The organism is Trinickia camelliae, from assembly GCF_053525655.1.
On sequence record NZ_JBCHAA010000030.1, the window covers coordinates 1 to 42,736 of the forward strand.

Genomic DNA, 42,736 nt, shown 5'->3' on the forward strand with positions numbered 1-42,736 from the left:
CCACGACATGCGTGATCGCGGGTGGCGGAGATTCGGCGCACGCTGAAAGCGACAGAACAGTGGCCGAAAGCAGGCCGACGGCAATGCTCCGGCGCAGATATCGTGAAACGGGATGCAATACCATGTCTTCAGGCTTCCGAATTAACGTAGAACGAGTGCTGAACCACCTTTTGCGGCCTTCAGCAGGCACTCAATACAGATTTTCTTCGGTGCAAGATCGACGGGAACGTCTCGCGGCCCTGGTAAATCATGCGTCCCCGCGTGCGCGACAAACTTGCCCGTCGTGCCATGCACAATTCCGTTGGAGTCCATCTGTGTGAAGCTGCCGTTGGTCTCCAGGCGAATGGACCGCTTTCCGCGCAGCACGATTTCCTCTGCTTCGAGCAGGATCTGCTTCTGTGCCCGCGCGACGATTGATTTCGTCAGCGCATGAAGCACGATGTCACCCGTCGCGGCGACGAACTTCACCAACCCCTGCTGCGCAATGAAGCGAATGGTGTCGCGCACGCTCGTAAAGAAACCACGGCCGCTCGCGATCCCGACATGGCCTTCGCTGGTAACTGCGACCTGCTGGGCAGCGATATGCGCAGTCGCCGGCGTGACGAGTTCAACGCCGGCCTTGCCCGCGATGACGAGATGCGGATCGGCCAGCTCCGGAAATGAATTGGCGTCACTGGTGCTGCCGCGGATCTGCTGATTCTGGGCGGCGATCGTTTTCGCAAGGTCTGACTGGTGTCCGTCGGCATCCTGCGCTTCGGCTTCGTGGGCCGCCTGGCTCAATGCATAGTGAAGGCGATGCGCGTCGTCTAGCTGGCCCAACGTCTCGGACATTTCCTTCACATGCCCTTCAGCGCCAGCGTGGCCTTGCGTCGTAATCAGCATCCCGAGTGCCGAGCGAACCACCCCCCACAAGCTCGTCACCAATTCGAATCCCCGGCCGCGCTCATCCTGCCGCCCAGCATTGCCCGCAATGCCCGTGATATAGCCAAGATTCAACTGCGAGCTGCCCTCATCACTCGACAGATGCGCCTGAATTTTTCCGTTCGTATCGTCAAAAGCAAGCGTATTCGCCCGCCTTCCCCCAATCTCCCGGCTTCGATAGCCGGCGAGCGCCTGGTTCTTCGGCAGTTCGAACGGAGGCATATTGAATGCATTGCTCGCGGCACCGACAACGATCGGCAAATCCGGATCGCCGTTGACAAACGCGACTTCGACCTCATGCCCGCGCCGCGGCAGAAAAATCCCGCCGAACTGCTCACCGCGCCATGTCCCGGCGACGCGCACCCAACAGCTCGAACGCTCGTCGTTCTTCCCCAGCCGGTCCCACAGGAACTGGAGCTTCACGCGGCCATATGCATCGGTCCAGATTTCCTGATTCTCGGGGCAGGTGACGACGGCATATTCGACACCGGTGATGCGCGGTTTCGCAGCCGTGCGCCGCAGCCGGAACGGCTCGTTGGTCGGTTGCAGCGTAAAGTCTGCTTCACAGCGGTAACGCTGGCTGGAACCTGACGTTTCGCCGATGTCCTCAATCGTCAGCCTGCAGGCGATGACCGCATACTCCCGGTTGGCCGCGTTCTGCGGATAGTGCGACAGCACAAAAGTCTGGCCGGTCACAAGGCCGCGCAGGTTCCCCTTGCCGGATGCCCTGAGCCCCTGACAGCGGTATGCCTGCATCTGCACGAGCGTCAGATACTCCGCTTCGGTGCGTGGATCGTTATGGTCACCGGACAGGCCCGCCGCGCCCGCCTGCGGCTGCGCGTAATCGCCCCACGTGTAGTGCTCCTGGTGGGCGAGCCCTGTGTCACGTGGATCTTCGCGCCCGACCTTCAAGTCCGCACGCGGCCACGTGTAGTCATAGTCGACACTGGTCACTGCGCCCGTCGTGAGCGCATGCGAGACTGACAGATCGTGTATGTGCTCTTCGTCGATACGCCGTCCGGTCGGCGCTTCATAGCGAATCGTCGCGTAGGCTTCGCCGAGCGGCTTGAGCGCGCCCATCGAGTCGGTGAGCACCAGCCGGTGCTTGCCTTCGCTATGCTCGAAGAAATAGAAGATGCCCCACTCTTCCCACAGCCGCTGCAGGAAGGTCCAGTCGCTCTCGAAGTGTTGACGCTGGATGTCGCGCTTCGGCCACGCCTTGTTCGGGCGTGGCGTGGTCAGACGCTTGTCGACCGGAAACGGGTAGGCCGAAAGCACGGCATCGGTGATTTCGATGACCGAGATGTCCTGGAAGATGCGGCAGTCGCAGTTCTTCGTCGCGTGCCAGAGCCATGGCCGCAACGTGAGCGCATAGACAATCGAGCGGCCGTCCTCGCGCAGGATCGACGCATGACTGACGACACCGGTGATCTCGCGCGTGCCCGCGCCAATATTCGCCAAGCCTGCGTTGCCAGCCAGCCCGGGAATGAAATGCCCCTTGCCCTCGAGCTGGATCGAAACGGTAACCTCGGTTCCGATCAGCTTGTCGAGATCGACGTTCGCCGCAATGCTCAGCGAGAACGCGAGTGCGTCCGGCGTTTTGAGCTCAAGCGTGTACTCGAACAGCTCGCCAATCGTTTCCCCTCCGCTCAGCCTGACCGGCGTGAGGATCGGCTGGTCGCCGTACATCGGCAGAGCAGCGCCGGCAACCGACAGCGTTCGTGGGGCATCAAACATGGCCATCTGTATCTCCAGTCATCGTTCGCATTCCGACGCACTCAGGAACGCACGCCCCACAGCTCGAGCTTCAGCGACGGGAAGTCGCCCGCCACGTGCAACGCCAGACCGCCGTGGCGCATGACTTCCTCCCAGAGCGGCCCGCCCTGGGTCAGCTCGTAGTAGATGTAGCCCGCGTTGAACGGGATCTGCCGCGGCGGCACCGGCAAGGCCTGTAGACCGATGCCCGGCAGGTGGCTGCGCACGAGGCTCGGCAGCTTGTCCGACGGACCGGCCTTGGCCTGCGAGAGGAACTGCTGCTGCAGCACGTCCGGCGGCATCGCGGCGTGGACGGCGAGCACGACGGCCGTGAAGCCCTGCATCTCGACCGGATCGACGACCGCGTTGCGCATGCCGTGGCCGCGATCTTCGAGCGCTATGCTCTGCGCACTGCGCACCAGTACTGCGTTGAGCAGCCGGTGCGTATCGTCGACGACGGGCTTCAGGCAAAGGTGCGGCGTCGTATGCTGGTAAGGCGGATGCGTGTCGAGCGGCCGGCGCGTATCGGTACGCAGATGGGTCGACAGCTCGCCCACCATGCTGATCAACAGCGCGTACACGTCGGCGGGCGACGTGGTCGGCACGCGAAGCAAGTGCCGCAGCAGCGGCTCGTGCCGGTTCAGGATCTGCAGCAGCAGGTAATCGGTGACGGTCGCGGCGCTCGCCGTGGTGTCGTCGGTACCGGCGAGCCGCTGCGCAAGCGCGTTGGCGCGCAGGCGCGCGAGATCATGAATCTTCGTGACCCAGCTCGTCAGCACGCCGCTTGCGCCGTAGCCGGACACGGGCGGCACGAGCGCATCGTCGAGTTCGATGCTGCCATCGGCACGGATCGTCTTCACGCGCGTGAGCGCGAGCCCGATCCACGCATCGCCGAGCTCCTTTTCTGGCATCAGACGCAGCCGCAGATTCGAAAGTTGCACGGGCTCCGGTGCGAGGCCGATCGAATTCGTGTCGCGCAGTTCCGTGTCGAACACGAGGTAGCGCGCGAGCGAATCCGGCGTATTCTCGAACGTCGTCTCTTCGCAGTTGGGCAGTCGCACCGGCACGGCCAGATAGATCACCTGATCAAGGTGCTCCGGCCGGATCGTCAACGGCGGAGGCAGCGGCGTATTGCCCGGTGCGTCGAACGGCGAACCGTCGGCGAACACGCCCGCGGCCGATTTCACGATCACCTTGCCGAGGGCGAGCGATTCCAGATCGAGCGCGAAGTGCGTAAAGCCGAAGTAGAACGGCGACAGCGGCGCTGCGCGCATATGCGCGTACTTCTCGAAGTAGCGATCCTGCTGCTGGAACAGTTGCGGACGGAAAAACAGCCCTTCCTGCCAGGCGACCTTGGCGTACCAGCTCATGCGTACCGTCCGTTTCGTTGCGCGACGTCATTCATTTCGTTGCTTCCTCGATCTTGATGGCGTTGGCCTCGAGGTCGATAGTCAGTTTCAGTTTCGATGTGGAGAAGCGGTACCACGCCTTGTCCGGTGCGGCAGGCACCGTGTAGACCGAGCGCCATACCGAATTCGGCAGGTCGCGGTAGGCTGCGATCACACCGATCGCGGTCGTTGCCTGATCGGGCCGCCGCACGATGGTCTGGTGATCGCCCGGCCGCAACTGCAGTTCGTCCCGCTTCACGACGTCGTCAGCCAGCATCGTCTTGTCCTGCGTCTGAAGCGTGAAGAAATCGGCCGCCTTGAAGGCGTTGTCGTTCTTCAGTTCGTAAATGCGTACGACGATCGGCGCCGCTCGGCCGCGATCGTCCGGATTCACATCGGATTTCGCTCTGACGGTCAGTTCAAGCCGAATCGTCTCCTTCGGCTTCGGCTCGTCGCTCGCACAGGCCGGGAGCAACGCAACACCGGCGAGCGTGGCCGCAGTCAGAATCGAGCGCATGCTGAATTCACCTCGATGGACGGAGAGATGCGCCACGCGCAGCGAAGACGAGTCTTCGTCCTGAGCGCGGCGCGCCCCGGGGCTTACGCTTCCTTGTTGCCTTTGATGTCGAAGCTCGCGGTCACTGCCCCGCCGCTGCCGCCTTGCGCGTTCTGCACGACGTACTCCTGCTTGACCTTCGCGAACGACAGCGACACCGTCTCACGGCTCTTCTCCGCATCGGTCTTGCTGCCCGACGGCTTCACACGCGTGACGATCACGTCGCTCATCGTGAGCTTCAGGTATTCGAGCGGATTGCCGCCGGCCTTGCGCATCACGAGCGTGGCCTGGTCGATGTGCTTGCCCGTCAGCGCGTACTTCATCAGGTTCGGGCTCGCGCGGTCGATGTTGTGCTCGAACGTCAGGTCCTTCACGGTCGCCTTGCCGGCGCCACCGCCGCTACCCGAATGCATCGACGATTCCTGCTGGATCTCCCAGTCCCAGTTCAGGACTTCGATCTCGTCCTTGTGCTTGTCATCGAGCGACTCGCCGTTGATGCCGTCGACTTTCAGGAAAATGTCCTGCGCCATTGCAATGCTCCTTGAGTGAATAAAAAGAGGCCGTGCATGAAAGAAAATGCTCCAATGCCCGGCCTAAGGGGGTCAGCCTCCGGCGGGAGGGTTAAGCGGCTTCCTTGATCGACGGCAGCTTCGTGACGAGCCGCAGCGATACGGTCAGCCCTTCGAGCTGGAAGTGCGGACGCAGGAAGAATTTCGCCTGGTAGTAGCCCGGGTTGCCCTCCACGTCCTCGACGATCACTTCGGCGGCAGCCAGCGGCCGACGCGCCTTCGTGTCCTGCGACGAGTTGGCGGGATCGGCATCGACGTAGTGCATGACCCATTCGTTCAACCAGCGCTGCATGTCCTCGCGCTCCTTGAATGCGCCGATCTTGTCGCGCACGATGCACTTCAGGTAATGCGCAAAGCGCGAGCAAGCAAACAGATACGGCAGACGTGACGACAGGTTCGCGTTGGCGGTGGCATCCGGGTCGTGGTACTCGGCGGGCTTTTGCAGCGACTGCGCGCCGATGAAGGTCGCGTGGTCGGTGTTCTTGCGATGCACGAGCGGAATGAATCCGTTCTTCGACAGTTCGGCTTCGCGGCGGTCCGAAATCGCGATCTCGGTCGGACACTTCATGTCGATGCCACCATCGTCCGTCGGGAACGTATGGCACGGCAGGTTTTCGACCGTGCCGCCCGACTCGACGCCGCGAATCAGCGAGCACCAGCCATACAGCTTGAAAGAGCGGTTGATGTTGACGCCCATCGCGTACGCGGCGTTCGCCCAGCCATAACGGCTGTGGTTCGAACCGTTCGTGTCTTCCTCGAAATCGAACTCGTCGACCGGATTGGTCTTGGCGCCATACGGCAGGCGCGCGAGGAAGCGTGGCATCGCGAGGCCCACGTAACGGGCATCCTCGGTGTTACGCATCGAGTTCCACGCGGTGTATTCGAGGTTCTGCGTGAAAATCTTCGTCAGGTCGCGCGGATTGGCGAGCTCCTGCCACGACTCCATCTGCAGCACCGACGGCGCCGCGCCGGTGACGAACGGCGTGTGCGCAGCCGCGGCCACCTTCGCGATCGAACCCAGCAGGTCGACATCGGGCGGCGTATGGTCGAAGTAGTAGTCGGCGACGAGACACCCGTACGGCTCGCCGCCGAGCTGGCCGTATTCCTCCTCGTAGATCTGCTTGAAGAGCGGGCTCTGGTCCCACGCAAGCCCCTTGTAGCGGCGCATCGTGCGATGCAGATCCGTCTTCGAGACATCCATGAAACGGATCTTCAGATGCTCGTCGGTCTCGGTGTTCGACACGAGGTGATGCAGGCCACGCCATGCGGATTCGAGCGCTTGGTAATCCTCATGATGCAGGATCAGGTTGATCTGCTCGGACAGCTTGTGGTCGATCTGCGCGATGATCGCCGCGATGCTCTTGTACGCGTCGTCGCTGATCGTGACCGACTGCGCCAGCGCCTGCTCGGCCAGCGTCTGGACCGCGAATTCGACGGCCTCGCGAGCCTGGTCGGTCTTCGGCCGGAATTCCTTCTCGAGCAGCTGCGTGAAATCGGACTCGGTGGTCGTCTGGATTTGAACGGCCTGTGCCTGCTGTTTTGCCATGGTGGTCATCCTCAATCGGTTCGTCGGTCAGTTCGCGTCGTCCTGGGCGGCTGCGTCGCTCTCATGGCGCTCGGGCTTCGGTGCGGCAGCCAACGACTTGAGCAGCGACGGGTCCTGCAGCAGCTGCGTGACGAGCGCTTCGGCACCCGACTTGCCGTCCATGTAGGTCTGCAGATTCGCGAGCTGTGTCCGAGCTTCAAGCAGCTGACGCAGCGCTTCGACCTTGCGCGCAATGGCGGCCGGCGAGAAGTCCTCGATGCTCTCGATGCTCATGTCGACCATCATCTGGCCTTCGCCCGTGAGCGTGTTCGGCACAGCGAACGCCACGCGCGGGCGGATCGCTTTCATGCGCTCGTCGAAATTGTCAATATCGATGTCGAGGAATCGCCGGTCCGACACGGTCGGCAGAGGCTCGACCGGGTGCTTGCCAGACAGGTCGGCGAGCACGCCCATCACGAACGGCAGCTCGACCTTCTTCTCCGAACCGTAAACCTCGACGTCGTACTCGATCTGCACGCGCGGCGCACGATTGCGCGCGATGAATTTCTGCGAACTGCTGGCGGACATGAACAGGCTCCTGAACGGTGATGGGTGAAATGCGAATTCAGCGGGTACGCTGGTCGGAATGGAGGGGCATCGCTTCGAACGTCAGGGCCTGGCCCGGTGCGGTGGCCGGGTCGGCGACGCCGATCGCGATGTGCGCAAGCGTGGCTTTCGACGCGAAGGCATCGAGCCAGAGCGCCGAGAGTCGCGGCAACACGTGCTGTTCAATGAAACCGATCAGGACGCGTGCGCCGGTTTCCTGCACGAGGCACCGCCCGACGATGTAATCGACGACCGCATCGTCGTACGTGAGTGCGATGTCGTGGCTGTCCGCCATGCGCTTCACGACGCGGCCCAGATGCAGCCGCACGATGCTGGCCAGCGCGCTGTCGGCGAGCGGCCGGTACGGCACCACCGTCACGCGCCCCAGGAAGGCCGCCGGAAAGGCCTTCAGCAATTCGGGCGTCAGTGCCTCGCGCAGACCTTCCAGATCGGGCGCGAGCGACGGATCGGCGCACAGGCTCGCGGTCAGGTCGGAGCCGACGTTGCTCGTCAGCAGGATCGTCGTGTTGCGGAAATCGATGTACCGGCCGTCGCCGTCTTCCATGTAGCCCTTGTCGAACACCTGGAAGAACATTTCGTGCACGTCGCGGTGCGCCTTCTCGATCTCGTCGAGCAGCACGACCGAATACGGACGCCGACGCACCGCTTCGGTCAGCACGCCCCCTTCGCCGTAACCGACATAGCCGGGCGGCGCCCCCTTGAGACCCGACACCGTGTGCGCTTCCTGATACTCGCTCATGTTGATCGTGATCAGGTTCTGTTCGCCGCCGTACAGCGATTCGGCAAGCGCGAGCGCCGTTTCCGTCTTGCCGACGCCGGACGGGCCAGCGAGAAAAAAGACGCCGAGCGGCTTCTTCGGATCGGTCAGGCCGGCACGCGCCGTCTGCACACGCTCCCCGATCCGGCGCAGCGCATCGGTCTGGCCGATCACGCGCACTTCCAGCGTCTCGGGCAGCGTACGCACGGCCGCGACTTCATCGGTGACCATGCGGCCCACCGGAATGCCGGTCCAGTCGGAGACGATCTCCGCGACGATCGCCTCGTCGACCTCCGAAAAGACCAGTGGGGTATCGCCTTGCAGACTCGCCAGCGCGAGCTCAAGCTCACGAAGCTTCGCGACCGGCACCGGCAGATTCGCCTGTGGGCCATCGGCTTCCCCGGTTCTCGTTTCGCGCGCGATGAGCAGGGCCTGCGCTGCTGCAGCCTGTTCGCGCCAGCGGGTTTCAACCGCAACTTCTTCCGTCGCGAGTGCGTCTATGCGCGCCCGAATGCCCGACAACGCCTTGTTCGCATCCAGACCGATGCGGGCTTCCTGTACGAGCAGGTCTTCTTCGGTGCGCGCGGCCGCGAGACGCTGGCGCAGGTCATCCAGCTCGCGCGGCGCCGCATGTTGCGATAGCGCCACCCGCGCGCAGGCCGTATCGAGCAGGCTGATTGCCTTGTCGGGCAGCTGGCGCGACGGGATGTAGCGGTGCGAAAGCGAGACTGTGGCGCGAACTGCTTCATCGCGCACCACCACACCGTGGTGCTTCGAGAACGTCTGCGCGAGTCCCCGCACCATGTCGATCGCGGTGGCCTCGGTCGGCTCCGCAACCTGCAGCACCTGAAAGCGGCGTGTGAGCGCCGGGTCTTTTTCGATGTGCCGCTTGTACTCCGCCCAGGTCGTCGCGCCGATCGTGCGGATCGTGCCGCGCGCGAGCGCAGGTTTCAGCAGGTTGGCGGCGTCGCCCGTACCGGCCTGACCGCCCGCGCCGATCAACGTGTGGATTTCGTCGACAAAGAGGATCACCGGAACCGGCGACTTTGCTGCAGCTTCGAGCACCCCCTTCAAGCGCGCCTCGAACTCGCCCTTCATGCTCGCTCCCGCAAGCAATGCGCCGACATCGAGAGACAGCAGCCGCACGTCGGCCAGCTTTGGCGGCACGTTGCCGGTCGCAATCGCCCGCGCGAGTCCTTCGACGACCGCGGTCTTGCCGACGCCCGCCTCGCCCGTCAACAGCGGGTTGTTCTGCCGACGGCGCAGCAGCACGTCGATCATCGTGCGGATCTCGAGCTCGCGGCCGATCACCGGATCGATCTCGCCGGCCCGCGCCCGTGCTGTCAGGTCCATGCAGTACTGGTCGAGCGATGCGGTTTTCGCGGCGGCCGGCATCGCGCCAGAGGCGTCGCCTGGCGTGGCGTGCGCGAAGTCGCTGTGGTCGTACGGCGCCTCGGTCGCCTCGGGCGAACCATCGATCCAGGCGGGAAGCACGTCGTCGAGACCGTCGACAGGAATCTTGCCAAACGCGGGGGAAATCGAGAGCAGCACGTGGCGCAGCTCGGGCGTGGACACGAGTGCCGCGACGAGCCATGCACCGCGCACCCGCCGGTCACCGTAACTGAGCGTGGCGATCACCCACGCGCGCTCGATCGCGGACTCGACGTGCCACGAGAAGTCGCTGATCGAGCTCGCGCCAGCCGGCAACGCGGCGAGCGCGCGCGCGAAGTCACGCTCCAGCACTTCGCGTACGATGCCGGCGTGCCGCACGATCCGATGGAGATCGCTGTCGGGCTGCTGCAGCACCTGATGCAGCCAGTGGACAAGCTCGACGTACGGATTGCCGCGCAACTTGCAGAAACTAGTCGCCGATTCGATGCCGCGGTAGAGCAAAACCCCGAGCTTACCGAACAGCGCCTGGCGTGGAATCGTCATGCATTACCCCGGGATCTTGTTAGCCGCATTCTTCAAGTACGTTTCGATTTCGTGATATTTGCCGTTCCGCACTTCTCTTGAAAACTCAACTTCAAACGATGGCGTTATCGTTTTAAAGAGATCACGTCTATGCAAGTGGAATTATTTTCACGGGCTTCAGAACGCGTCAACAAAAAAGCACCGAAAAACTGTCACACTTTGTCAAGAAATCACTTGAAGCCCGCCCCAATAGGCGCGGAAAAACGCGGCCCAGCGGGCCCAAACGCTAATGAGGATCTGCGTTTACTGAATCCAACGAATTACACAGCACGGTGGTTAGTCAATTAAAAAATATTTACATAATTTGATAACGTCAATAAAACCTGACAATTATTAAATATTCAAAAGTCGCTTATCAATGGTGGACGCCACGGCGACACTCGTGTTTAAAATTTGCTCTCCCGATTATTGATATTTCCAATGCACGCACCCAGACTGCCATGGCATCGCAAGTCGGCTGCGTCTCACGTCGAGCCCATGCTTCAGGGTACGAACGGACAGGCAATCGTCTCGGGAAATATGCGCGCCTCGCTTAGCGCAGACCTCGAAGACAGCGGTTCGCATGGCTCGACGAATGACGATCTGAACAACAGCGACGCCGTGTTCGGCGTGATTGGCTCTGCGGTGGTTGACCGTATTGCGGCGAGCGACAAGGGGGACTTCGCTCGCTCCGATGACGGCACGCTCTCGCCGGGAGATTCGGAACCTGCCCGGGATCTGCTTGCCACGCTGCAGGAGCAGTACTGGCGTGCCCTTGATGACCCGCAGGCATCGCTTGTTGATCAATGGGAGATGCGCGAAGCCGGGATGCCAGTGCAATTGGGAGACGGTATCGTCAACGCCAACGCATCCCAGCAGGAATTCGGCGCGGACTGGTCCGGCATGGAATCGATCGAAACCATGCTCTCGGCCGAGCGCGGGCTCGAGGACTACTTCGGCCCGCTGCGCACAGGCGAGCCCGCCCTCGATCTGGAGGCGGAGTCTGCTACGGAAGTCCTGCGCCTTTTCGCACCTCCCGAGTACCACGCCGCAGCGGCGCGCCGCCCCCCCCGGTTGCCGCCGGAACTGACTCGCCGCGAGCATCACACGCTGAGCGTCGACAGTCCGCTGTTCGCGCCCTCGCGTGACCACGAGGAATGACCATGCAACAACCTGCCGCGCCCCCGCGCCGCACAGCGGCGACCGCACTCGGACGTAAGACTTGGACGACGACGTCGGGCGACTTCGGTCTGTTCGAACTTCTCGACTGCGAATTCGGCGAGAGCGCATCAGACCTTGCCACCATGCCGGAGGACTATGCCGATGGAACCGCTTAAGCATCTCTCCGGCGATGGCGCGTCGGTCCCGACGACGCCACGCCGTGCCAGCATGCACCTGATGCCAACCCTCCTCGACCGCCTGCGAGACGACGCCCCGCATCGTCACGTGGAAGCCCCCGAGGAATACGCGGTGACACGCAAGCAGATGCGCGACGTCGTGCAGCGGGACCTGACGTATCTGCTCAACACCACGAGCATCGCAGACCAGATCGATCGTGAGCGCTACCCGCAGGCGGCCTCCTCCACCGTCAACTACGGCGTGCCGCCGCTCGCGGGCGCGTTTCTCGCCTCGCGCCAGTGGAACGACATCGAGCTGATGATCCGCCGGGCCATTACCGATTTCGAGCCGCGACTGATCCCCGGCTCGCTGGTGGTGTCGCCCCGTCATGCAATCGACGCCGGCGAACACCACAACATCCTCGCGTTCGACGTGCGCGGCATGGTTCACATGGACCCGTATCCGCTCGAATTCATGGTGCAGAGCTCGCTCGACCTCGAAACGAGCGAGATTCAGATCACTGGCATGCGAAGCAGCTGAGCGAGCACAGTACAACGACAACAACGAGACCTATGCGATGGACCCTCGACTGCTCGACTACTACAACCAGGAACTCATCTACATGCGCGAGCTCGCCACCGAGTTCGCGCACGCACATCCGAAGATCGCGCGCCGGCTCGGCATGCAGGCGGGCGAAGTGGCGGACCCCTACGTCGAACGTATCGTCGAGTCGTTCTGCTTCATGGCCGCACGCATGCAGATCAAGCTCGACGCGGAATTTCCCCGCTTCACGGGCCGGCTGCTCGAAGTGATCTACCCGAACTACGTTGCGCCCACGCCGTCGATCGCGGTGGCGCGCCTGTACCCGGGCCGGGCGGAAGGCAATCTCGCCGAAGGGTATCGCATCGCGCGCGGCACGTCGTTCGCCGCACAGGTCCCCGAAGGAGAAAAAACCGCCTGCCGGTTTACGAGCGGCCAGGACGTCACGCTCTGGCCACTCACGATTACCGAAGCGCGTTTGACGGGCGTACCGCCGGACATTCCAGCGCTGGATCGTTACGTGCCGCCCGACCGACAGGTGCGCGGCGCGCTGCGGTTGCGGCTGTCGACAACCGGTGACGTACGGATCGCGGACCTGAAGGGGCTTAACCGGCTGCCTGTGTATCTGGCCGGTGATGAGCAGGTTGCCTCGCGCCTCTTCGAGTTGGTGCACGCCGCCAGCATCGCGTCCGTAATCGCCGCACCCGGCGAGTTCGGTGCGCCGGGCCGGCCGCCCGCAGCCGTCACCCACGGCGCGGTCGAACACGAAGGCTTGCGCACCGATCAGAACCTGCTGCCGCTCACGTGGACAAAATTCCACGGGCACAACCTGCTGCATGAATATTTCGCGTGTCCCGCGCGATTTTGGTTCTTCGCGCTCAATGGTCTTGGCGAAGGCCTGTCCCGCACGAACGGCAGCGAGGTCGAAATCGTCGTGCTGCTCGACCGGGCGCCCGGACAGCTCGGGAACCTCGTCGATGCGTCACGCTTCGCGCTGTTCTGCACGCCCGTCATCAACCTCTTCAGGAAGCATACCGATCGCATCGAAATCTCTCCGCGCGAGACGGAATTTCATCTGGTGCCCGCTCGGCTCTCGCCGCTCGACTACGAAGTGTTTTCGGTCGAAACGGTGTACGGACAGGTGGCGGCAACTTCGGCCGAGCTGGAGTTCCGCCCGCTTTATCAGACGCTGAATAACGACGAAGGCAATCACGGGCGGTACTTCTCGACCCGGCGCGAACGGCGAATGGTGTCGAACTCGGCACGCCGTTACGGCACGCGCACGCCCTATGTCGGTACCGAAGTGTTCCTGTCGCTCGTCGACCAGAACGAGGCGCCCTATGGCGAAAACATTCGCTTCCTGTCGGTCGACGCGCTGCTGACGAACCGCGATCTCGCTACGCTCGTCCCGCGCGACGGTATCCATGACCTGACAACCGCGCAGTCCGCACCGGTCGAGAGCATCGGCCTCATTCGTCCGCCAAGTCCACCGAAACCGCCCTACGCCGAACGAGAGATGGCCTGGCGCCTGATCCGGCAGCTCAATTTCAACTACCTCCCGCTCGACGAGCTCGATCACCGCGAAGGGGGACAGGGCCTGCGTGACCTGTTGCGCCTGTACCTGTCCGACGAAGGCACCGAACATAGCCGCCAGGTGGAAAGCCTCGTGGGCGCGAAGACCCGGCCCGTGACCCGCAAGCTGCCGGGCACCGGCCCGATGACGTTCGGGCGCGGCATCGAATGCGTGCTGACCGTCGATGAGGCGGGCTTTTCCGGTTCGAGTCCGTATCTTTTCGGGCTCATCCTCGAGCACTGGCTTGCGCGGCATGTGTCGATCAACAGCTTCACGCAGACCGAGCTGCACTCGATGCAGCGGGGCCGCATTGCACGGTGGCCCGTGCGTACGGGCACGCGCGGGGTCCTGTGATGAAGCGCGCCACCCTGCCCGCGCTGGTACGCGACAGCACACTCTCGCCCGAACTGCTCGAACGCCTGCAGGCCGAGCCGTGGCGCTTCGGGTTCCTGTCGCTGCTGCGACGCATCGGCGCCAATGCCGCCATCGATCCCGTCGGTACAGCACGCCGGCCGCAGGGGGAACCCTTTCGCCTCGGACAGCAGCCGAGCCTCACCTTCGCGCCGCGCGAAATCGCGAGCGTGCAAGCAGCCGGCGGGCGCCTCAAGGTGCGCTTGTTTGGTCTCGGCATGCTCGGACCCAATGGTCCACTGCCGATCCACGTCAGCGAAATGGCGAAGGATCGCGAGGACAGCGGACGCGACACGACGACGGTCGACTTCTTCGACATCTTCCATCACCGGTTCTTTACGCTGTTCTATCGCGCGTGGGCATCGGCGCAGGCGACGGCGGGCCTGGACCGGCACGATGACGAGCGGTTTTCGTTTTACGTTGCGAGCCTCACGGGCCAGGACACCGGCGAAATCGGCCATCCCCCGCTGCCCTCGCACGCGCGTCTGGCAGCCTCCGCGCATCTCGTGCGGGAGTCGCGCAACCCGGACGGTCTGCGCGCCACGCTCGAACACTACTTCGGCGTGCCGGTCGCGATTGAGGAGAACGTGTTTCATTGGATCGGGATCGATCCCGCCGATCAGGGACGCATGGGTCGCGCGGGTCCGGCCGCGACCATGGGACAGGCTGCAATGCTTGGCCGTGTCGCACCTGACCGCCAGTACCGGTTCCGCATCGTCATCGGGCCGGTCGATCTCGAGGCATATCTGCGCTTCACGCCGCAGGGCGAAGATCTGCCCCGCCTGGTCGAATGGGTACGAGCCTTCGTCGCCTACGAACTGGAATGGGAACTTGAACTGCGGATCAAGCCCGATAGCGCGCCGCCCGCAGTGATGGGCGGCCAGCAGCGCATGGGCTGGTCGGGATGGCTGGGTCGACCGAGCCCGCACAAACCGATCACCGGCATGCGCTTCGAGCCTGAGCGTTACGCGCGGTATTTCAGGCACCTCGCCACTGAATCCGGGAATCAACCATGAGCAGAAAGCAATCCACTCAGCGGCACGAATCCGACAAAGCCTCTCACGCACCGCAGCACGACTGGCTGACGCCCGTGAGCGACACCGCGCCTTGCGGCCCTGAACTCGAATACGACCACGACTTCATCGTGCTCTTCGCGAGTGCGGCGCCGAAGCGGGACGTGCAGTACGGCGCGTTCGTCCGCGCGCCCGATCCGCTCAACTGGAGCGAGCTCGAGCGCGACTGCCAGCGACTCATGATGCGCACGAAAGACATGAGCGTCGCCGTGCTCTACACGCGATGCCGCACCCGGCTCGCCGGCGCGGCGGGCCTCGCCGAAGGGACCGGGCTGCTCGCCGCTTGGCTGAACGCATTCGCCGCACAGGTCCACCCGCAACCCAACATCGACGGCGAACGCGAGGCCGTGCTCGAAATGCGGATGAATGCGCTGCAAGCGCTCACCGATTCCGAGGGGCTACTAGCAGACGTACGCGAAATCGTGCTCACGAAGTCGACACTGGCACGGCTGCAGGTACGCGACGTCGAGCGTGCGTTCGCGCATCCGCGCCCGGCCGATGCGCTTGCTCCCGAGTCCGTTGCGCAACAGTTGCAGGATCTGCGCGCGCAGCACCCTGCAGTGATGATGGGCTTCGACGACGCGATCGCGAATCTTGCCGCGATCGACACGTGGTGCGCTAGTCATCTCGAAACGTACCAGCCCGACCTGTCGCAGCTAAGCTGGCTGATCGGCAGCTTAAGCAAACCCACACTGCTGACAACGAACGACAGGGTCGAGGAACCCTCCGCCGCCCCCGTTCCGACGACGAACGAATCACTGGAAGACAATGCAGCAACACTGCCTGAACTGAAGAATGCGCCCCCTGCGCGCTCCCCGACGCAATCGGAATCTGCACCAGCTGACCGCCAAGCAGCGCTTGCTTTGATTCGAAGCGCCCGGACGTGGTTCGAGGCGCACGAACCAAGCAGCCCGATTCCGGTGTTGCTCAAACGCGCCGAGCAGTTCGTCGGCAAGCGCTACGCGGACGTCGTGCGAGCGATACCGTCTGACCTGCTGGCGCGGTGGGAAGAAGCAGATGGCGCGTAGTCGTGCTCGGTGACACGAGCTTTTGTCGGCATTGTCAGGTTGCCGGGTCGATCGGGTAGGACGAAGGCTTGGATCGCGTAACTTGGAACGTGAAGCACGTGTCCGTCAAAGCGGCAGCTACGGCCGAGCAACCGTGGTAAGAAATCACCACCCGACGTCGAACGCAGCAACGTCCCATGCAGCGGATTCGATGCCCTCCTCCGTCCGATCGCACCGCGCCGCTACCGGTTCCCCGCCCTCTCCACCCACCACAGAAAAGTGCGTCCTACCTCCGGCCAGACCAGTACCGACCGCTTTCAGAAAAGCCTCTTTCGCGGTCCATATTCGATAAAAGCCATCGTGGCGAAGCGTGTCAGGTAGCGAGTTGACGTATACATCATCCCGCCCAGAGAAAACCGTATTTGCTAGGGAGCGCCAGTCGAAAGCGTGATTGCTGATCTCTATGTCTACGCCAACGCGCCGGTCCGCCGCGATGGCAACGAGTGCATGAGATCCTGAGTGCGAGATGTTAAAGTCGAGCGCCCGTCTAACGCCGTCGGACACGCCAGCGGATGCGGGAATTCGCTCATACCCGGTGCGCTATGGCTATTGGTGCATTCACGTGCGGCTCAAGCGCGAAGGCTGGTGTCTTGGAAAGAATCGGATGTATCGGCTATACACGAAGAACGCCCCATTACCACGCCCCCATTCCGAACAACATTTCCCGTATTTTCTGGGTATATCCAAATTGAGTATCGATGCACGCCAGTCTGCCGCGCAATCTCACTGCATAGGCAATTCGCATAATTTCCAACGGCGCCTTCAGCGGCGCCACCGCTCGCATTTGACAATGTTTAACAACCCATTTCTCCAATCGATTTATCCTTGTTTTACAGTCTAAAAATAGTGATTCCGCGAATTAGCGAGACTCAACGACGCGTTCGAAATTTCTGTCGTCGATAAGAAAATTAGAAATCCAGAGATAGGACCAGCTCAGTGAATTAATTGAACCCGAAAACGATCCGAATGGGAATGCTACTCATGAGTGAACCGCGAGATGGGACGCTTTGTCGAGACTCCGTACGGAATACCGTTATGCCTTCCTCGAATAGGCCGTCTTGCGAGCGCACCGCAAGACTGATCGGCGTCGCTTTATTCAACGGTTTCGCGCTGCCACGCGTGGCCGGAGTCGTAGAGGTTTTCCATGCGGCCGATGATATCGCCGGATCGGCGAAGCGCGGTGAGACACACTACGATATCTGCCTCTTATCGACAGCGGGCGGCAGAATCGCGAGTTCGTCGTCGGTTTTCGTTTGGACCGACAGCGTCGAAACGCATCATCATCTCGACACTTTCCATGCGTTATTCATCGCCGACGGCATGGGCCTGGGCAACGCCCTGCGCGACGAACGTCTGATCGCCTGGTTGCGTCGCACCTGCTCCCGCACCGAATCGATCTTCCCGATCGGTGAGGGCCGCTTGCTGCTCGAGGTGTCCGAGCACAGACCAGCCACCAGCGGCCTAACCTCGAGCAAACGCGTCACGAAGCTCTTGCAAAACGCCGCTGGCGCTGCCCCGGTCGCGGAGCCTGAGGACCCGTTGCGAATCGCGCTGTCGATTATTCAGAAGGACCTGGGAATCGAAACGGCCCGCCAAACCTCGGCTCGCGTCACACGGTCAGTCGAGATGCAATTCACAGCGATCGTACGTCAGAGCGCGTCGGTTTTCGTCAGCGAAAGGATCCAGAAATCTGCCCGCTGGCTGGAAGCAAACAGCGACCGGCCCGTCGCGATCGATGACGCCGCGCAGATCGCCGCCATGAGCGAACGGAGCTTCCTGCGGCGCTTCAAGATGGAGATGGGAGTGACGCCCTCCGACTACCTCCTGTACATCCGGCTCGACATGAGCTGCCGCCTCCTCGTCGAAACCAACCTGCCGATAGACAAAATTGCAAGGCGCTGTGGCATCGGCAGCGGCGGGCAGCTGTCGAAACTGTTTCGCAAACACCTCGCCGCCACGCCTACGGAATATCGCACAAGCAAGCGCGCGGAACGAGGACTCGATCAAGGGAGCGCCGTCTAGCTGCGCGGCAAGGTCACGGTCAAACGTGTGTGGTCGTCCGTGTCGCTGGTATCCATCGCGATACGGCCGCCCTGCGCCTCCGTCAGCAATTTCGCCGAGTATGTGCCGACACCGCTGCCCCCGGATTTACCGGCCGTGGCGTAGCGCTCAAAGAAGTGGGTACGCAGCGCGGACGGCACCGCGCCTCGATTTTCGATCACGACTCGCAACGGCGTTTCGTCGTGCAGGCTGATTCTTACCAGCCCGCTGTCAGGCGACGCCTCGCATGCGTTATTGATCAGATTTTGGAAGATCGACTGGCATAGCACTGGGTCGCCCTGAGCCGTCATTTTGGATGCCTCAGCATCACCTTCCACTTCGATCTGTAGCGTCTTGACGGCGAAGGTCGCGCGCGCCAGACCGGCACTATGCGCGATGATCTCCCCCACCGCGACCGGCACCGGTGACAACTGAAAACGCCCCGTTTCGATCTTGAACAGCTCGGCGGACAGATTTAGCGCGCCCAACGCCTGCTGCGCCGCCTTTTCGATTTGCCGGACCCGCTCACTATGCACACCCGCCATAGGCGCTGTTTCCGAGAATTCGCGTATCAGGCTGACGACACCGGCAATCGGATTGCGCAAGTCGTGACGAAGCATGCGTTCGACGTTCTCGCGCAAACGCGCGTTGGCGAGCATCGTGTCGTATTCTTGTTGCCGTTGCTTGTATAACTCGACATAGCGGATGAAATTCCCGACTCTGATCTGCAGCAGCTCGCTATCGATGGGCTTGCTGACGAAATCGACAGCGCCGAGATCGTAGCCGCGGCGTTGCGACTCGCTATCCGACAAAGCGGTCACGAAAATCACGGGAATGTGCTCGCTATTCGGATGCTCGCGCATCTTGCGCGCCACCTCGAAGCCGTCCATGCCCGGCATCATCACATCCAGCAAGACGAGATCGGGCGGAACGTCGGCGGTACAGATCGCCAGCGCTTTCTGGCCGCTGTCGGCGACGCGCACGCGATATCGGTCCTCGAACAGGTCGGAGACCAGGCGCAGGTTTTCGTGGGTGTCGTCGACCACCAGAATGGTGGGCTTATGCTCGACCGCGGGTGTTTCCGATTCGGTCAGGCCAGCGGTTTCAGGCGCGATGCGCTGCAGCGCGCCGACAATCTTGTCCTCCATCCGTTGGGCCGTATAAGGCTTGACCAGCAGATCGGAAACGCCGCTCTTGATCGCCGCCTCGACCTGATCGCGCTCCACCTCGGCCGTGATCAGTATCAGCGGAATGTGCGCCAGGCGCGAGTCGCCCCTGATTCTGCGCAGTAGCGTCAGACCGTCCATCACCGGCATGTTCCAGTCCGACAGGACCATATCGATAGGCTGTCGCGCGATGACCTGCAACGCTTCCCGGCCATTCGCGGCAAATTCAATGTTCGCGATATCCAGCGCGCGCAATTGAGTCGCCGCAACCTGGCGCATCATCGGCACGTCGTCCACTACCAGGAAATTCAGTTTCTTGAAATCGAGCTGATTCATTGTCGATTCACCGCTTGTTCCAGATGCTCTTGCACGTCATGTCGTTCGGATTCGCTGTCCGCGTACTGTTGCGCGATCACATGCCATTCACTCTGGATCGCCAAGAACGCATCCACCACGTCCGGGTCGAAATGCGCGCCCCGCTCTTGCACGATAAACGCGACCGCCTGCTCGTGCGAAAGCGGCGCTTTATAGATACGGCGGCTGATCAAGGCGTCGTAGACATCGGCCAGCGCCATCAGCCGGGCCGAGATCGGAATCGCGTCGCCGGCTCTCCCTTCCGGATAGCCATCGCCATTCCATTTTTCGTGATGCGAATAGGCAATTTCCTTGGCCAGATCGAGAAACGCCACCGGCTTACCCAAACGCCTCTCGGCTTGCAAAATCGCATCGCGGCCTAACGCGGCATGACGCTTCATGATTTCGAACTCCGCCGGATCGAGTCGCCCCGGCTTGAGCAGGATCCGATCCGGAATCCCGATCTTGCCGATGTCGTGCAGCGGCGCCGATTTGAACAGCAGCTCGATGTTGTACTCGGTCAGGAAGTCGCTGAACCGCGGGTGCGCCTTTAATTGATGCGCCAGCGCCATAACGTAATGCTGGGTCCGCAATATATGGTTGCCGGTCTCATTGTCGCGAGTCTCGGCCAACGAGGCCATCATCAGGATGGTCGCATCCTTGATCGCCCGCACCTCCTCGGTACGCCGGGCGACTTCCTGTTCCAGAAAAGCGGCCTTGTCGCGCAGGAAATCGGCCGCCGCGTTCAACGTCAGATGCGTCTTGACCCTGGCCAGCACGATAGGCGCACTGATGGGCTTGGTGATGTAGTCGACGGCACCCAGCGTCAGCCCCTCCTGCTCGTCCTCCACCTCGCTCTTCGCCGACAGGAAAATCACCGGGATGTCTCGGGTTTCGGGGGCCGCCTTGAGTTGACGGCACACTTCGTAGCCATCCATGTCCGGCATCATGATGTCGAGCAAGATCAAATCCGGCGGCGTGGACGAGCGAGCGACCTTCAATGCCTTCGCGCCGTTCGGCACGACCTTCACGGTGTAAAGATCTTCCAGCAGATCGTTCATCACCGAGAGGTTCTGCGGCGTATCGTCGACCACCAGGACCACGGCCTTGCGGCCGAAATCGGGATCAGCATCCATTGCGGCACCTCGTCTTTTCTTTGTAGGTTATTTTTCGGCCAGGGCCGGTAGTGCATCCGTCAGGACCATCAACGCAGTCTCGAACTCGAACTGGCGCACGGCTTCGGCCAAGGGACGGAATTTTTCCGACAACGCCGCGGCCAACAGCGGACTATTCTCGTTGAGCACCCGCTCCGCCTTGGCATTGTCGTCCGCCAGCAGATCAGCGAGCTCGCGACAGATGGCGTGGACTTGAGCCTCGTCCACGACGCTTGCGACTTCCTGGACTTCGACCGGCAGCGCCGCCTCGATCGACGCGATTTGCCTCGCCAGACCGAGCCGCACAGCTTCGAGCCATTCGGCAACCGGTTCGGCCAAACGGATGGCCTGCTCGAGGTTCTCGCTGTCCAGCTGCAATGACGTGGCGCCGATATTGCCCGCCAGCCCCTTCAAGGTATGCGCGAGCCGTTCCGCCGTGCCCGGATCGTTGCCGTCCAGCGCCGCCTGGATTTTTTGCGCCGCATCGCCTTGACTGCTCACGAATCCGCGCAGCATCAACCGATAGCGAGCCGGCTTGCCCAATACGCGCCGTAAGCCCGCAGCCATGTCCAAGCCTTCGATTGCTGCCGGGAAGTCGGCCGCCACGCCCGCATCCCTAACGGCTTCCGGCTTGCCCGGCGCCTGAGCCGCCGCAGCTGGGCAACGCGGCTTGACCCAGCGCAACAACGCGCGCCACAACTCGTCAGGCTCGATCGGCTTGCTCACGAAATCGTTCATGCCGGAATCCAGGCAGCGCTGCCGGTCGGTCTGCATCGCGTTCGCCGTCATGGCGACGATGGGCAACGCGGCCAAACGCGGCATGGCGCGCAGGATACGGGTCGCCTCGATGCCGTCCATCTCCGGCATGTGCATGTCCATCAAGATCAGGTCGTAGTGGCGCGCCTGAGCCATCGCGGCGGCAATCCGGCCGTTGCCGGCGACTTCGATCTCGAGGCCCGCGTCGGCCAGCAATTCGCTCGCCACCTGTACGTTCAGTTCGTTATCCTCAGCCAGCAGCACCCGGGCGCCCTGAATTCGATTCAGATCGAGATCGGCGACCTCGACGGAACCGGACTGCTCTGCGCCGCGGCCCTCGACAGGCGGCCAACGGCCGAATAGGCGCATCAACGTATCGAACAGCGCCGACGCATTGATCGGTTTCACCAACACGTCCATCAAATCGGCTTCTCGCGCCAAAGCCAGGACCTCGTTGCGGTCGTGGGCGGTCACCATGGCGAGCCTGGGCGGCCGTTGCAGCGGCATGACGCTGATGCGCCGCGCTGTTTCGATTCCGTCCATGTCCGGCATTTGCCAATCGAGCCATACCGCTTCGAACGCGCGCTGTTCCCGGTCCGCCTGCTCAATCGCGGCCAGCGCCTCGGCGCCGGAGGCGACACCGATCGCCTCGAAGGTCATCGCATTGAGCAGATCGGCCAGCACCATGCGCGCGCTGTCGTTGTCGTCGACCACCAGCATCCGTTTGCCGCGCAGATCGGGGGCCGGCAGATAGCTGCGCGCCTCGGCCTTACCCAAACCCAGTTTCGCGGTGAACCAAAACGTTGAGCCGACGCCTGGCTCGCTATCGGCACCGACCTCCCCGCCCATCAAACCGGCCAGCTGTTTCGAGATCGCCAAGCCCAAGCCCGTGCCGCCGTACTTGCGGGTCGTCGACGAGTCGGCTTGCTCGAAGCTCTGGAACAACCTGTCCATCTGCGCTTCATTCAAACCGATACCGGTGTCTCGGACACCGAAGTACAGCAGCGCGCCATCGGCACTCTGTTCGCGCAAACGCACCACGATGTCGACTTCGCCCCGCTCGGTGAATTTGACCGCATTGTTGGCGTAGTTGATCAGGATCTGACTCAACCGCAAGCTGTCCCCGACCAAATGCATCGGCACGTCCATCGCGACGTCGAACACCAGTTCCAGCCCCTTGGCGGACGTCTTTTCGACAATCAGACTGGATACTTTGTCGAGCAGCTCTTCCAGGCTGAAATCGGCGTACTCGATGGTCAGCTTGCCCGCTTCGATTTTGGAGAAATCCAGCACGTCATTGACAATGCCCAGCAGATGTCCGCCGGATTGCTGAATTTTCTGGATGTAGTCGCGCTGCCGCTCGTTCAAGTCAGTCTTCAAGGCCAAATGGCTCATGCCGATGATCGCATTCATCGGAGTGCGAATCTCATGGCTCATGTTGGCCAGGAAGTTCGACTTCATGCGTGTCGCGCTTTCCGCAGCTTCCCGCGCGACCCGAGTCGCGTCCTCCACCTGCTTGCGTTCGGTCACATCTTGGCAATATCCGTTCCAGAGTATTGAGCCGTCCTTCGACGGCGGATTGGCGTAGGCGAAGGTCACGATCCAGCGCCATGCTTCGGCAATCCGAACACGCACCAGGATTTCGCCGGTCGAGCAGCTAACCCGATCCGCCCTCACGCGCGCAGCGGTTGCGAGCAGTTGCCGGCGCGCCCCGTCCAGGTCGTCGGGATGCACATGGCGCCAACGCAATTCCGCGTCCTCCATCAGCTCTGCTGCCGGCACCCCCAGCACGTGGACCACGTGGCTGCTGATGAAGTTGTAATGGGCGACTTCCACGCTGGTGCTTTCCATCTGGAACATCGCCAACGGCAATGCATCCGACATCACGACCAATCGCTGCTTGGACGCTTCCGTCTGCTGGCGCGCTTGCTCGATCGCGGCCTCGGCCACCTTACGCGCCATCATGTCGATCACGATCACGATGACCGACGACAGTTCGCCGCTGGCATCGCGCACGGCCGCCAAGCTGATATCAGCCCATCGCGCGGTGCCGTCCTTATGTCGGTATCGCCCTTCGGTGCGCTCGAAATTCCCGCCGGCGCGGAATCGTTCGCCCAGCCCCAACAAGCGCGATCGGTCTTCAGGCATCAGCAAGAGTTCATCGGGAATGTTCTGAATCTCATCGAGGGAATAGCCGAGAAAGTCAGCGAATGCTTGATTGCTCTTGCGCTTCCTGTCCCGCGAAATATTCAATATGCCCACCGGGGCGTGATCAAAAATCGCATGAAAGAACGATTCACGACGTATCACTTCGGCCCGGCTGGACTCCAACTCGCGCGTACGCTCGACGACCTTCGCTTCCAGCGTCGCGTTGCTCCTGGCCAATCGCCCGGTTGCTTCTCGCAGCGTGATACGCATTGCGTCTTGAGCTTGCGCCAACTGCGCGATTTCCCTCCAATTGCCCGACGCCTGCACCGGCCGCTCCAGATCCAACTGGCCGATACGCCGCGCCTCGGCGCTCAATTGCACGAGCGGCCGCGCGAATTGGTGAGCCATCCACGTGGCAAGCAAAGCCCCCGCCGCGATAACGAACAGACCTAGCTCCAGCAGGCCCTCCAATGCCTCGCGGGAGTCCGGAATGAAGTCGCTCTCTGGCGCGGCCACGCCCAGCCATAAGACTTGGCTGCCGATGTTCGTCGGGCGGAACAGGCTATACCACGCCACTCCGTCCACGTGATAGCGCAGCAGCCGGCTTGGATCGTTTCCGGCCATCCGCCAGCGCGACAGCCCTTTCGTCAACGGCGTGACCCCCAATTGAGCCACCGTACGCAGGGTGTTGACCTTCAGTCTTTCCTCGTCCGCAAAACGTGCATCGTTCGGCAGGCCCATCACGCGGCCGTCAGGAGCCAGGACGGCGCCCCAGCCGTGACTGCCCGCCACCAAGTGCGTGGTAAAGCGCGACAGGTTGAGCAGGTTGACATCGTGACTCACCACATATTGGGTGCCGTCGGGCGCCGTCCAACGCATCGATGCCGTGATACCCGGTTCGCGGGTCGTATAGAAAATATATGGGTCAGTCCAGGCAACCTGGTCGTCGCGGGGTAACGCCAGCGCAGCCTTGAACCAGGGACGCGTGCGCGCGTCGTAGTCGCTTTGCTTCATCTCCACTTTGACTAACTCGCGCTGCGTGTTCCATGTCAGCCAATAGGTCTTGTCGCCCCAATGGTCAGGATCGCTCAAGCGATTGACCCAAGTGCCGTCGGGATTCAGCAGCAGCAGGATTTCCCGGCCGGATCGGGTTGCCAGCGTCGCCGAGTTGATTTCAGGGTGTTGGGCGATGACCGAGAACAGATAGGCGTTGAAGCCGGGTAAATCGTCAACGCTCAATTGCCCCTGCTCGCCCCAACTCTGGGTCACTCGCGCCGTCTCTTCGACTGCGCCGAACAATTGACGCACCTGCGCTTCCAACTCGCTGCTCGCCTGTGTCAATTGCGACTTCGCGATTAAGTTCACCGCCGGCGTGACGACAAATCGAATCGCGCCTAGCGTAAACACGGCAAGAGCGGCAACGATCACAATCGTAAAGCGCACGATAAGAGCGCTTCGTATTGTCGGTAAATTTCGTTTTGCAAGGCGAGGCAAGCTCGCAGTCACCTTCGTTACCATCGTTTAGCGAAAAGAACAGCCACCAAGCGTCACCCATCATCCTGGGCAGCCCGCCTTCTGAATTTCTCTTAATCTTTTAGTCAATTATCAACGAATGGCATAACGGATACTCCTTCATTTTCCGCCGGCGACAGCAGCATTCCTTACGGCACATTACGCTCCCGCAGCGCACGCGACGCCTTTCTGCGCCCTCCTCGCTTCGTGCCGTTCAGTCGGTGTGACCGCGACCCGCAATCGCCGGATAGATCACGCCCGCAATGATTGCGCCCACAATCGGCGCAACCCAGAAGAGCCAGAGCTGCGAAATCGCCGCGCCGCCGACGAACAGCGCCGGACCGGTCGAGCGCGCCGGATTCACCGACGTGTTGGTGACCGGGATCGAGATAAGGTGGATCAGCGTGAGACATGCGCCGATCGCAATAGGCGCGAAGCCAGCGGGCGCGCGCTCGTCGGTGGCGCCGAGGATGACGAACAGTAAAAAGCCCGTCATCACGACTTCACACAAGAACGAAGCCGTCATCGAATAGTGGCCTGGGGAATGCTCGCCATAGCCGTTCGTCGCAAAGCCGTTCGCCACGAGGTCGAACCCGGGCTTGCCCGTGGCGATCAGCGAGAGCACGAACGCGCCGATCACGGCGCCGATCACCTGCGCGAGGATATACGGCGCAACGTCGCGCGCCGGAAAGCGGCCGGCGACCATCAGGCCGACGCTCACCGCCGGATTCAGGTGACAGCCGGAAATATGTCCGATTGCAAAGGCCATGGTGAGCACGGTCACGCCGAACGCCAGCGCGACGCCCGCGAAACCGATGCCGAGCCCGTGAACAGGGCCTGCGAAACTGGCGGCGAGCACGGCGCTGCCGCAGCCCCCGAGCACCAGCCAGAAAGTGCCGAACATTTCGGCGATGAGTCGTTTTGATAAGTGCACCGTATGACACCTCATATAGTCGATCAGAACCGGCCGATAAAAATGGCCGTCTCCGGCAAGTCGCCGATTGTAGGCAGTCAACTGATCGACAGGTATCAAGAATTGTCAATTCCGGCGAGCTACCACCGCTGAGCCGTACAAAGAGCCCGCAGGCAGCGCGCCAAGCGCTCGCGTCGCCTTATTGGAAATTGCCGCGGACAAGCAAAGACTTCGTAAGCAATTCGGAGAGCGCCGCCGCATCGCTGCAGCGGCTAGCGGTAGTCCAACATTTCCAGCGTGAAAGAAATAAACTGCGCGAGTGAACCGCTACCCTCAACTTTTCCCTGTCCGGGCCGAAAACAAGACCGACTGAGTTCTCTCTTTCCATACACCGTGCCCGACAAGCATGCCGAGGGCACACGACTATACGAGGCAGCACATGGATGCTAAATCACTCGCCATCTGGTCGACCTGTATCGGAATGCTGTCTGCGCCATGGACCACGGCGTGCTACGCAGGGGCGGTTAGCGCGTACATGCCGGTCGGAATCGTGATTCGCGATGTTTGCACGGTGACGGGCGGCGCGGCGAATTTGCCGGTGGTCGTCTCATGCGCGAATCCGTCCACGACGGCCCGCATCTCGACCTCCGCCGAAAGCGACACGGCGACGTCGGACGTCGCCACCTCAACCTCCATCGACGGGATCGTTACGATCTCGTTCTGATCCGCTCGACAATCAGAAGCTGATCGTCGCCGTTACCGTATCGCTATACGAATCCGGCCGGGGCGTCGTCTGCACCGGCACTTTGCCGTATACCGTCACCGTCGCCGCGGCGCCCGTGCCGGTTCCGGTCACCATGCTCGTGCTGCTCGTGCCGTCCCCCCAGATCGTACTTCGGGCGGAATCGGTATACAGCTGATAGCTGACGGTCGATCCATACGACGTCCCCGCCATCTTCCTTGCCGTGACACTTGCGCTCGTGCTTCCGCCATTCAGCGCAAGCTCCCACGCGTCGCCGGATGTGCATTGCACCGAGATCGTGCTCGTTGCTGTCAGCGCTGAGGTCAGCACCGAAGTGCTCCCGAAGCTCATCGCCGTGGCGCTGATGTTGCAGTTATTGATGACGTTGGCAGTAACGGTAAACGGGAATCGCACCCCAGTGTTCAGCGAACTGCAGCTTGGCAACGTGGAGTCAAGCGAGTAATAGTAGTCGAGTCGGGTGTGCGTGCCAGAAAAGCTGTCCGTATAGGTAGTTGTACTGTTGCTGAGCGTCGGTACGGTTGTCTGTCCGGAAGGAATCTTGGCATACATGGAGACGGTTGTAGACGTGGTCTGCGCGGCCAATGAATAATTTGTGCTCATCGTGTACGAGGCCGCCGAGGACGCTGTGGTGCTACTGGTGGAACCCCATACGGTTGAATACGAGGAATCTGTATAGATATTGAACGCAAGGGTGTCCGACGAGCTGTCCGCAAGATAACGGGGCACCCACGAAGACGACGCCGTGCCGGTGCCGAGATTCAGGCAGACCCGGACATAACGGTAAAGCGTCAATGCCGGCCATGTGCACGTCACGGTCACCGTTCCGGACGCAGTGACCGCCGTATTGGCGATCGGGCTGACCGAGCCGAAGGCGATGTCGGACGCGGTCGCCGTGCATGCTTGCGCTCGCGCGGACTGACCGAAGCCGAGCAGCAACCCCGCAAGCACAATCATGACCATCCAGTAACGTTTCATCGCGTGCCTTCCTTTTAGGGTTTGCAGACCACGGGGCCGATCGTCGGTAACGTCCCGTTGCCGGGGCGCCGGTAAACAAACGTCGCGACGCAGTTGAAGTCCTTGCCGGTCACCGTCAGGTGGTTCTCCCGCTGCAGGCCGTCGACGAACGTCAAGCCGTCGTAGCCCGTCACGGTATCCCGCCCGCTCTCGGTGTGATGCACCGATGCGCCCGCGGGAAGCGGCTTGCCGGCCGGATCGGTCAAGATCACCGACGCTGCCGCGTATCGTTCGATCGGGAAACGGGCGAGCACGCCCGACTGCGCCTTAGGCACGATCACCTGATTCGTGTCCGCGATCCGCATGTCGGCAGGCAATCCCAGCGGATCGATCGCCACGGTGTTTTTCTGATACGCGTTCAGGTCCGGGACCAGCAAGTGGCCGCTCGCATCGGTCACGCCGATCACGCGGTTTTCATGCAGTACCGGGATGCCGGCCACGCCGTCCGTCGAGACGAGCGTGAAGCCGTCGTCGATCCTCCGGGCGGCCTCGACCGTCCCGTCCATCACCACGATCGCGCCCGCAACTTCGAGCGCCTCAGTGCTCTTTCCGGCCGTGCTCTGCGCGGTCACCGTCGCGCTGCCGTAGCGGCCGAGATATTGGAGCTGGCCTTGCGCGTAACGCACGTCCTGCGCGTTGCTCGCCAGCGCGGCCCATCCCCAGCCGCCGTCGTAGTCGGCCGGACGCGCTGCGCCAATGCTGTCGTTCGTCTTGCCGTTCTGGCTGCCGGCGTTCACGGAGATCGACGTCTTCGACCCGAGCGCCACGCTGACTCCCGCGGACACGCCGGTCGTGCGAGCCTGGCCGAAGTCCCGGTACGCGCTGAAGTTCAGCGATACGCCGTTGCTGATCGTCGTCGAGTACGTCAGCGAGCCGATCCGCGAGATCTCACTTGCGGGAACCTTGTAGCCGATGTAGCTCGCCGACACGCTCTGCGCATGCCCGAGAGCCAGGGTCACCGTCATACGATCCGTCAGGCTCGGCGCAGCCGCGCCCTCGACCGAGCCGAGGTCGCCGTAGCGGCGCACGGTGCGGGTCGTTTGCGCGTCGATGCTGAACTGCGGCGCCACGTAGCGGTAGCCGATGCTGTATTGCCCGCCCGTGAAGCGGCCGCCGCTCGCGACAAGGGAGCCGTTGACGACGCCTGCCATCCCCAGCCGCATGAGCGCGCCTGCACCGGCCGCATACAGCGAGGTTGTCGCCTCGGCATGCCCCTCCACGGTCAGCGAGTCAGTCACGCCGTAGCGCGACGACGCGCTGGCGGCGGGACGTGAATCGTAGTCGAACGAATCAATGCCGTAATTGCGCCGGACAAAACCTGCCTCGAACGAATAGCTCTTCAACCCGGCCGACAGTAGCCGGGTATCGATATAAAGCGGCACCGACGTCGTCACGGAGCGCCCGAGCGCGTCGCGGGTGACGACGGTCGCGACGCCCGCGCCGGTGATGCCGGGCATCTGGTTGATTGTGAAAGGCCCCGAGGATACGGTGCCGGCATACTGCTGAACCCCGTTCACATAGAGGCTCACGGCCGTCGGCACGACCGCGGAGCCCGACAACGTCGACACCGGGAACGTCACCAGGTCGGGCCTGAGCGAAAAGTTAGTACTCCATTGAAGACCACCGATCCGAACTGAACGTGTCCAATCGAGCGACGACGAAATGCTGTCACCGATATGCAACGTGTCGAGCGTTGTGGGATCCGAGCGGCTCCATGTCGTGTCATAGCGGACGTACCGGCCGGCGTTGCCGCCAAAGTATGCGGTCCCGGTATTGCTGAGCACCCCGTGCTCATCGAAGTAGCGTGCCTCGCTGTACAGCGCGACCGGCTCTTGCGCATCGGACTGCGCGTAGACGTCGTAGTTGAGCGCTAGGCCGCGTGACGTTGTCGCCGCAGGCAGCGCCTCGGGGACTCGCTCGTTCAGCTGCTGGGGTTTTCGCAATCTGTCGGGTACATCGAGATTGATCGTCTGCGCACCGGGATCGTATTCGTAGCGCAATCCGGAAATCGCATCCAGTGCGATCTCCGACTGCGGCGTGGCGCCAATGTTCGCCAGCAAAAAGCCGACGCGCTCGAGCTCTTCCCCGGTTGTGCTGAGCTTGTCGCCAACCTGCCGAAAGTGCGCCAGCACCGACGTGGATTCCCCATTCACTTTGACATTCAGATACAGGTCGCGCGGCGCGTTAGCCGCGCCAGCGATATCCGGCAAGGTTTCACCGTGGGCCATCGATGCACCGCGCGCCGCAAGGGCAAGCAGAACGCACAAAGTCCGCAGCCTGAGATGGCGATTGCTTGGTTTGTTCATCACACTTCAGATGAGCGGCATCGGCCACTTGCGCCACGCCGGAAATGACCGGTCAATCGTGCGAGACGTTTGCCGTCATCGGCTGTCCATTGACGCGCCCATCGACGGTGACTGCGCCGGTGAGATCGGCGCCGGCGTCCAACGGCAGCCGCCACTCGCGCCGCGAGCCCGCGAGCGCATAGCCGAACAGCCCGCGCGAGACGACATACGACTCGCCCGCCGCGGTTCGCAGTGTCAGCGCGCCGATCTGCGCGTGGCGTATTCCGTGGTTCTCCACCGCCAGGAGCCACGCGCCGTCACGCTTCGTCAGATGCCAGCCGAGCTGCGGCTGGGCGTTCGGCACCGCGGCGTCAACGAACACCGGCACCGAATAGCGCAGGCGCACCTGTACGCCCGTAGCCGGCGTCGTGTCAGCGGAAGGAATCTCGTCGATCAGCAGCCGGTAGCTTTGCTCGGCCGGCACGGGCCCCGGCGCGACGCGCACCAGCCGAATGAGCTGATCACCGTTCGGTGCGATCTGTACGATGGGTGGACTGGCGACGAGGCTCTGTGTGGGTTCGAGCACGTCGCCGTTTTCCTTCTGGGTCCACACGAAGACGCGCACCTGTCCGTACAACGGCGTGTCGCCCGAATTGTGCAAGCCGACGCCTGCGGCGGGCTGGTCGACCCGCAACTCGACCGTCACGGGTGAAATCTGCAATGTGCCTGCTTGCGCGAGCCCGTCCAGCACGAAGGCCAAGACGAGCGCCGCGACACGAAGCATATTGGCCGAACATGGCGCCGCCATGCTCAAAAATAGACGGTAGCCGTTACCGTCGTCGTATAGGTATCGGGCGCCGGCGACGTTTGGGCCGGCACCTTGCCGTAGACCGTGAGGGTCTGTGCGGAGCCGGTACCCGTACCGGAGACGGTGTTGGTGCCTTGCGTGTTGCCCCAAGTGGTCGAATATGCCGAGTCCTGGTACAGATTGAACGACACCGTCGTCGACGTATTGCCGCTGGCCGTGCCGGCCATCAGGCGGGTCGAGACGGACGAACCCGAGACGGTACCGGCATCGAGACCGACGTTGTACGGTGTCGTATTGGTGCAGGTCACCGAGAGCGTCGTGTTGCCTGTCACGGCGGACGTGAGCACACCCGCCGAACCAAAGTTCAAAGCGTTGGCGGAGATCGAGCAGTTAGCGGTAAGCGTCAGCGAAACGGCGAAGGTGGCGGTGGACGTGCCATTCGAATAGGTTGCCGCGGAAGCGCCGATGGGCGCGAGTGCTCCGGCGGCAACGGCGATGGCAGTCAGGGCGGCGGTCAGGCGTTTCATGGTCATTCCTCGGCGTTGTATTAAGGGTGTCGATGAATACCGGGAAATACCATTCATCGATGGGAGCCGAGTCTAGCGGCATTCATTTAGCATGAGAATTGCACTTGACACTCCTTGACTTAAATAAAGAATCAGGAAAGATTTGGACAGCAACGTCGCAATCCACTGGCGCGAGGTTTGTGATAGTTTGGGAACCGAAAAGAATTTAAAAGATCGATGTTGCACACGCATCAGTCTCATGCAGCTCTGGAATTAAATATATTTTTACCTAAGCCTAAAAGCCTCATGGACTATCAAGTCAGCTACGAACACAGTCTTGTCAGCGCACCTGGCGAATTCATCGTCTATGTTCCGACTCAGATGATCACCGATGTGCCAGCAACCGTACCGCGAGTGCTCCTTCCTGAATTCATAGCGGCGCTCATATCGGATCGCTCCCCGACAATCGGCAAGATCCGCAATCTCAAGATTCTGTAACTCAACCGGAACGGTAAAGATCGGTTTTAAGCTGCATTACTGCCACGATACGAAGAGATACTGCTATGGAACGAATTCATCAATTGCCCATCCGGCGCAATTCGTGACAATTGTTGTCAATTGCCAAGGAGATTTGAGCAATACTGATTTCGCTCATCTCGGACAGGATTGCGTCACGCTATCCAATCACAGCTTTTCCACCGAAGCCCCAGGTAGTGGTGTGGCTGTCTGGGGTTTCGTTTTTTCCATCGGTCAGCCGAGCGCTACAGATTGACTTTGTTCGAAATGGCAGAGGCAAGAATCGAGCGCAATATTGAGCTAGCCAAATTTTCTGGTATCGAGTCGATGGAAGGCCTCATTTCATGGATTGTGATCGGCGCAATAGCAGGGTGGCTGGCGGGCCTGCTGGTCAAGGATCAAGGCCTCGGCTTGATCATCGACATCGTTGTAGGCGTGATGGGCGCGCTCATCGGCGGGTGCCTCTCCGACCTGTTGGGCATCTCGCTCGGCAGCGGCCTGATCGGATCTCTCATCACAGCGATGATTGGAGCGGTGATCCTGTTGTTCATCACTCACCCTATCAAGCGCGCCTAAGCAAACGAAAGCACCATGACTCGAACCGACGGAGGCAAACAGGCCACTCGCGTGTTTGTCGCCTCGCCGATCTATAACGACCAATGCTACGGCTCATACGCAAATTCGCTGCTTAGTCTGCAGAAGGCGCTTCTGCAATCCGGTCGCGAGTTCACTTTTGAGTGGACCAAAAATGTCAGCTCGATAGCCCGCGCCAGAAACATCCTCTTCAACCGGTTCTTGCAAGACGCTGCGGCCACACATTTGCTATTCGTCGATTCCGACATGGCCTTCGAGGCGGCCGACGTCATTCGAATGCTCGAATACGATTACGATCTGATGGCCGCGCTGTACCCGAAAAAGGTAATCAGTTGGGAAAACGTCGCGAGTGCCGCGCGGGAGCATCCTGCCCTGGCGCTGGACAGCCTTCCTCTGGTCGCGGGTACGTTCGGAACCTTCAATTTGTTGCCCGACGAGCGGCAAATCCCCATCGATCAGCCCTTTCCTATTGCCTCGGCAGGCACCGGACTCATGCTGATTCGCCGCCGTGTATTTACGCAAATGGCGGACGCCTATCCCGAGCTCATGCTTCGCATAGGCGAAGGCGAGGCGCCCTACTTTCCCGGAGCGGACCGACTACCCGCACTCTTCAACGAGATGACGGCGCCTGATGGGCGCTTTCTAGGCGAGGATATTTCCTTTTGCGAAAGATGGCGTGCGATAGGAGGTCAGGTACATGGGTGCGCCTGGTTCAAGATCCGGCACCTGGGGACTTATGAATATGCCTCTGACATACGCGCCATGGCGCAACTGCAGGTGGTCGTCCGGTAGCATGCGCTGCTAAGCAAAGAAGCGGTCACAAACGTTGACAATTCCGGCAGTACAACGCCCCTATATTTAAGGACGGAGATCCTTTGAAGTGTGGCCTTACTACACCCGATAGATCGCTTCGATTTGGACGGAGCAAGCAGCATCGACAATGCGGATGACGGTCAGCCTCAAACTTGAGGCGCGCTTACAAGGTGGCTCGGCGCCGCGCTGCGCGCCATGTATTGGAACGGATATTTAGGGACTTGCAGTGAAAACTCTTCTGAACCGCGGCGGCGCGTCGCTTCTCGCCGGCGCCTCACATCTCTTCCCGGCCGACGAAGGTACCGCGGCCGAACCAGTGAACAGTGGTGAAGCGACCTCGGACGCTATCGCTTCCACTGCCCCAGAACTATCCCCGTCCGTGGCGCCTTTGCGCTCGGTAGCCGCTTTGCCCCCGCATATCGGCGGAAGAGCGGTACAGGTCGCCGACATCGCGGAAGTCGAGTGGCTTACCAAAGAACAAACGCTGACGCCGTTTCGCGCGTTTGTGAGCTTCGACTATTCGGCGAGCCTGCTATTTCACAAGAAAGAACTGGACTACTACGTCACGCTGTATCAGGACGGCTCCCTGTGGCGAGCACTGAAAGCAGTCGACCTCGATAGCGCGCAGGCCGCATTTCACCACTTCGAGGAACAGATCGTGAGACTATCGGAAGGCGAGATGCGCCGGGCGCAAGTCGAAGCCCAAAACGAACAGTTGGCGCGGATGATCGCGCAATCGGAAGTGCAGGCCGAGCGCCTGCGCAATGATCTGCAGCGTAACGCGACTCACGAGCAGCTCGCCGCGAGTCGTCAACATCAGGTTCGCAAGGAAGTCGCCCAAAGCGAGGCGCAACGCGTCGCTGCGCGTGCTCAACTCAATCGCGCGCTTCGTCAGGTTCACCAGCTCATGCTGGCCAACAACGAAGGCATCCCGCATCTGCGCAATCGCTAGCACTGGCACGCTGGGGCAAGCGCGTTGCTTCCGTGATTCGAGCCCGTATCGCAGCGCTTGCCAACGTTGCTCATTTCGCGCTCCGCCATCTCGTTTAGCGTAGAGACAGCACGTCCGACCCGCTTCCCTTCCAACGCTCGAAGTCAATGAGTTCGAGTCGGTAGCCGTACTTGTGAATCGGCGTCAACAGGTAGCCATTTTCCGGACGCAGCCCAAGTTTCTTTCGCAGCAAAGAAAGATGCGTGTCGATCGTTCGCGAAAAAACTTCCTCGGTTTGCCTCCAGATCAGGCTTTGGATATGCATGCGCGACAAGGGCTGGTTAAGATTCTGGAACAATAGGAGCGCGAGATCGAACTCTTTTTGTGTGAGCGGCACCAGTGCCCCGTTCACGCGCACCTGCTTGGGGCTGAGTTCGAATTCAAACTTGCCGAACACTTTCTTGTTGCCGGCTCGATTCGCCCCGTACGCCCGTCGAAGCAAAGCGTTGACTCGAGCGAGCAGCAAGCCTGCCGACACAGGCTTGACGATGTAGTTGTCGGCGCCGGCCGTCAAGATCGAAACAGCGTCGGGTTCCTCTCCGTGCGTGGTCGTGAATATCACGGGGGCAGACGTCTCTATCTTCAACCGCAAAGCCCGCATGATTTCGGGGACGGTGAAGTCGGCAACCTGTTCGAGAACGAACAAATCAAAGTCAGAATCTTCGCATTCCAGAAGGAACTCATCCGGTTTGGGAAATTCGTGGCAGGTGTGACCACCGGCCTCCAATGCGTCGCGCACGAAACCGCTTTGCAAAGGATCTTCACCAAGAATCGCAATTCTCATTTACTCACCAATAGACTTTGCCGACCGCGGCTTGATCCGTCATCCAGTTTGATGACAGTTTATGGGCATGCGCAGCTCCATAGCGGTTCGGTGACAATAGTTCAAAAGAAAACGCGGAATCAGGCCGCGCGGCGTGCAAATCCGGTTCGTCAACGCATCGATGAATTCGTCTCGACGGACAGCGGACTCAGTTGACGACTCACCTGTGCGATATCGTTCAGGTCGAGCGTGGCCGTGCTGGCCTTGAGCGTCAGGAACGCAACCAGCGTGTCGTAGCTTGCGCGCATCAGGTCTCGCTTGCCGGTGTAGAGCGTGTCGAACGCGTGCAGCACATCGGTATTCGACCGACTGCCGACCTTATAGCCGAGCTGGTTGGCGACTACGCTATCCGTTGCGGTTCGTGTCAGGCGCATCAGTGCACTGATGCGTTCAAGGCCGCTGTGAAAGCGCGCAAAGCTATCCCGCGCATCGTTTCCTGCCTGACGTTGCGCGGACTCCAGTGCGCTGTCCGCTTTGTCCGCTCCCGCATACGATTCCTTCAGATGCGACTGCAACTCTCCGCCTTCGAAAATCGGAATCGTGATCGTCAGCATCGCGGTCGTAGTGGTCGTCGGCCGAGAATAGCCGGAGGCGGCGCCCGCCGGAGAGTAGCTTCCCGTCAGGCTCACGACCGGATATTGCTCGGCTCTCACCTTCTTGATTTCGAGTTGCGCCGACTGCACGTCTGTCTGCGCAAGCTGAACTGGATAGCCTCCGGATTCGGCCTGAGCGGCCCAACTGTCGGCGTTGTCGGGTTCGAGATGCGGCAGCATCAACTCGCTCGAAAGCCGAGAGAGATCGCTGAACGGCCTGCCCGTCAGTTGCGCCAGGGCGCGGCGCTTGGCCTGCATGTTCTCGTCGGCCTCCATTTGCTGCACCTGCGCGGCTTCAAGGCTCACCTGCGCGTCGCGCAAATCGATTACTGTCGCTTCGCCACCGGATCGTTTATGGCGAATGAGGTCAAATTGGCCCGCGACGGCCGCTGCGTAGTCCGTTGCCCTGCGCAATTCGTCCTCCGCCGCCAGCTCGTCAAAATAGGCACGTGCGGCACGCAACAACAGATCTTGCTGCGCTTGAGCGAGTTGAATCTCGCTACGAGCCTGCACGACGCCGGCCTCTTTGTAAGTCACCCAGCGCCCCCAGTCGAACAACGGTTGTGACAGCACGACCGTCCAGCCGTTCTGCCAGTAGCTCACGGGCGGATAACCCTGCGTGGCTATCCGGTTGTCGGATCGCCCCCACCCGCCGTCGAGATGAGGGAGCAGCGCCGCCCTCGCTTTCGGTACGGCCTGTTGTCCGATTTCGTAGTCCGCGCGCGACTCCGACAGGCCCGCATCGTGATCGACCGCCTCAGTCACGATGGCCAGCAAGTCTTCCGCTCGCACGCATTCCACGCGAGCGAGGCAATACGCCAATATCAAAGCCGATAACCACGACTTACTCGCCCAGGGCGAGCGTACATATGACATCACGCGCATGCGGCACCAGTTCCCCGTCGATCAATTCATATCGCACATCAAAAGCCGATGCGAGGTCCCTGTCGTGCGTGATGACGACGACGGTCCGATCCAGCCCCCGCAGCAATTCGGCGATCCGGTGAACCGACGACGGATCGAGATTAGACGTCGGTTCGTCAAGCAACAGCAGTTCGCGTTGCTGATAAAGCGCCCGGGCGAGCAGCAGCCGCTGGCGCTGCCCCGCCGAAATGTTCGCGATCGTGTCGCTGATGACCGTGCGTGCGCGCATTGGCAAACGCATGATGTCGTCGAGCAGCCCGACATCGTTCAGGATGGCGTGGATGCGGCTTTCGTCCGCGTTGCCGGCAAAGAGCGAGACGTTATCCGCGATCGATCCGTGCAAGATGATGTCCCCCTGTCGCATGTGCGTCATGTGGCGCCGGATTTCATCAACGGCCAGGTTCGGCCACGCGATGCCATTGAGCAGGATTTCCCCCTTCTGAAGCGGCTCCGCCGCTGCCAAAAGCTTGAACAGTGTCGACTTCCCGCTTCCGGACGGACCGGTGATAGCGATCTTGTCGCCCCGCAGTATCTCGATCGATGTGTTTCTCAGCACTGGCCGATCGGACACCCCATATTGGAATGTCACGTCACGTACGGCGATTCGATCGAACGCCTTGACCTCGGCCGCCTTCTGCGTGTCTGGCAACAACGTGTAGCGTTCCTGCTCGCTTTCGACGATGTCGCCCACCCGAGCCGCCGGCACGCTCAGCATGAGGCCGGCGAACGTCGCATTGATCGAGCGGGAAAAGCGCTCCGACATCAGCGTTTTGTATATGGAAAACGAATAAAACGTGCCGATCGACAGGGTTCCCTTCAACATGAGCCGTGCAGAGAGCCATGTGACAATGATCAAATCCGCGTAGTTGATGAGCTTGAGCACGGCATCGCGCTGCGCGACAAGCCGTTCGCTTTGAAGCAGCGCGGCGGCATACGACTTGAACTTCGACATATAGCGTGCCGTCCGGCGCGCTTCGCTCGACGACAGCTTGATCAGCGAAGCCGCCCTTATCGTCTCGATGAGCATGTCGTCGCATCGGGCCGACTCTTCGATCACCAAGGTATGCGCATCCCGCATGCGCGGAAACAAAGCGAACGAGACCACGACGTAGGCCAGGAAAATGAGCAACGCCACCGCCGTCAGTTGCCCGCTTTGCACCGCCATAACGGTGAGCGACAGCATGCCCACGGCTAGATCGATTGCAAGCACAATGAGCGTCTTTGTCGCGTAAGCATTGATCTCGTCCTGCGCCTTCACTCTTGAGAACACGTCCCCCACATTGCGCTTTTCGAAGTAGGCCAGAGGGGCCCGCAGCAGATGGCGAAGAATGCCCTCGGTCACGTTGACGCGCGCGAGACCGCTCACGAGTTCAACCAGATAGGCCTGGACGTACTGGCTCAATGCGCCTGCCGCGAAGATGCCCGCGAACGTCAGCGCCAGCACGTTCAAGAGGTTCAGATTGTCGGCCGATACGACATAGTCGAGCACGAGATTGCCGAGGTAAGGCATCGCCAAAATGGCGAACTGGCTTCCGAGCGCTGTGAACCACACCTTGAACATCTGCTGACCGAGTTCGGGATTCAGCGCGTGCATCCTCGCCAACGCCGCCGGCACGCGCGAGCGCGCACGAATACGCGGCATCTCGGCGGTCGGCGCGCACTCGAGCAGGTAGCCGGAGACTGCGGAGAGAAACGTGTCGATCGATACCCGACGGCGCCCCGCGGCCGGATCGACAACCTGGACGTATCCCCGCGCCAACTTTTCGAAGACGACGAAATGCGCGCCGCCAAAGTGGAGAATCGACCCAATCTTGAGACTCGGCAGATCCGAAGCATCGAACTTGTATGCTTGGACGGAAAGACCGAATGCCTCTGCAATATCATAAAGATCCGTCAACGACAGGCCGTTCGCCGAGATCGGCCGGAACGCCGAAAGCTCGCGAACCTCCGTCGCCCGCCCCAGGTGCGTAAGCACCATGGCGAGGCATGCGTAGCCGCAGTCTGCGACTTCATTCTGGTAGATGACACGCATGTGCTCATCCTCTGAACATGCGGAAAAGCGGCGCCAGAACCCACTCGGCAATGGTCCTGCGTTCGACCACGATGCTCGCCGTCGCCCGCATGCCCGACAGGATCGGGAAACGCTCCTTGCCGAACTGGAACGTATCGCCGCGCAGCGTCGCCCACGCCATGTATTCGCCTTCCGATCCGGACGCTCCAGGCGACGCACGCGCGGCGGCCGATGCGCCGACCGTCGTGCCCGAAATCGAATCGATGTGCGCCTCGTACGTGCCGAAGCGCGCATAGGGAAACGCGTCGAACTTGAGCCGAACGATCTGGCCCGCGCGCACGAAGCCCCGTTGCCGTGAAGGAATCCGCAAAGCGGCGATCAACGGCCGGCGCGGCTCAGTGCCAATGACGAGCGCCACATCCCCCGCATCCAGCGTGCGCCCCGGCACGAGACTCGAAAACGTCACGACACCGGCCTTCGGTGCGGATATCGTCACGTTTTCGCGGAGCTGCTCGTACTTCAAGAAGATGTCCTGAACGTCGCGCGAATGCTCTGCCGCCTCCTCTTTCAGCTTTGCCGCGAGCTCGGCCTGAGTCCCCCGCAGCGTCTCGATGTCGCCGAGCAGTTGCTGCTGCCGCGCCGCGCCTTCCTCCACCGCGACCTTGCGTTCGTGCACGTCAGCGCTGGCCTGCTCGATCCTGTCAGCCGTCACGTACTCGGACATCGACTTGAGGCGCGACAGCTTGTGTTCCGTCTCCGCGGCCAACTGACGATCTTGCGTGATCTGAGCGGCGACCGAGCGCATCTCGCCCTCCTTGGCGCGCTCAGTCAAATTGACGGCCGTCAATTGCGCGTCGATATCGGCACTGCGCTGGCGAAACTGAGCGTCGGCGGCCCGGATTTGATCGTTGCGCATCTGTTCGTCGAATTGCTGGCGTTGGCGGCCATCGCTGGACAACGACAAGTCTCGGTCGAGCCGAAACAACGGGGTGCCCGGTTCGACTTGTTGGGTCGGGCGGACGTAGATGGCCGCCACGATGCCCGTCAGGCCTTGAATCTTGACCTCGGACGACGACACGATTTCACACGGAACGTCTTGCTTGAGCTCGACCTGGCCCAAAAAAGCAAAAACGATTGCGGCGATCACAACGACGGATGCCGCATAAGCAATCCATCGCCAGGGAACATCCCTGAATTGCGGGAGATGGGTGACTTCCATGACTCAACATGCCGGTGACGAAATTGGCGGCCCGATGTTCCGCGGACGCGTCCGCGACCGGCGACAAAAAAATGAAGGTGCTAACTTTCCACACCTTCATTTTTCCGGAATCAAACCGGCAATTTAAACCGCCGAGGTGGCCCCGCCGCTCGACGACGAACCACCGCACGCGTTCGTCTGAGCGGAGCTTCCGCCACTACTGCTGCTGGTCTTGCAGCTACCGCCGGCAACCTGCGATTTTTCCAATTCACTACGTGCGACTTGTTGCAATTCACACCTCCATAGAACGACGTCAAAACAAAGCTGATGAGCATCAGCCAACCCTAAAGGAACCGCCCCTCTCTGATAACCTTTACTGGGATCTCATGATTGCTTCGCAATCCGTATCGTCTTTGACGGCTATCGAAGTCAGTTCCAGTACGGTAATTCTATCTTCGCGCAACCTTTATAAATGACAACACTTGTCACGAATTGATAAATTCGTGGCAAATGCCAGTGGGACGCCGGCGTCTCGCAGGCAACGCGCTATCGAACCGGCGCAAAGGCGTACATCGACGGATGCCCCGCCATGATCCACTGCGGATAGTTGTCTTCCAGGGCGGCCGCAATGCAGTCGGCCACCTGCTGTGGGGCATCGGGAGCCGCCAGCGGTATCAAATCAAACACCCGGGCACTGAACCTTCCGTGCTCGAAGCGAAGATAGAACGGCAACAGCAGGGCATCGGCCGGCGCACCGATCCGGAACACGCCGTTATGGATGCGGGCGGGACGTCCGTGAAGCGAGACCTCGACCGTTTCCATCGGATATTGGCGCATCGCAAACGGCGGGACATCGGCGAACAATACGACGACGCCGTCGCGCCTCATCGAGCGTGCGACACGCATGCCCAATCCGTTGCGGTTTTGATTTCCATAGGTATAGAGCACGCGTATGCCCGGAATCAGCGCTTCGTCGTCGCCGTAGCGGTCGCGCGGGACGCCCGACACCACCGCGATCGAAGCCAGGCCCATCACCGCGCGCAGCGCGTCGACAACCTCGATGTTCGCGTACTGGGACACATAGTGAAACGGCGCCACAATCACCGGGCGCTGTGCACCGGCTTCTTTGGCTTGACGGATTTGCTTCGCCAGTTCAACGGCAATGGCCTTGAGATCGGGCCACATTTCGCTTGCGCGATCGTGCTGCCTGCTCAGATAGACACGCCTGTCGAGTAATTTCTCCAAGGCCGCCGCCGAAACAGTCCGCAGTGCGCGATCGGGCGTGAGCGCCAGTGTGTCGCGCCCCATTTCGTAGCGGGCAATGCCGTGCCAACGCGTCCTGGCGTCAAACAGGCTGCGCGCGCACCACCCCGCAATCGCCAGCCACTCGATCGATGCGAGCGGCAGACGTACCAGAAGTGCGCGCCGCAGACGCCGCCCGTGCCCCAGCAGACTGTTCCACAAGGCGCGCGGCAGCATGACTGCCGATCCTTTTCGATACATGATGTGGCGACTCCGTCCGCCCTACCACTTCCAGCCCATGCCGGCGTTCACGCCGTACTGGTTGCCTGTCGTGGACACGCCGGCGCCCCAGGACCATCTGCCGGAACCGGCTAGCGCCTTGAAGTTGATAGCGACCGCGCTATAGCCTTGGAAGGCACCTACGCCCACGCCGAGTTCCATCTCGCCGGGATAGAGCGACGGCATGTAGCTGCCGGACATCGCCATGCTCATCGCGACGCCGGAGTAGGCTATCCGGGCCACGTTGTTCACGTTCTGCTGGACCGCGCTGAGCTGCGACACGTTTACCGCGTCGGTCGCATTCACGCCCGGCGCGACGTTGGTGATGGTCCGCTCATTGCCGGAAGACCCGACCGAGACGGAGTTGGCCTGGCTTGCCACGGAGTTTGCCCCGATCGCCACTGAGTTTGCACCGCTTGCCACCGCGTTGGAACCGATCGCCGTCGACTGGTTGCCCGACGCCTGCGCCTGGTAGCCGAGCGCGATCGCGCTCTGTCCGTTTGCCGTCGCGCGAAAGCCGATCGCCGTCGTATTCGCCGCCTGGGCGACCGACTGGCCACCGAGCGCGACCGCCCCATCAGCGCCCGCATAAGCGGTATCGCCGACAGCCACGCTGCTCTCGCCGGACGCGCTGGCATTCGTGCCCATCGCCAACGAGTTGACACCCGTCGCGCCGTCGTTGCTGTAGTTGCTCTGTTCGACACCGTTGTCGTTGACGCTGTAGTAGTGCGTGCGCGTCGTGGAAACTAGTGTCGACAGCGAGCTCAGGCCGGTGGAGGTCGACGTGGACAAGCTCGTCACTTCGCTCGTCGTCGTGCTCAAGCCGGTCGACAGAGAGGCAACGCCGGTGGAGACCGACGTCGACAGCGAGTTGATGCCCGTGGATGTCGACGTGGACAGCGAACTCAAGCCGCTCGAGAGCGCGCTGATGCCCGTCGAGGTCGAGGTCGAAAGCGACGACATCGTGCTGTTGGTTGTGCTCAGGCCAATCGAGAGCGAATTCGCTGTCGTGGACGTCGAGGTGGACAGGCTCGCGAGGCTGCTGTCGGTCGTGCTCAAGCCCGTCGAGAGCGAACCGACACTCGTCGAGGTGGACGTCGACAAAGAGCTTTCGGTCGTGTACTCGGAGGTCGACAAGCTGGCAATGCTGGTGGACAGCGAGCCGACTGTTGTCGACGTCGACGTGGACAGACTCGCGACGTTGCTGTCGGTCGTGCTCAAGCTCGTGGAGAGCGAGCTGACGCTCGTGGACGTCGAACTCGACAGGCTGACGATGCTGG

The 42,736-nt window shown here is 61.5% G+C and carries 35 protein-coding genes; 13 read left to right on the plus strand and 22 right to left on the minus strand.

Annotation, left to right across the window (positions count from 1 at the left end; genetic code table 11):
- Positions 1 to 141 precede the first annotated feature (141 nt).
- The 7 genes from AAHK20_RS32005 to tssH all read right to left on the minus strand — a co-directional run bounded on the left by AAHK20_RS32005 (position 142) and on the right by tssH (position 10,033).
- Positions 142 to 2,664, minus strand: a complete 2,523-nt coding sequence (locus tag AAHK20_RS32005) for a type VI secretion system Vgr family protein (RefSeq protein ID WP_449185525.1) — start codon at positions 2,662 to 2,664, stop codon at positions 142 to 144.
- A gap of 35 nt (positions 2,665 to 2,699) precedes the next feature.
- The gene (gene tssK / locus AAHK20_RS32010; RefSeq protein ID WP_449185526.1) at positions 2,700 to 4,046 is read right to left on the minus strand and encodes a type VI secretion system baseplate subunit TssK; all 1,347 of its coding nucleotides are present in this window, start codon (positions 4,044 to 4,046) and stop codon (positions 2,700 to 2,702) included.
- Between the two features lie 31 nt (positions 4,047 to 4,077).
- Positions 4,078 to 4,581 carry a type VI secretion system lipoprotein TssJ gene (tssJ, locus tag AAHK20_RS32015; protein ID WP_449185527.1) on the minus strand — a complete coding sequence of 168 codons (504 nt, stop codon included), beginning with the start codon at positions 4,579 to 4,581 and terminating at the stop codon, positions 4,078 to 4,080.
- 83 nt (positions 4,582 to 4,664) lie between these two features.
- Positions 4,665 to 5,150, minus strand: coding sequence for an Hcp family type VI secretion system effector (locus tag AAHK20_RS32020; RefSeq protein ID WP_449185528.1), 486 nt, complete (start codon positions 5,148 to 5,150; stop codon positions 4,665 to 4,667).
- Positions 5,151 to 5,241: 91 nt separating this feature from the next.
- Positions 5,242 to 6,735, minus strand: coding sequence for a type VI secretion system contractile sheath large subunit (gene tssC / locus AAHK20_RS32025; RefSeq protein ID WP_449185529.1), 1,494 nt, complete (start codon positions 6,733 to 6,735; stop codon positions 5,242 to 5,244).
- A gap of 27 nt (positions 6,736 to 6,762) precedes the next feature.
- A complete protein-coding gene (tssB, locus tag AAHK20_RS32030) occupies positions 6,763 to 7,302 on the minus strand; it encodes a type VI secretion system contractile sheath small subunit (RefSeq protein ID WP_449185530.1) in 540 nt (179 codons plus the stop codon).
- Between the two features lie 37 nt (positions 7,303 to 7,339).
- The gene (gene tssH / locus AAHK20_RS32035; protein WP_449185531.1) at positions 7,340 to 10,033 is read right to left on the minus strand and encodes a type VI secretion system ATPase TssH; all 2,694 of its coding nucleotides are present in this window, start codon (positions 10,031 to 10,033) and stop codon (positions 7,340 to 7,342) included.
- A gap of 516 nt (positions 10,034 to 10,549) precedes the next feature.
- Here tssH and AAHK20_RS32040 point away from each other — a divergent pair.
- Genes AAHK20_RS32040 through AAHK20_RS32065 form a run of 6 tightly spaced genes read left to right on the plus strand, consistent with a single transcriptional unit; the run spans position 10,550 to position 16,014 of the window.
- On the plus strand, positions 10,550 to 11,212 hold the full coding sequence (locus tag AAHK20_RS32040) for a TagK domain-containing protein (RefSeq protein WP_449185532.1): 663 nt from the start codon (positions 10,550 to 10,552) through the stop codon (positions 11,210 to 11,212).
- A 2-nt stretch (positions 11,213 to 11,214) separates the two neighbouring features.
- Positions 11,215 to 11,388, plus strand: a complete 174-nt coding sequence (locus AAHK20_RS32045; protein ID WP_449185533.1) for a hypothetical protein — start codon at positions 11,215 to 11,217, stop codon at positions 11,386 to 11,388.
- Positions 11,375 to 11,929: a type VI secretion system baseplate subunit TssE gene (tssE, locus tag AAHK20_RS32050; RefSeq protein WP_449185534.1), complete on the plus strand. Its 555-nt coding sequence runs from the start codon at positions 11,375 to 11,377 to the stop codon at positions 11,927 to 11,929. The genes AAHK20_RS32045 and tssE overlap by 14 nt, the downstream gene beginning before the upstream one ends.
- Before the next feature lie 37 nt (positions 11,930 to 11,966).
- Positions 11,967 to 13,856: a type VI secretion system baseplate subunit TssF gene (gene tssF, locus AAHK20_RS32055; protein ID WP_449185535.1), complete on the plus strand. Its 1,890-nt coding sequence runs from the start codon at positions 11,967 to 11,969 to the stop codon at positions 13,854 to 13,856.
- Complete coding sequence (gene tssG, locus AAHK20_RS32060) at positions 13,856 to 14,929, plus strand: type VI secretion system baseplate subunit TssG (protein ID WP_449185536.1); 1,074 nt, start codon at positions 13,856 to 13,858, stop codon at positions 14,927 to 14,929. Before tssF ends, tssG begins: the two co-directional genes overlap by 1 nt.
- The gene (locus tag AAHK20_RS32065; protein WP_449185537.1) at positions 14,926 to 16,014 is read left to right on the plus strand and encodes a type VI secretion system protein TssA; all 1,089 of its coding nucleotides are present in this window, start codon (positions 14,926 to 14,928) and stop codon (positions 16,012 to 16,014) included. Before tssG ends, AAHK20_RS32065 begins: the two co-directional genes overlap by 4 nt.
- A gap of 144 nt (positions 16,015 to 16,158) precedes the next feature.
- Here AAHK20_RS32065 and AAHK20_RS32070 read toward each other — a convergent pair whose 3' ends face one another.
- Positions 16,159 to 16,557: a 4'-phosphopantetheinyl transferase family protein gene (locus AAHK20_RS32070; protein WP_449185538.1), complete on the minus strand. Its 399-nt coding sequence runs from the start codon at positions 16,555 to 16,557 to the stop codon at positions 16,159 to 16,161.
- Between the two features lie 531 nt (positions 16,558 to 17,088).
- Between AAHK20_RS32070 and AAHK20_RS32075 the strand changes: the two genes are divergently transcribed.
- Positions 17,089 to 18,075: a helix-turn-helix domain-containing protein gene (locus AAHK20_RS32075; protein WP_449185539.1), complete on the plus strand. Its 987-nt coding sequence runs from the start codon at positions 17,089 to 17,091 to the stop codon at positions 18,073 to 18,075.
- Here the strand turns inward: AAHK20_RS32075 and AAHK20_RS32080 are convergent.
- From AAHK20_RS32080 to aqpZ, 4 genes are all read right to left on the minus strand, one after another.
- Positions 18,072 to 19,595, minus strand: coding sequence for an ATP-binding response regulator (locus tag AAHK20_RS32080; protein ID WP_449185540.1), 1,524 nt, complete (start codon positions 19,593 to 19,595; stop codon positions 18,072 to 18,074). The genes AAHK20_RS32075 and AAHK20_RS32080 overlap by 4 nt on opposite strands.
- The gene (locus AAHK20_RS32085; protein ID WP_449185541.1) at positions 19,592 to 20,749 is read right to left on the minus strand and encodes a response regulator; all 1,158 of its coding nucleotides are present in this window, start codon (positions 20,747 to 20,749) and stop codon (positions 19,592 to 19,594) included. The genes AAHK20_RS32080 and AAHK20_RS32085 overlap by 4 nt, the downstream gene beginning before the upstream one ends.
- 27 nt (positions 20,750 to 20,776) lie before the next feature.
- Entirely contained in the window at positions 20,777 to 25,114 is a 4,338-nt protein-coding gene (locus tag AAHK20_RS32090; protein WP_449185542.1) for a response regulator, read from the minus strand.
- Positions 25,115 to 25,397: 283 nt separating this feature from the next.
- Positions 25,398 to 26,117, minus strand: coding sequence for an aquaporin Z (gene aqpZ / locus AAHK20_RS32095; protein WP_449185543.1), 720 nt, complete (start codon positions 26,115 to 26,117; stop codon positions 25,398 to 25,400).
- A 418-nt stretch (positions 26,118 to 26,535) separates the two neighbouring features.
- On the opposite strand from aqpZ, the gene AAHK20_RS32100 reads away from it, so the two are divergent.
- Positions 26,536 to 26,820, plus strand: a complete 285-nt coding sequence (locus AAHK20_RS32100; protein WP_449185544.1) for a hypothetical protein — start codon at positions 26,536 to 26,538, stop codon at positions 26,818 to 26,820.
- Positions 26,821 to 26,832: 12 nt separating this feature from the next.
- Here the strand turns inward: AAHK20_RS32100 and AAHK20_RS32105 are convergent, their stop codons facing one another.
- The 4 genes from AAHK20_RS32105 to AAHK20_RS32120 all read right to left on the minus strand — a co-directional run bounded on the left by AAHK20_RS32105 (position 26,833) and on the right by AAHK20_RS32120 (position 31,499).
- Positions 26,833 to 27,834, minus strand: coding sequence for a Csu type fimbrial protein (locus AAHK20_RS32105; protein WP_449185545.1), 1,002 nt, complete (start codon positions 27,832 to 27,834; stop codon positions 26,833 to 26,835).
- Between the two features lie 14 nt (positions 27,835 to 27,848).
- On the minus strand, positions 27,849 to 30,101 hold the full coding sequence (locus tag AAHK20_RS32110) for a fimbria/pilus outer membrane usher protein (protein WP_449185546.1): 2,253 nt from the start codon (positions 30,099 to 30,101) through the stop codon (positions 27,849 to 27,851).
- 130 nt (positions 30,102 to 30,231) lie between these two features.
- A complete protein-coding gene (locus tag AAHK20_RS32115) occupies positions 30,232 to 30,909 on the minus strand; it encodes a fimbrial biogenesis chaperone (protein WP_449185557.1) in 678 nt (225 codons plus the stop codon).
- 59 nt (positions 30,910 to 30,968) lie between these two features.
- Complete coding sequence (locus tag AAHK20_RS32120) at positions 30,969 to 31,499, minus strand: Csu type fimbrial protein (RefSeq protein ID WP_449185547.1); 531 nt, start codon at positions 31,497 to 31,499, stop codon at positions 30,969 to 30,971.
- Between the two features lie 279 nt (positions 31,500 to 31,778).
- Here AAHK20_RS32120 and AAHK20_RS32125 point away from each other — a divergent pair, with 279 nt between their 5' ends.
- The 4 genes from AAHK20_RS32125 to AAHK20_RS32140 all read left to right on the plus strand — a co-directional run bounded on the left by AAHK20_RS32125 (position 31,779) and on the right by AAHK20_RS32140 (position 34,347).
- Complete coding sequence (locus AAHK20_RS32125) at positions 31,779 to 31,970, plus strand: hypothetical protein (RefSeq protein WP_449185548.1); 192 nt, start codon at positions 31,779 to 31,781, stop codon at positions 31,968 to 31,970.
- A 345-nt stretch (positions 31,971 to 32,315) separates the two neighbouring features.
- A complete protein-coding gene (locus AAHK20_RS32130) occupies positions 32,316 to 32,564 on the plus strand; it encodes a GlsB/YeaQ/YmgE family stress response membrane protein (RefSeq protein ID WP_449185558.1) in 249 nt (82 codons plus the stop codon).
- 15 nt (positions 32,565 to 32,579) lie between these two features.
- Entirely contained in the window at positions 32,580 to 33,374 is a 795-nt protein-coding gene (locus AAHK20_RS32135; protein WP_449185549.1) for a hypothetical protein, read from the plus strand.
- A 427-nt stretch (positions 33,375 to 33,801) separates the two neighbouring features.
- On the plus strand, positions 33,802 to 34,347 hold the full coding sequence (locus AAHK20_RS32140) for a DUF2968 domain-containing protein (RefSeq protein WP_449185550.1): 546 nt from the start codon (positions 33,802 to 33,804) through the stop codon (positions 34,345 to 34,347).
- A 94-nt stretch (positions 34,348 to 34,441) separates the two neighbouring features.
- Here the strand turns inward: AAHK20_RS32140 and AAHK20_RS32145 are convergent, their stop codons facing one another.
- The 6 genes from AAHK20_RS32145 to AAHK20_RS32170 all read right to left on the minus strand — a co-directional run bounded on the left by AAHK20_RS32145 (position 34,442) and on the right by AAHK20_RS32170 (position 42,257).
- Positions 34,442 to 35,170 carry a response regulator transcription factor gene (locus tag AAHK20_RS32145; protein WP_449185551.1) on the minus strand — a complete coding sequence of 243 codons (729 nt, stop codon included), beginning with the start codon at positions 35,168 to 35,170 and terminating at the stop codon, positions 34,442 to 34,444.
- Between the two features lie 149 nt (positions 35,171 to 35,319).
- Positions 35,320 to 36,579 carry a TolC family outer membrane protein gene (locus AAHK20_RS32150; RefSeq protein ID WP_449185552.1) on the minus strand — a complete coding sequence of 420 codons (1,260 nt, stop codon included), beginning with the start codon at positions 36,577 to 36,579 and terminating at the stop codon, positions 35,320 to 35,322.
- Between the two features lie 67 nt (positions 36,580 to 36,646).
- A complete protein-coding gene (locus AAHK20_RS32155) occupies positions 36,647 to 38,758 on the minus strand; it encodes a peptidase domain-containing ABC transporter (protein WP_449185559.1) in 2,112 nt (703 codons plus the stop codon).
- Between the two features lie 4 nt (positions 38,759 to 38,762).
- On the minus strand, positions 38,763 to 39,956 hold the full coding sequence (locus AAHK20_RS32160; protein WP_449185553.1) for an HlyD family secretion protein: 1,194 nt from the start codon (positions 39,954 to 39,956) through the stop codon (positions 38,763 to 38,765).
- 525 nt (positions 39,957 to 40,481) lie between these two features.
- Positions 40,482 to 41,414 (minus strand): lysophospholipid acyltransferase family protein, encoded by a 933-nt coding sequence (locus AAHK20_RS32165; RefSeq protein ID WP_449185554.1) that lies wholly within the window; start codon positions 41,412 to 41,414, stop codon positions 40,482 to 40,484.
- Between the two features lie 45 nt (positions 41,415 to 41,459).
- Complete coding sequence (locus tag AAHK20_RS32170) at positions 41,460 to 42,257, minus strand: YadA family autotransporter adhesin (protein ID WP_449185555.1); 798 nt, start codon at positions 42,255 to 42,257, stop codon at positions 41,460 to 41,462.
- On the opposite strand from AAHK20_RS32170, the gene AAHK20_RS32175 reads away from it, so the two are divergent.
- Positions 42,241 to 42,736, plus strand: a 496-nt coding sequence (locus AAHK20_RS32175; protein ID WP_449185556.1) for a hypothetical protein, incomplete at its 3' end; no start/stop codon positions are given. The two genes, AAHK20_RS32170 and AAHK20_RS32175, sit on opposite strands and share 17 nt — an antisense overlap.

Bases quoted from the DNA above. Each gene is read 5' to 3' on its own strand.
- AAHK20_RS32005 (WP_449185525.1), bottom strand. From the start codon at position 2,664: ATGGCCATGTTTGATGCCCCACGAACGCTGTCGGTTGCCGGCGCTGCT.
- tssK (WP_449185526.1), bottom strand. From the start codon at position 4,046: ATGAGCTGGTACGCCAAGGTCGCCTGGCAGGAAGGGCTGTTTTTCCGT.
- tssJ (WP_449185527.1), bottom strand. From the start codon at position 4,581: ATGCGCTCGATTCTGACTGCGGCCACGCTCGCCGGTGTTGCGTTGCTC.
- AAHK20_RS32020 (WP_449185528.1), bottom strand. From the start codon at position 5,150: ATGGCGCAGGACATTTTCCTGAAAGTCGACGGCATCAACGGCGAGTCG.
- tssC (WP_449185529.1), bottom strand. From the start codon at position 6,735: ATGGCAAAACAGCAGGCACAGGCCGTTCAAATCCAGACGACCACCGAG.
- tssB (WP_449185530.1), bottom strand. From the start codon at position 7,302: ATGTCCGCCAGCAGTTCGCAGAAATTCATCGCGCGCAATCGTGCGCCG.
- tssH (WP_449185531.1), bottom strand. From the start codon at position 10,033: ATGACGATTCCACGCCAGGCGCTGTTCGGTAAGCTCGGGGTTTTGCTC.
- AAHK20_RS32040 (WP_449185532.1), top strand. From the start codon at position 10,550: ATGCTTCAGGGTACGAACGGACAGGCAATCGTCTCGGGAAATATGCGC.
- AAHK20_RS32045 (WP_449185533.1), top strand. From the start codon at position 11,215: ATGCAACAACCTGCCGCGCCCCCGCGCCGCACAGCGGCGACCGCACTC.
- tssE (WP_449185534.1), top strand. From the start codon at position 11,375: ATGGAACCGCTTAAGCATCTCTCCGGCGATGGCGCGTCGGTCCCGACG.
- tssF (WP_449185535.1), top strand. From the start codon at position 11,967: ATGGACCCTCGACTGCTCGACTACTACAACCAGGAACTCATCTACATG.
- tssG (WP_449185536.1), top strand. From the start codon at position 13,856: ATGAAGCGCGCCACCCTGCCCGCGCTGGTACGCGACAGCACACTCTCG.
- AAHK20_RS32065 (WP_449185537.1), top strand. From the start codon at position 14,926: ATGAGCAGAAAGCAATCCACTCAGCGGCACGAATCCGACAAAGCCTCT.
- AAHK20_RS32075 (WP_449185539.1), top strand. From the start codon at position 17,089: ATGCCTTCCTCGAATAGGCCGTCTTGCGAGCGCACCGCAAGACTGATC.
- AAHK20_RS32080 (WP_449185540.1), bottom strand. From the start codon at position 19,595: ATGAATCAGCTCGATTTCAAGAAACTGAATTTCCTGGTAGTGGACGAC.
- AAHK20_RS32085 (WP_449185541.1), bottom strand. From the start codon at position 20,749: ATGGATGCTGATCCCGATTTCGGCCGCAAGGCCGTGGTCCTGGTGGTC.
- AAHK20_RS32100 (WP_449185544.1), top strand. From the start codon at position 26,536: ATGGATGCTAAATCACTCGCCATCTGGTCGACCTGTATCGGAATGCTG.
- AAHK20_RS32105 (WP_449185545.1), bottom strand. From the start codon at position 27,834: ATGAAACGTTACTGGATGGTCATGATTGTGCTTGCGGGGTTGCTGCTC.
- AAHK20_RS32110 (WP_449185546.1), bottom strand. From the start codon at position 30,101: ATGGCCCACGGTGAAACCTTGCCGGATATCGCTGGCGCGGCTAACGCG.
- AAHK20_RS32120 (WP_449185547.1), bottom strand. From the start codon at position 31,499: ATGACCATGAAACGCCTGACCGCCGCCCTGACTGCCATCGCCGTTGCC.
- AAHK20_RS32125 (WP_449185548.1), top strand. From the start codon at position 31,779: ATGGACTATCAAGTCAGCTACGAACACAGTCTTGTCAGCGCACCTGGC.
- AAHK20_RS32130 (WP_449185558.1), top strand. From the start codon at position 32,316: ATGGAAGGCCTCATTTCATGGATTGTGATCGGCGCAATAGCAGGGTGG.
- AAHK20_RS32135 (WP_449185549.1), top strand. From the start codon at position 32,580: ATGACTCGAACCGACGGAGGCAAACAGGCCACTCGCGTGTTTGTCGCC.
- AAHK20_RS32145 (WP_449185551.1), bottom strand. From the start codon at position 35,170: ATGAGAATTGCGATTCTTGGTGAAGATCCTTTGCAAAGCGGTTTCGTG.
- AAHK20_RS32155 (WP_449185559.1), bottom strand. From the start codon at position 38,758: ATGCGTGTCATCTACCAGAATGAAGTCGCAGACTGCGGCTACGCATGC.
- AAHK20_RS32160 (WP_449185553.1), bottom strand. From the start codon at position 39,956: ATGGAAGTCACCCATCTCCCGCAATTCAGGGATGTTCCCTGGCGATGG.
- AAHK20_RS32165 (WP_449185554.1), bottom strand. From the start codon at position 41,414: ATGCTGCCGCGCGCCTTGTGGAACAGTCTGCTGGGGCACGGGCGGCGT.